48 protein-coding genes and 1 pseudogene (2 of these 49 running past the window's edge) are annotated in these 57,671 nt (G+C 62.2%); 19 read left to right on the forward strand and 30 right to left on the reverse strand.

Annotated elements, in window-relative coordinates:
• The 3 genes in view from HS122_11275 to HS122_11285 are tightly spaced (at most 12 nt apart) and all read right to left on the reverse strand, a layout consistent with a single transcriptional unit that may run on beyond the window.
• Window positions 1-4, reverse strand: partial view of a 3-oxoacyl-ACP synthase III gene (locus HS122_11275; protein ID MBE7538981.1) — the beginning only. The gene continues 1,037 nt to the left of window position 1, outside the view; the window shows 4 of its 1,041 coding nt (coding positions 1-4); the start codon lies at window positions 2-4; its stop codon lies beyond the left edge, outside the window.
• Window positions 5-16: 12 nt separating this feature from the next.
• Window positions 17-832, reverse strand: coding sequence for an SDR family oxidoreductase (locus tag HS122_11280; GenBank protein MBE7538982.1), 816 nt, complete (start codon window positions 830-832; stop codon window positions 17-19).
• An 11-nt stretch (window positions 833-843) separates the two neighbouring features.
• Window positions 844-1,320 carry a beta-hydroxyacyl-ACP dehydratase gene (locus tag HS122_11285; protein MBE7538983.1) on the reverse strand — a complete coding sequence of 159 codons (477 nt, stop codon included), beginning with the start codon at window positions 1,318-1,320 and terminating at the stop codon, window positions 844-846.
• A gap of 161 nt (window positions 1,321-1,481) precedes the next feature.
• Here HS122_11285 and HS122_11290 point away from each other — a divergent pair, with 161 nt between their 5' ends.
• Together HS122_11290 and HS122_11295 are read left to right on the forward strand one after the other, a co-directional pair.
• Window positions 1,482-2,564: an SPFH domain-containing protein gene (locus HS122_11290; GenBank protein MBE7538984.1), complete on the forward strand. Its 1,083-nt coding sequence runs from the start codon at window positions 1,482-1,484 to the stop codon at window positions 2,562-2,564.
• Window positions 2,565-2,586: 22 nt separating this feature from the next.
• Window positions 2,587-3,696: a zinc ribbon domain-containing protein gene (locus tag HS122_11295; GenBank protein ID MBE7538985.1), complete on the forward strand. Its 1,110-nt coding sequence runs from the start codon at window positions 2,587-2,589 to the stop codon at window positions 3,694-3,696.
• 29 nt (window positions 3,697-3,725) lie between these two features.
• Here HS122_11295 and HS122_11300 read toward each other — a convergent pair whose 3' ends face one another.
• Window positions 3,726-4,577 carry a sulfurtransferase gene (locus HS122_11300; protein ID MBE7538986.1) on the reverse strand — a complete coding sequence of 284 codons (852 nt, stop codon included), beginning with the start codon at window positions 4,575-4,577 and terminating at the stop codon, window positions 3,726-3,728.
• 173 nt (window positions 4,578-4,750) lie between these two features.
• Here HS122_11300 and HS122_11305 point away from each other — a divergent pair, with 173 nt between their 5' ends.
• Both HS122_11305 and HS122_11310 read left to right on the forward strand, forming a co-directional pair.
• Complete coding sequence (locus tag HS122_11305) at window positions 4,751-5,347, forward strand: acyloxyacyl hydrolase (protein ID MBE7538987.1); 597 nt, start codon at window positions 4,751-4,753, stop codon at window positions 5,345-5,347.
• 63 nt (window positions 5,348-5,410) lie between these two features.
• The gene (locus tag HS122_11310; GenBank protein ID MBE7538988.1) at window positions 5,411-6,244 is read left to right on the forward strand and encodes a sulfurtransferase; all 834 of its coding nucleotides are present in this window, start codon (window positions 5,411-5,413) and stop codon (window positions 6,242-6,244) included.
• 25 nt (window positions 6,245-6,269) lie between these two features.
• On the opposite strand, the gene HS122_11315 is transcribed toward HS122_11310, so the two are convergent.
• From HS122_11315 to HS122_11335, 5 genes are read right to left on the reverse strand one after another with little or no spacing between them, the layout of a single operon-like run.
• The gene (locus HS122_11315) at window positions 6,270-7,268 is read right to left on the reverse strand and encodes a metal ABC transporter permease (protein MBE7538989.1); all 999 of its coding nucleotides are present in this window, start codon (window positions 7,266-7,268) and stop codon (window positions 6,270-6,272) included.
• On the reverse strand, window positions 7,265-8,692 hold the full coding sequence (locus HS122_11320) for a metal ABC transporter permease (protein ID MBE7538990.1): 1,428 nt from the start codon (window positions 8,690-8,692) through the stop codon (window positions 7,265-7,267). Before HS122_11320 ends, HS122_11315 begins: the two co-directional genes overlap by 4 nt.
• An 8-nt stretch (window positions 8,693-8,700) precedes the next feature.
• Window positions 8,701-9,474, reverse strand: coding sequence for a metal ABC transporter ATP-binding protein (locus tag HS122_11325; protein MBE7538991.1), 774 nt, complete (start codon window positions 9,472-9,474; stop codon window positions 8,701-8,703).
• Between the two features lie 6 nt (window positions 9,475-9,480).
• Window positions 9,481-10,305, reverse strand: a complete 825-nt coding sequence (locus HS122_11330; protein MBE7538992.1) for a transporter — start codon at window positions 10,303-10,305, stop codon at window positions 9,481-9,483.
• Window positions 10,302-11,213 (reverse strand): zinc ABC transporter substrate-binding protein, encoded by a 912-nt coding sequence (locus HS122_11335; GenBank protein ID MBE7538993.1) that lies wholly within the window; start codon window positions 11,211-11,213, stop codon window positions 10,302-10,304. The genes HS122_11330 and HS122_11335 overlap by 4 nt, the downstream gene beginning before the upstream one ends.
• 119 nt (window positions 11,214-11,332) lie before the next feature.
• On the opposite strand from HS122_11335, the gene HS122_11340 reads away from it, so the two are divergent.
• Genes HS122_11340 through HS122_11350 form a run of 3 tightly spaced genes read left to right on the forward strand, consistent with a single transcriptional unit; the run spans window position 11,333 to window position 15,171 of the window.
• Window positions 11,333-13,027: an iron ABC transporter permease gene (locus tag HS122_11340; GenBank protein MBE7538994.1), complete on the forward strand. Its 1,695-nt coding sequence runs from the start codon at window positions 11,333-11,335 to the stop codon at window positions 13,025-13,027.
• An 11-nt stretch (window positions 13,028-13,038) separates the two neighbouring features.
• Window positions 13,039-13,911, forward strand: a complete 873-nt coding sequence (locus HS122_11345; protein MBE7538995.1) for an EamA family transporter — start codon at window positions 13,039-13,041, stop codon at window positions 13,909-13,911.
• Window positions 13,912-13,950: 39 nt separating this feature from the next.
• On the forward strand, window positions 13,951-15,171 hold the full coding sequence (locus HS122_11350) for an MFS transporter (GenBank protein ID MBE7538996.1): 1,221 nt from the start codon (window positions 13,951-13,953) through the stop codon (window positions 15,169-15,171).
• Window positions 15,172-15,195: 24 nt separating this feature from the next.
• Here the strand turns inward: HS122_11350 and HS122_11355 are convergent, their stop codons facing one another.
• From HS122_11355 to kdsB, 3 genes are all read right to left on the reverse strand, one after another.
• Window positions 15,196-17,145 carry a cyclic nucleotide-binding domain-containing protein gene (locus tag HS122_11355; GenBank protein ID MBE7538997.1) on the reverse strand — a complete coding sequence of 650 codons (1,950 nt, stop codon included), beginning with the start codon at window positions 17,143-17,145 and terminating at the stop codon, window positions 15,196-15,198.
• A 17-nt stretch (window positions 17,146-17,162) separates the two neighbouring features.
• On the reverse strand, window positions 17,163-17,615 hold the full coding sequence (locus HS122_11360; GenBank protein ID MBE7538998.1) for a response regulator: 453 nt from the start codon (window positions 17,613-17,615) through the stop codon (window positions 17,163-17,165).
• Window positions 17,616-17,733: 118 nt separating this feature from the next.
• Window positions 17,734-18,489 (reverse strand): 3-deoxy-manno-octulosonate cytidylyltransferase, encoded by a 756-nt coding sequence (gene kdsB, locus HS122_11365; protein MBE7538999.1) that lies wholly within the window; start codon window positions 18,487-18,489, stop codon window positions 17,734-17,736.
• A 72-nt stretch (window positions 18,490-18,561) separates the two neighbouring features.
• Here kdsB and HS122_11370 point away from each other — a divergent pair, with 72 nt between their 5' ends.
• Window positions 18,562-18,861: an HPr family phosphocarrier protein gene (locus HS122_11370; protein ID MBE7539000.1), complete on the forward strand. Its 300-nt coding sequence runs from the start codon at window positions 18,562-18,564 to the stop codon at window positions 18,859-18,861.
• 197 nt (window positions 18,862-19,058) lie between these two features.
• Here the strand turns inward: HS122_11370 and HS122_11375 are convergent, their stop codons facing one another.
• The 8 genes from HS122_11375 to HS122_11410 all read right to left on the reverse strand — a co-directional run bounded on the left by HS122_11375 (window position 19,059) and on the right by HS122_11410 (window position 33,773).
• Window positions 19,059-20,060, reverse strand: a complete 1,002-nt coding sequence (locus HS122_11375; protein MBE7539001.1) for a hypothetical protein — start codon at window positions 20,058-20,060, stop codon at window positions 19,059-19,061.
• A complete protein-coding gene (locus HS122_11380; protein ID MBE7539002.1) occupies window positions 20,057-22,480 on the reverse strand; it encodes a hypothetical protein in 2,424 nt (807 codons plus the stop codon). Before HS122_11380 ends, HS122_11375 begins: the two co-directional genes overlap by 4 nt.
• On the reverse strand, window positions 22,477-26,118 hold the full coding sequence (locus HS122_11385) for a hypothetical protein (GenBank protein MBE7539003.1): 3,642 nt from the start codon (window positions 26,116-26,118) through the stop codon (window positions 22,477-22,479). The genes HS122_11380 and HS122_11385 overlap by 4 nt, the downstream gene beginning before the upstream one ends.
• Window positions 26,115-28,226 (reverse strand): BatA domain-containing protein, encoded by a 2,112-nt coding sequence (locus HS122_11390; protein MBE7539004.1) that lies wholly within the window; start codon window positions 28,224-28,226, stop codon window positions 26,115-26,117. The genes HS122_11385 and HS122_11390 overlap by 4 nt, the downstream gene beginning before the upstream one ends.
• Window positions 28,223-29,107, reverse strand: coding sequence for a DUF58 domain-containing protein (locus tag HS122_11395; protein MBE7539005.1), 885 nt, complete (start codon window positions 29,105-29,107; stop codon window positions 28,223-28,225). Before HS122_11395 ends, HS122_11390 begins: the two co-directional genes overlap by 4 nt.
• 114 nt (window positions 29,108-29,221) lie before the next feature.
• Window positions 29,222-30,271 carry an AAA family ATPase gene (locus tag HS122_11400; protein MBE7539006.1) on the reverse strand — a complete coding sequence of 350 codons (1,050 nt, stop codon included), beginning with the start codon at window positions 30,269-30,271 and terminating at the stop codon, window positions 29,222-29,224.
• A gap of 53 nt (window positions 30,272-30,324) precedes the next feature.
• On the reverse strand, window positions 30,325-31,263 hold the full coding sequence (locus tag HS122_11405; GenBank protein MBE7539007.1) for a DUF4159 domain-containing protein: 939 nt from the start codon (window positions 31,261-31,263) through the stop codon (window positions 30,325-30,327).
• Window positions 31,260-33,773: a hypothetical protein gene (locus HS122_11410; protein ID MBE7539008.1), complete on the reverse strand. Its 2,514-nt coding sequence runs from the start codon at window positions 33,771-33,773 to the stop codon at window positions 31,260-31,262. The genes HS122_11405 and HS122_11410 overlap by 4 nt, the downstream gene beginning before the upstream one ends.
• 221 nt (window positions 33,774-33,994) lie before the next feature.
• On the opposite strand from HS122_11410, the gene HS122_11415 reads away from it, so the two are divergent.
• Window positions 33,995-34,222 (forward strand): DUF3185 family protein, encoded by a 228-nt coding sequence (locus HS122_11415; protein MBE7539009.1) that lies wholly within the window; start codon window positions 33,995-33,997, stop codon window positions 34,220-34,222.
• Window positions 34,223-34,369: 147 nt separating this feature from the next.
• Here the strand turns inward: HS122_11415 and HS122_11420 are convergent, their stop codons facing one another.
• Genes HS122_11420 through HS122_11435 form a run of 4 tightly spaced genes read right to left on the reverse strand, consistent with a single transcriptional unit; the run spans window position 34,370 to window position 38,457 of the window.
• Window positions 34,370-35,257, reverse strand: coding sequence for an SWIM zinc finger family protein (locus tag HS122_11420; protein MBE7539010.1), 888 nt, complete (start codon window positions 35,255-35,257; stop codon window positions 34,370-34,372).
• 5 nt (window positions 35,258-35,262) lie between these two features.
• Window positions 35,263-37,995, reverse strand: a complete 2,733-nt coding sequence (locus HS122_11425) for a DEAD/DEAH box helicase (protein MBE7539011.1) — start codon at window positions 37,993-37,995, stop codon at window positions 35,263-35,265.
• 48 nt (window positions 37,996-38,043) lie between these two features.
• Complete coding sequence (locus HS122_11430) at window positions 38,044-38,244, reverse strand: hypothetical protein (protein ID MBE7539012.1); 201 nt, start codon at window positions 38,242-38,244, stop codon at window positions 38,044-38,046.
• A 30-nt stretch (window positions 38,245-38,274) separates the two neighbouring features.
• Window positions 38,275-38,457 (reverse strand): hypothetical protein, encoded by a 183-nt coding sequence (locus tag HS122_11435; GenBank protein MBE7539013.1) that lies wholly within the window; start codon window positions 38,455-38,457, stop codon window positions 38,275-38,277.
• 888 nt (window positions 38,458-39,345) lie between these two features.
• Here HS122_11435 and ltrA point away from each other — a divergent pair.
• The 3 genes from ltrA to HS122_11450 all read left to right on the forward strand — a co-directional run bounded on the left by ltrA (window position 39,346) and on the right by HS122_11450 (window position 41,536).
• Entirely contained in the window at window positions 39,346-40,683 is a 1,338-nt protein-coding gene (gene ltrA, locus HS122_11440) for a group II intron reverse transcriptase/maturase (GenBank protein MBE7539014.1), read from the forward strand.
• 252 nt (window positions 40,684-40,935) lie between these two features.
• Complete coding sequence (locus tag HS122_11445; GenBank protein MBE7539015.1) at window positions 40,936-41,154, forward strand: hypothetical protein; 219 nt, start codon at window positions 40,936-40,938, stop codon at window positions 41,152-41,154.
• Window positions 41,138-41,536 (forward strand): type II toxin-antitoxin system VapC family toxin, encoded by a 399-nt coding sequence (locus tag HS122_11450; GenBank protein ID MBE7539016.1) that lies wholly within the window; start codon window positions 41,138-41,140, stop codon window positions 41,534-41,536. The genes HS122_11445 and HS122_11450 overlap by 17 nt, the downstream gene beginning before the upstream one ends.
• A gap of 771 nt (window positions 41,537-42,307) precedes the next feature.
• Here the strand turns inward: HS122_11450 and HS122_11455 are convergent.
• On the reverse strand, window positions 42,308-44,407 hold the full coding sequence (locus HS122_11455; protein MBE7539017.1) for a glycosyltransferase family 39 protein: 2,100 nt from the start codon (window positions 44,405-44,407) through the stop codon (window positions 42,308-42,310).
• A gap of 167 nt (window positions 44,408-44,574) precedes the next feature.
• On the opposite strand from HS122_11455, the gene HS122_11460 reads away from it, so the two are divergent.
• Window positions 44,575-45,522 (forward strand): sugar phosphate isomerase/epimerase, encoded by a 948-nt coding sequence (locus HS122_11460; protein ID MBE7539018.1) that lies wholly within the window; start codon window positions 44,575-44,577, stop codon window positions 45,520-45,522.
• A 19-nt stretch (window positions 45,523-45,541) separates the two neighbouring features.
• On the opposite strand, the gene HS122_11465 is transcribed toward HS122_11460, so the two are convergent.
• The gene (locus HS122_11465; protein ID MBE7539019.1) at window positions 45,542-46,099 is read right to left on the reverse strand and encodes a DUF59 domain-containing protein; all 558 of its coding nucleotides are present in this window, start codon (window positions 46,097-46,099) and stop codon (window positions 45,542-45,544) included.
• A 32-nt stretch (window positions 46,100-46,131) separates the two neighbouring features.
• Window positions 46,132-47,967, reverse strand: coding sequence for a signal peptide peptidase SppA (sppA, locus tag HS122_11470; GenBank protein MBE7539020.1), 1,836 nt, complete (start codon window positions 47,965-47,967; stop codon window positions 46,132-46,134).
• Between the two features lie 167 nt (window positions 47,968-48,134).
• On the opposite strand from sppA, the pseudogene HS122_11475 reads away from it, so the two are divergent.
• The 4 genes and pseudogenes from HS122_11475 to HS122_11490 all read left to right on the forward strand — a co-directional run bounded on the left by HS122_11475 (window position 48,135) and on the right by HS122_11490 (window position 53,792).
• A pseudogene (locus tag HS122_11475) lies at window positions 48,135-49,604 on the forward strand (TonB-dependent receptor).
• Between the two features lie 177 nt (window positions 49,605-49,781).
• Entirely contained in the window at window positions 49,782-50,633 is an 852-nt protein-coding gene (locus HS122_11480) for a diaminopimelate epimerase (GenBank protein MBE7539021.1), read from the forward strand.
• A gap of 55 nt (window positions 50,634-50,688) precedes the next feature.
• A complete protein-coding gene (locus HS122_11485) occupies window positions 50,689-52,197 on the forward strand; it encodes a hypothetical protein (GenBank protein MBE7539022.1) in 1,509 nt (502 codons plus the stop codon).
• A complete protein-coding gene (locus tag HS122_11490; GenBank protein ID MBE7539023.1) occupies window positions 52,194-53,792 on the forward strand; it encodes an exosortase/archaeosortase family protein in 1,599 nt (532 codons plus the stop codon). The genes HS122_11485 and HS122_11490 overlap by 4 nt, the downstream gene beginning before the upstream one ends.
• A gap of 528 nt (window positions 53,793-54,320) precedes the next feature.
• Here HS122_11490 and HS122_11495 read toward each other — a convergent pair.
• From HS122_11495 to HS122_11505, 3 genes are all read right to left on the reverse strand, one after another.
• Complete coding sequence (locus HS122_11495; protein ID MBE7539024.1) at window positions 54,321-54,743, reverse strand: hypothetical protein; 423 nt, start codon at window positions 54,741-54,743, stop codon at window positions 54,321-54,323.
• A gap of 634 nt (window positions 54,744-55,377) precedes the next feature.
• Window positions 55,378-56,385, reverse strand: a complete 1,008-nt coding sequence (locus tag HS122_11500) for a TRAM domain-containing protein (GenBank protein MBE7539025.1) — start codon at window positions 56,383-56,385, stop codon at window positions 55,378-55,380.
• The gene (locus tag HS122_11505) at window positions 56,382-56,525 is read right to left on the reverse strand and encodes a hypothetical protein (protein ID MBE7539026.1); all 144 of its coding nucleotides are present in this window, start codon (window positions 56,523-56,525) and stop codon (window positions 56,382-56,384) included. Before HS122_11505 ends, HS122_11500 begins: the two co-directional genes overlap by 4 nt.
• Before the next feature lie 31 nt (window positions 56,526-56,556).
• Between HS122_11505 and HS122_11510 the strand changes: the two genes are divergently transcribed.
• Together HS122_11510 and HS122_11515 are read left to right on the forward strand one after the other, a co-directional pair.
• Window positions 56,557-56,970, forward strand: coding sequence for an EVE domain-containing protein (locus tag HS122_11510; GenBank protein ID MBE7539027.1), 414 nt, complete (start codon window positions 56,557-56,559; stop codon window positions 56,968-56,970).
• A 6-nt stretch (window positions 56,971-56,976) separates the two neighbouring features.
• Window positions 56,977-57,671: the 5' portion of a prephenate dehydrogenase/arogenate dehydrogenase family protein gene (locus tag HS122_11515; protein ID MBE7539028.1), read on the forward strand. It continues 154 nt past the right edge of the window; 695 of the gene's 849 nt are visible here — the first part of the coding sequence; the start codon lies at window positions 56,977-56,979; its stop codon lies off the right edge, out of view.

A 57,671-nucleotide genomic window follows, 5' to 3' on the forward strand; every position in this document is an offset into this window, starting at 1 on the left:
GCATGCCAGTATCGTGTCATTTCGCCTCGGGACGCATCGCCAGGCGGATCAGCTCCGCGTCGAATGCGTTCGATCCGAGCCCGGCATCAACCACGATTGTCGTGCCATTCATCCCGCTGCTGCGCGGGCTGAGCAGAAAGAGAACCGCATTCGCGACCTCGTCTGTCGAGAGTGCCCGTTTGCGAAAGGTCAGCTTTTCGGCATAGAGGTAGCTCTCGAGGTATCCTGGAATGCCCGCAGAGGCGCTGGTCTTGAGCGGGCCCGCCCCCACCACATTGAAGCGGACGGCGCTGCTCGCACTGAAGGACTTTGCCAGGAAGCGCGACGTGGATTCCAGCGCGGCCTTGATTGGCCCCATGTAACCATAGTTGTCGGGGGTGACCAGCAGTGATGAGATTCCAATCGAAACGACGGACGCATCCGGATCGAACAACGGCTTGAAGGCGCGCGCCAGTTCCACCAGCGAGAACGAGGAGATCGCCGTGGCTTCAAGGAAATCGCGGCGTTTCGTCTCGTCGAACGACTTGAACCCGTCGGTATAGTTCGCGAAGGCGATCGAGTGAACCAGCCCGTGCACCGCGGTTACACCCGCGGCAGCTATCGAGTCGGCCAGTCGCGCCGGCGCATCCTCGTCGCCAACATCACAGACGAAAACCCTGCGGTCCTTCAGCAATCCCTCCAGCGACGCCCGCCGCGCCTCGGACCGCACGCTGTAAATGACGCGGGCGCCCTGCTCCTCCAGCGCCCTGCCGACAAACCAGGCGACGCTTTTTCGATTGGCGACGCCCGTGACAACAATGGTCTTTCCGGCGAGTGCGAGGAAATCTGCCATGGCGGTTTCGTTCATGCTGCGGGGGATTTGTCTGTCGCGTCGGCGCTCCCGTTCGGCACCTTCCATGCCACCGCGAATTCAACGCTCAGAATGCGCGTGTTGTCCGGTTTCCTTACCGCGCCCGTCATGATCGTGAATCCACCCATGACATCCTTCCGCTTGACCTCGATCAAAACAGTGTCGCCCGGAAACACGGGATTCCGAAACCGCACGTCACTGATTTTTGCCAGAAGCGGCACGCCGGATCCGAGGTCGGTCCTCTGCGCCGAAGCCTGCCTCGACAGGTACACGGCGCCAGCCTGAAATACGGCCTCGCAGAGCAGGACGCCCGGGGTGATCGGCGCGCCCGGATAGTGGCCCCGGTAAAAATCCTCGTCCGCCCGCCAGGTGCGGCGGGCAACAAGGCCGTCCGGCGATTCTGAAACGATTTCATCGACAAAAAGGAAAGGAGGGCGATGAGGGATGGACTCGGTGACCGTTGAGGGCATGAGAATTGGGATGGAAAGGATTGGCTCGATTGAGGCGAAGGCGAAGCAAAAGCCGACTTCCCTGATGCTGCAAACTTCCCGCAGGAAGGCCCTGTATTTCTTATTCGCAACCTTGGCCGCTTTCGCGTGTTTTCCAACACAACCAAATTCATTCCTCAACCATGGGCCTTCTCGATTATCTCAAGTCTCAGTTCATTGAAATCATCCAGTGGGAGGACGATTCCCGCGACACCCTTTCCTGGCGTTTTCCCGATGAGGACAAGGAAATCAAGCGTGGCGCGCAACTGATCGTCCGGGAATCGCAGACCGTCCAGTTTGTCTATCTTGGGCAGTTCGGAGACGCCTTTGGGCCGGGCAAACACACCCTCAACACGGACAACATTCCGATTCTCTCCACCCTTAAGGGATGGAAGTACGGCTTCGAGAGCCCGTTCAAGGCCGACGTCTATTTCGTCAACACCCGCCTGTTCACCGGCAACAAGTGGGGCACGTCGAATCCCGTCATGCTGCGCGACGCCGATTTCGGGATCGTTCGCGTGCGGGCATTCGGCACCTACGATTTTCGAATCACCAATGTGCCCACGTTCCTGAAGGAGGTTGCAGGCACCGATCATCACTTCCGGATCGACGAGTTTGCGGACACAATGCGCTCGCGCCTGGTGAGCGTGTTTACGGACGCGCTCGCGAGCTCGAAACTGCCGGCGCTGGATGTCGCGTCGCGCTACGGCGAACTCGGCGAAGCGCTCCTCCCGCTGATCAATCCGACGCTGAAGGAGAAATACGGTCTGGAGCTGGGCAGTTTCATCATAGAGAACGTATCCGTACCTCCCGAAGTGGAGCAGGCCATCGACAAGCGCTCGAGCATGGCGGCCATCGGAAATCTCAACGACTACATCAAGTTCAAGATGGCCGAGGGCATGGGCTCGGGTGGGGGCGGCGGCCCGGCCGGCACCGCGGCGGAACTGGCCATGGGTTTTGGTATGGCGCAGCAGATGATGAATCAACCCGGCGGCATGTTTGGCCCCCAGGGAACGCCTCCCGCGGGAGGTCCGCCTGTGGCGGTTGGAGCCGCGCCCGCAGCTGCGGCAATGGATCTTCTCGGCCCCGCGCAGGCGGCGCAAGCACTCGGCGTGTCCGAGGCTGATGTTTTGACGGAGCTGGAAAAGGGATCGCTCAAGGGAAAAAAGATCGGCTCTACGTGGCGCATCACCCGGGCGGCGCTCACCGAGTTCATGAACAGTTGAGCGGTCGACAGCCGGATTGCGCATGGAAGCCCAGGCTCGCTCAAAGTTTTCGTGTCCGTCGTGTGGCGCTGAGGCCACTTGGAATCCCGCGAAGAAGGCGCTGGTCTGCAGTTTCTGCGGAACGGTTTCCCCGGCGACGGTTGAACTGACCGGCTTCAGCCAGACGCCCAACGCGATCGTCGAGCACGAACTCGTGCAGGCTTTGCGCAATATTCCGGACTCGGCGCGGGGATGGCAGGCAAAGAAGATCCAGGTTAAATGCCAGTCCTGCCAGGCGATCTCGGTCTTCGACGAAAAGAATGTGGCCCAGCGCTGCGATTTTTGCGGATCGGCATCGCTGGTGCCCTACGAGGAGATCAAGGAGTCATTCCGCCCGGAGAGCCTTCTGCCGCTAAAACTCAGCAACGCCCAGGTGCGGGATTCGATCCGAAAATGGTATGGATCGCGCTGGTTCGCGCCCAACCGGCTCAAACGCGGCGCGATGACCGATGTCGTCAAGGGCCTCTACATTCCCTACTGGACATTCGATGCGCAGGTTCACGCGGACTGGACTGCCATGTCGGGGGACTACTACTACGAAACGGAGTCCTTCACCGATGGGAAGGGACAGCGGCAGACCCGGCAGGTGCGAAAAGTGCGCTGGTATCCGTCATCCGGCGCTCTGGATCACTTCTTTGACGACGAGCTTGTCTCGGCCTCGCGCGGCGTTCATCCCGAGCTTATTCAGGGAGTGGAGCCCTTTCCGACCAAGGAACTGGTCCCCTACAATCCCAGTTTCATTTCCGGCTGGGTCGTTGAGCGCTATCAGATCGATCTGCCGAGCGCCGCACAGACTGCACGCACCAAAATGGAGTCAAAAACCGTGAGCCTGTGCGCTTCCCAGGTGCCGGGCGACACTCATCGCGACCTGAACGTCCGCTCCGCGTTCTCAGCGCAGACCTTCAAGCACATTCTCGTTCCCATCTGGATGGTCAGCTACGATTTTCACGGCAAAAGTTTCCAGTGCGTGATAAATGGATACACCGGCTCAATCGCCGGTGAGTATCCCAAGAGCTGGATCAAGATTGCACTCGCTGTCCTTGGCGTCGCCGCAGTCGTCATCTTCTTCCTGTGGCTCGAAGGACGGCGCTAGGCGCAGCCGTTTGAATTTGATCGGTTCGCTCATGCCGATGCCCCCACGGCAACGGGTCGCGCGGGATCGGCGACCCATTCGCTCCATGAGCCCACGTAGAGCCTTGAACCAGTGAGGCCCGCAAGCTCCATGGCAAAGAGATTGACGCACGATGTGATGCCCGAGCCGCACTGGTGAACCACCGAGGCGGGCGCGTGCGACTTGATCAGTTCTTCAAACTCCCGCCTGAGCTCATTGCGGGGCCTGAAGGTCAGATCCGCATTGAGGTTGGCCTTGAAGACCCGGCTGACCGCGCCGGGAATGTGCCCGGCGACGCGGTCCATGGGCTCCACTTCGCCACGATAGCGATCACCGGAGCGGGCATCCACGACAAGCAGTTTGCCGTCTCCGAGATGTGACACCAATTCATCAACCGACACGCTTGCGTCCGAATTCGCCGCTCGATCCATCGCTGGGTTCACCTTTGGCGAGGGGGCATCCATCGAGAGTTTTCTGTTTTGGGACTTCCAACGAACAATACCGCCATCGAGAAGCCCAACCCGCTTGTGCCCCAGCCAGCGCGACAACATCCACCACAGCCGTGCGGCAAAAAAGCCGCCCGCGTCGTCATAGGCGACGATCGTTGATGACGGCGTCACTCCGCACCGGGCAAGAAACGCGAGAAAGTCGCGCTTGTCCGGAAGGGGGTGTCGACCACCTCCCGGAACCTTCCTCCCGGAGAGATCCCTGTCGATTCCCGCAAGAAACGCTCCGGGAATGTGTCCCTCCCCGTAGACACGCTCGCCCTTGGCGGTGTCGATGAGGTCATGCCTGCAGTCGAAAACGACCCAGTCCGGGTCGTTCAAGTGCGCGTTCAATTCGTCGGTTGTGATTAGCATCATGTGTCGCTGATTGTCCGGTTGGTGGATCAAGATGAGTGGAGCCGGCGGTTTAGGCAAATGACGATCGGGACGGGAGACGAAGGCGATGTCACCGCCATTCGTTCAGAATTTCATGTGACAGACCCGATTCGTCCTGACAGGAGTACCGGCACCCGGGTTGCACCCGCCAAATCATGCGAACATTTCCACGACCAGGAACGCTCCTCTCGCTGTTGTGCCTTGCCGTTGTTGCGCCATGCGCCGGCGAAGGCGCGTTGCATCCGGCGGAGCAATCGGCCGTCGATGTGGAAACGGGCGCGATCTGGCAGGTTGGCACCGGCACTCCCCTGTCCTATCGGTTGTTTCCGACCCAGTTGTCGTGGAGATCGAAGGAAGCGTTCGGCTTGGAACTGGGAAACGGCTTTCGGGTGCGTTTTCGACATCGCCTCACGCTTCAGGCGACGTGGATAGATCAGGGGCCTGAATCGCACTACGTCGCCGTTGGCGGATCGCCATCAATCGAGCTCTGGGATCGCATGGGGCGCTGGGCTCTGGCGGGTGGCGCAGGCGGTGGGCTCGGAATGCTCGACTCACGTGGTGTCAAGGGAGGACAGGGGCAGGATTTCACGTTTCACTGGTTTGCGCGGGGAGGCATCGAGCACGTGATCGCACCTGCACGCAGAATCATGGCAGGAGTGCTCTTCCAGCACATGTCGAACGGAGGACAGACAAAGCCCAACCCTGGGATTGACGCCGTGGGCTTCACCTTCGGCTATTCCGCCAGCTACTGACGCGCAGGAATGCGCGCTTGTCGGCTGGTTGGTCGGCTTGTCAGCATGCGCGACACCGATTTCATGTCGTCCATCGTTCACTTTTCCGGTTACAAGTTCACACCGCTCTCGAATCTGCCCGATCTGAAGGAGGAGCTTCTGGCATTCTGCCGTGAGAAGAGTCTGTGCGGAACGATTTTGCTTAGCCCGGAAGGCATCAATTTCTATGTCGCGGGCGCGGCGGAATCGGGCGAAGCCCTTCTTTTGAAACTGCGCACCTGCGCCGGCCTTGGGGATCTTGCCGCAAAGCGCAGCAGCAGCGCCCGGCGGCCGTACGACCGCATGATGGTCAAGATCAAGCGGGAGATCATTGCGTTTGGCGACGAACAGATCGATCCGGCTCGTCACACATCCCCGAAGCTCTCCGCAGGGGAACTGAAGCAGTGGCTGGACGAAGGACGGGATGTGACGCTGCTCGACACGCGAAACGACTACGAAGTCCATCTCGGGACATTCAGGAATGCGGTGCCTGCCGGCATCGATCATTTCCGTGATTTTCCAGAGGCGGTCCGCCGTCTGCCCGCTGAATGGAAGACGAAGCCAATCGTGATGTTCTGCACCGGTGGCATCCGCTGTGAAAAGGCCGGCCCCTGCATGGAGCGGGAGGGATTCCGACATGTATTCCAGCTCGACGGAGGAATCCTGCGCTATTTCGAAGAATGCGGTGCCGCACATTTTGAAGGCGAATGCTTCGTGTTTGATCAGCGCGTCGGCCTCGATCCTGCGTTGAAGGAAACACAGTCGATCCTGTGCGCACGGTGCCAGATGCCTCTTGCCTCAGAGGAGCAGGCTCATCCCCACTTTGTGGCCGGAAAGAGTTGTCCGCACTGTCATGGGCGCGTGACTTCGCCGGCTTGACCCGGCATTGCCAATGCGGCGAATCCTACCGGCTGACAGCCTGCCGTGATTGATCTGCTTCCGAACCGTGTTGCGGGGGAATCTGCACGGGCGCGCGCCGTCCGGCCCAACGCACTATCAGGCCCTCCCGCGGACTGACAATCCACACAACCCCGAACAACAGCGCCCCGGCCACAACCATGGCGGCGGCGATGGAACAATCGAGCCACACTCCCAGGGTGACGCCGAGCCACGCGCTGATCGCCGCATGCAGCAGCGAAAGCAGATGCACACGCGACAGCCGTGTGGAGATCAGTGATGCAGTGGCGCCCGGGAGTATGAGCATGGCGATGACCAGAATTGCGCCGACGGACTCGAAGGCGCTCACGACCACAACCGACAAAGCGGCCATCAGGCCATAGTGCATGACCACCGGATTCGTGCCGAGGGACCGCGCCAGGCCGGGATCGAATGCGCTCACGAGAAGCTGCTTGTAGAAGGCAATGATCAGAAGCGAGATGACAAGCAGGACGGAAGCCATCCGGACAAACGGAACGGGGCCCAGAACGATGCCTCCAAGACTGACCATCGGCTCGAGGGGAACGAATGCAATTTCACCGTAGAGCACGCAGTCTGCGTCCAGGTCCACCTGTGCCGCGAAGATGCTTGTCATGACCACACCGATCGCGAACAAGGTGGAGAATGTGATTCCAATGGCGGCGTCCTGCTTGACGCGCGTGAGCTTGTGAATCGTTTCAATCATCACCGAGGTGAATCCACCGGCGGCGAGCGCGCCGACAAACATCGGCAGCGTGCCACGGCTTCCGGAAATCAGAAAGGCGGCGACCAGTCCCGGCAGCACGCTGTGGCTCACGGCGTCGCCCATCAACGCCATGCGCCGCAGCATGAGGTAGTTTCCAATCAGGCCGCATGCTCCTGTCACGGCAAACCCCATCGCGGCAATCCACCCGAACAGGGAAAGATTCTCCGTCCAAGGGGCGATCAGAACCGCATGAGGGTCGAAGTTTGGAATGATTTCAGTCATTTTCCAGAGCCATTGCCCAGGTCGAGCCGTGGAGTTTCTCCGTGAATCGATCGCGTCGTGGGAATGGCGCGCCCATGGGGATCGAAGGTGGCATGACCCAGCCGCCGCTCCAGGTCGCGGACCACGGACTCACCCAGCACGTGCTCGATTTTTTCAGCATCATCATGCACGTGATCAGCCGCGATGTTTGCGGATTGCGTCAGGTAGAGCTCCCATAGCCTGTGATTTCGAACAATCTCCCCCGCCCGCTTCCTTCCCGGCGGCGTAAAGTAGAGGGCGTCGCCGGAAATGCTGGCAAGACCATGGCGCACCAGATCCCGGCCAAGCCGCTGCACATCCTCAATGGTCTCCTTCCGGCGGATGGCCAGTTCGTGAAAGGTTACGCTTTCCGACTGGAAGTGCCCCGCCTCCATGACATGAAACATCGCCTTCAGCGTGTTTTCCCGCCGAGTGCGCGCCGCACCGCTGCGACGCAGGAGCCATCGCGCCACGACCCCATGGCGTGGACCGAAGAGAAAAGCGGTCGAGAAGATCGCACTGGCACCCATCACCATGAGCGGGCCGGTCGGAAGGCTCGGACCGACAAAGGATAGAAAGGCACCGAGCACGCCGGCAGCCACGCCAAAGATGGCGGCGAGGATGAGCAGCCTGTGAAGTCGGTCGGTCAGCAGGTAGGCGGCCGACGCGGGCGTGATCAACATCGCCGAGACCAGCACGACTCCCACCGCCTGGAGTGCTATGACCACGGATGCGGTGAGGAGGAGCATGAGGCCGTGGTGTATCCAGCGTGTTGGGATTCCGATCGAGCTTGAGAATCCGGGGTCGAAGCTGGATGCGAGGAGCTCCTTGTAGAACGACACGACGAGCACGATTGCCAGGGCGGTGATGATCGTCATCAGCACGATGTCACCCGAACTGAGCGCGGCGGCCTGACCGAAAAGGAACTTGTCCAGGCCGCTCTTGTTTCCCGTCGGCAGTCGCTGAATCATCGTCATGAGGCATATTCCCATGGCGAAGAATGTGGCCAGAACCAGGCCGAGTGCTGCATCCTCCTTGAGCCGCGTCGTGCGGGAGATCGCCGAAACCAGGGACGTTCCAAGCAGCCCGGCGATTGTCGCCCCGACAAGGATCGCGATGGGATCCTTTGTCATGTTCCAGAGGAAGCCGATGGCCACGCCCGGAAGCACGGCATGTGAAAGCGCGTCTCCGACCAGCGCCATTCTGCGCACAACGATGAAACTTCCCAGGAGTCCGCATCCGAGCCCCAGAAGCACCGAGCCGAGAAGAGCATATCTCACGGACGCATCCTGCAGCGTCAGAAAACGGGCGATCTGACTGCTCCAGTCAGAATCGACGAAATCGCGCACGCCGCCGGCGTGTGCGAAGACGGCGGATCCAATGAAAAACAGCACACCCCTGCGCATCAAACCTCCTATCGCGAACTCCCGTGCGCACCCAGCGCCTGGGCGACTTCGCTGAGTATCGTGAGCCTTCCGCCGTACGTCTTCTGGAGCAGCTCCGCTGTGAATACATCCTGGGTTTTTCCGAATGCGACGACATTCATGTTCAGTAGAAGCAGATCGTCGAAGTATTGTCGGGCTGTCGGAAGATCGTGATGGACCACGAGGAGCGTCTTTCCCTTGTCGCGCAGTTCCCTCAGCACGGTGATGATCGCCGCTTCGGTCGCGGCATCCACCCCGGCGAACGGTTCATCCATGAAATACAGATCAGCCTCCTGCGCCAGTGCGCGGGCGAGAAAAACGCGCTGCTGCTGTCCACCCGAAAGGTTTGCGATCTGCCGGTTGGCATAGGGCAGGAGGTGGACCTTGTCGAGGCATGCACGGGCGATCGTCCGATCGACCTTTCCTGGTCGGTGGAGAAGACCGAGGCGTCCGTAACGCCCCATCAGGACGACATCCAGGACATTGACCGGGAAGTCCCAGTCGACGGATTCGCGCTGCGGCACATAGCCAACGCGACGCGCCATCCTGTGGAATGAATCGCCGAATACCTTCACCCAGCCGCTTTGCAAAGGCAGCAGGCCCATGCATGCCTTGATGAGAGTCGACTTGCCGGCGCCATTCGGACCCACGATCCCGATGAGCCGCCCTGGATCTATCGCGAGATCGACACCCCAGAGCACCGGTTTCTTGTGGTAGGCGACCGTCAGGTCGTGGATTTCCAAGGGTGGAGACTGCTGGATCATGGTCGGTCAGAAGCGTTGGGAGATGCCGAAAAATACACCCAAGTCCGGTGCCGCGCGAGTGATTCCCACGCTCAGTCCCGCATCGAGCTGACAGTTGTCGTTCACGGCCAAGGTTAGACCCGTATTGAAGCCAAGGGACGGTTTTCCGACGCCTGTCTCCAGCGCGAGTTCCACGAATCCTCCCATGGCACCGGTGAGATCGCGACCGACCGTCATCGTGCCGACAGCTATCAAGTCGTATCCATCATCGCCCGAGTTTCTGACAACGTCCAATTCAACCATGGTGCCAAAGCTCGTGTCTTCACTCAACTTTGCGGCATAGGGAAATAGGATGCCACCCTCGGCAAAGCGGTCGCCAAACTTGCCGGAGTGCGTGGGTAGCTTCACGAACGGCATTACGCCGAATGCGGATTCGCCAGCGTCGTTTCCCCAGAAGTTATGCTTCACCCTCAAGGTCGTGTCGCCGAAGCCGCGCTGCCGCATTCGAAAGCCAAGAGGACGATTCTCGGTTTTCACGTCGAGAAAACTGTCGAGCACAATCTGGATCTCCCAGGAGGAACTCAGGCCGATGCGAACGTTGACTGGCGCAATATTGAAAACCTTCGTGTGAGTGGCGTCGCGTTCGGTGTTATGACGGTCGTCCATGAAGCTTGCGAAACTCAATTCGACCTGCAGCCGTCCGGGCTCAACGGTGAAGGGACTTTCGGTCGCGTCAGGGCGATCGGTGCTGAGTTCGCGAGCTGCGTCGGCGCCATTGCAGGCGATCAATGCGAAAACAAACGCGAAGGGATGAAGGAACTGGCGTGGCGACCGCGTGGATGGGCTGTTCACTTGAGGGAATTCACTATGGTCGTCAGGTTGTGCTTGATCATGCCCTCGTAGGTGCCGAGATCGTAGCCGTTTTCGATTGCGCCCGGCGTTCCCATGGCGTCGGAGAACAGTTCCCCGCCAATCCTGACTCCGGCATCAAGCGAGACTCGTTCAATGGTCGCATGCGGCACGCTCGACTCGACAAAGATGGCCTTCACGCGGTGCGATTTGATGAAGTCGACGAGCCTGGCCATGTCGGACAGCGCCGCCTCGCTCACAGTCGAGATGCCTTGGAGTCCGATGACCTGAAATCCGTAGGCGCGTCCGAAGTAGTTGTAGGCGTCGTGGCTGGTGACAAGAACGCGCTTCTCGACGGGCAATTCCTGCGCCTTGGCCTGCGCCCATTGATGAAGTGCGGAAAGCGACTCGCGCAGCCTGAATCCGCGGCTCGCATAATCGCCCTTGTGCGCGGGATCATTGGCGGCCAGCGTTTCAACCACGGGATGGATGCATTTCATCCACAGCGAAACGTCGAACCAGACGTGCGGATCCGGATGGCCCTCGAACTTCGGCGGATGCAGCAGACGATCGCGGGGTATGTCGCGTGTCACGGCCACAACCGGCTTGTGCTTTTCAAGACGCCCAAAGAGCTCGGCCATTTTTCCCTCAAGCATCAAACCGCTGTAGAAAATGACATCCGCCTTCTGAAGTTCCAAGACATCGGAAGCGCGAGCCTTGTAAAGGTGCGGATCGACACCCGGTCCCATGAGGCCGGTGACGGTGACTGCATCTCCGCCGATCTGCCTGACGAGGTCGGTGATCATCGTTGAGGTGGTCACAACCCGCAGCGGTCCGGCGATGGCAAGGCCTCCAATGAGGATTGAAAGCGAAATGCCTCTGACAAGATGGAGCAATGGCAGCGCGGTCATGGATCGATTGAACTCGGAGCACTAATTACAGCAAGCAAAAAAAGTTAGCCTAGTCTAATTAATGCCTTGGACATCCTGCTCTTGCTCCCGGTGACGGCTCACCCCCACTCTCTGGCAGCATGTCCAAGTCCCTTGCCCGTATCGTATTTCTCGTTACGGCGCTCTTCTTTACGGCCTTCTTCCTCTGGCCAATTCTTCAGATCCTCAAGGGCGGTTTTGTGGATGCGGACGGAAGACTCACCTTCGCCTACTTCTTCGCTCTCCTGGCGGATCCGCTCTACCGTGAGGGGCTGGCCAATTCGTTTCTGCTGGCCTGCCTGACGACGGGGCTGGCCTTGATCATCGCTGTGCCGCTGGCATTCATCAGCGACCGATACCTGTTCCCCGGCAAGTCGCTGCTCAGCTCGCTGGTCTTGATCCCGATGATACTGCCTCCCTTTGTCGGCGCCATCGGGATCAAGCAGATCTTCGGTCAGTACGGTGCGTTCAACTCACTGCTCATCGGGCTTGGCGTGCGTCCTGAGGGATGGACCTACGACTGGTTCGCCCTGCATCAGTTCGGCGGCATTGCGATCGTCAACGCGCTCACCCTTTACCCAATTCTGTACCTGAATTGTGTGGCCGCACTGGCAAACATTGATCCAGCGATGGAGGAGGCCGCACAGAATCTGGGCTGCACCGGGTTTCGGCGCTTCCGACTGATCACCCTGCCGCTGATCAAACCGGGACTCTTTGCAGGAGGGACGATAGTTTTCATCTGGGCGTTCACCGAGCTGGGCACGCCGCTTGTGTTCGACTACTCTCGTCTGACGAGCGTGCAGATTTTTTATGGCCTGAAGGACATTGGCGGGAATCCATTTCCCTATGCGCTGGTCGCGGCCATGCTGGTGTCGACGACACTGCTCTATGCCTTGGGCAAGGGACTTTTCGGACGCCAGAACTATGCGATGATGGCAAAGGCGACCACGAGCGGAGGACCGCGCAGGGCGGGACGCCTGGTGTCGTGGCTTTGCGCCGGGGCCTTCGCTGGCATCACCTTCCTGGCGATACTTCCCCACCTGGGCGTGGTGCTTGTCGCATTCTCAGATGATTGGTACGCAACAATTCTGCCGCGCAGCTTTACGCTGAAAAATTTCGATATCGCGCTCGGGCACGATCTCACGGTACCCGCGATTGCGAACAGCCTCAAGTTCGCAAGCATTTCCACGATCCTTGATGTGATCCTGGGCATCGCGATCGCCTACGTTGTGGTTCGCTCAAAGGTCGCAGGCCGGCAGGTGCTTGATTTCCTGGCGATGCTTCCGCTTGCCGTACCCGGCTTGGTTCTGGCCTTTGGTTACCTGGCAATGTCGCAGGATGGGCGGTTCTTTTCGTTCCTCAATCCCACCCGGGATCCCACGATCCTGCTGATCATCGCCTATTCGGTCCGGCGCCTTCCCTATGTCGTGCGTTCGGCGGCGGCCGGTTTTCAGCAGACGAGTGAAACTCTCGAGGAGGCGGCGCAGAACATGGGTGCATCACCACTTCGGGCATTGTACAAGGTGACCCTGCCCCTGATCACGGCAAATCTGATTGCCGGAGGGCTGCTCGCTTTCGCGTTCGCAATGCTCGAGGTCAGCGACTCGCTCATCCTCGCGCAAAAGCAGGCCTACTACCCGATCACAAAGGCGATTCTCGAGCTGCTGCAGTTGCTCGGTGACGGAAAATTCATAGCCAGCGCGCTGGGAGTCTGGGCGATGGTTTTCCTGGGCATCACCATTGCCGGCATGACCATCCTTCTTGGCCGAAAACTTGGGGCCATCTTCCGCGTTTGATCGTTTCCGGCATGCTCTGGCTGCTGCTCGTTTCATTCATCTGGGCATTCTCCTTTGGTCTGATCAATGGGCGCCAGACCGACATCGATCCCGTGTTCGTGGCCTTCGTTCGCATGGCAATCGCCACGGCAGTGTTCCTGCCCTTCCTGAAACCACGTGCGTTGGGAGCAGCAATGGTCGCACGGCTGTTTGCAGTTGGAGCAATCCAATTTGGATTCATGTACATCCTGTACCTGCACGCGTTCAGGCACCTGCAGGCGCACGAAGTCGCACTTTTCACGATCCTCACTCCCATTTACCTGACTCTCATTGACGCCATCATCGAAAGGCGATGGCGTGCGCGTTTTCTGATTGCGGGCGCGCTCGCGGTTGCTGGCGGGGCGGTTGTCACCTGGCGTCAGACGAACGCGGCGGATCTCGCGGCGGGATTTCTCCTGGTACAGTGCTCAAACCTCTGTTTTGCGACCGGTCAGGTGTTCTATCGTCGTTTGCGATCAACGATCCCTTCAGGGATCATGGACCATCAGTTGTTCGCCTGGCCTGCTGCCGGGGCGGCTGCGGTGACTGGGGTGATGTCATCGGTGACCTCATCATGGGCGGATTTTGCGCCAACGACCGCGCAGATGCTGGTGCTTTTCTATCTGGGCGCGATCGCATCGGGATTGGGGTTTTTCCTCTGGAACCTGGGAGCGACGCGCGTAAACGCCGGAACTTTGAGCGTATTCAACAACCTGAAAATTCCCCTGGGCATCATCTGCTCGCTCGTGGTTTTTCATGAGCATTCGGACCCCATCAAGCTGATCTCCAGCCTGACGCTGCTGGCTCTGGCCATCTGGATTGTTGAATCCAAGCGCATGCAGGCGACACCGAGTGAACGTCACTGAATAATTTGCCGGCGATCGAAAGCTCGCTAATCAGGAGGAATGTCCCGCGCCACCACCGCGCCAGCAATCGCCGCCAATTCTGCTGATTCCACCGCCATCGGCATACTGACCGCACTCAGTGTCTCCCACCTGCTCAATGATACGATCCAGGGAATGCTTCCGGCGATCTACCCGCTGCTGAAGCAGACTTTCTCCCTGAGTTTCGCCCAGGTCGGGCTCATCACCTTTGCCTTCCAGGGCACGGCATCGCTCCTGCAGCCGCTGATTGGTAGTGTGACGGATCGGCGGCCGTTCCCCTTCTCTCTCGGAATTGGAATGTCCGTCACCCTGCTGGGCATCGTGTGCCTGTCGCGCGCGCCCAGTTACTCCTATGTGCTTCTGAGCTCGGTCCTCATCGGATTCGGGTCTGCGGTGTTTCATCCCGAGGCCTCGCGCCTGGCCCGGCTTGCTTCGGGCGGACGATTCGGACTTGCGCAGTCGCTTTTCCAGGTCGGAGGCAACCTGGGAAGCTCCCTCGGGCCGCTGCTTGCAGCGGTCCTGGTGATGTCGGGAGGCCAGTCCCGCACGCTTTGGTTCGCACCTCTCGCGATCCTGGCCATTGGCATCCTGCTTCGCGTGGGAGGATGGTATCGCGCTCATCTCGAGACGCTCCGGTCCTCGAGGTCACCGCGCGCATCCGGAGCCCGGATGCCTTTCGGCACGGGGGTGACCATACGCGCCTTGCTGGTGCTCATCGTGCTTGTATTTTCAAAATTCATCTACCTGAGCAGCCTCACGAGCTACTTCACCTTCTACCTCATCGACAGGTTTCATGTGCAGCCGGCGAGTGCGCAGATCCTCCTCTTTCTGTTCCTGTTTGCCGTGGCGGCCGGCACCATCATCGGAGGTCCGGTGGGCGATCGGGTGGGTCGCAAGATCGTCATCTGGATCTCCATCCTCGGCATCGCCCCATTCACCCTGCTGCTCCCGCATGTCGGACTGCATGCGACGGTGTTTCTCAGCATGATTGTCGGCCTTGTGCTGGCCTCGGCGTTTTCCGCCATCATCGTTTACGCGCAGGAACTGGTGCCCGGAAAAGTCGGTCTTGTATCGGGCCTTTTCTTCGGCCTTTCCTTCGGCATGGCTGGAATAGGCTCCGCCGCCCTCGGACAGCTTGCCGATCACACCAGCATACAGTTCGTGTTCAGAGTCTGCGCCTACCTGCCGCTGCTCGGCCTTCTCACCATGTTTTTGCCAAGACTTCACCCGCGGGCGCGATAGGTGCCGGCACGCTGCCCGTCATGGCTAGCGAATGTCGAACGATGCCTGCAGGGGAAATATGGGGCGCCCAAGGCGGCGCGACGATCTGGCTTCAAATGACAGGGCCACCTTGTGATTGTGGGTCACAAAGCGGATGAAATCGACGCGGGAGACGCACAGGCAGCGCGTCGGCGTCGCGGCAATTGCATCCGTGGTCGCCGCGCTGTTCTGCAGAAGCTCCGTTTCACCGAACGCATCGCCTTCCTCAAGTTGCTCGAGGATCCTGCCCTGCAGAGCCTTTTGCACGCTTCCCTCCCATACGATGTGAAATGTTCTTGGATCCTCCCCGTAGCGGACGATTCGCTCACCCGCTTCAAAGGTCCGCATTCTTGCAATGTCTGCAAGGCGCATGACGGATGCCAGTTGCCAGCCGGAGCACAGTGGCAGTGAACGCAGCAGGGAGCAGATTTCGGTCAGACCCATGATGCGGATGACACCCAGGTGCTGAACAATCCTTTCCTGAAAAAATTTTCCCGGGAGGGTCAGTGCGAGCAACGGCGTGCGGCTCCGCATCTCCATTCGATTTTCGGCCGGATCCACGAAACCATGAACACCGAACATGTCACCTTCGGAGATGAACCGGGTCCTCCCCGCGCGACCCCTGCCGTCGTATCGAACGACCGACGCGGTGCCCCGGACAATCAGTCCGACCGTCGCGGGCTCCCCTGAGTCCGAAAGTGAACGCCATGGCTTGAAGCGCTTCAGTTGAAACCGTCTCGAAACCTCCAGTTGCTTCTGCATGCCAACGGAGCGGAAAAGCGGGCTTCGCGACATCGCCTTCATTATCTCAGCCTGCGCCAGTCTTCCTGATGGGTGGACTTTCCAGCGACGGGATTGACGAATGGCGTTCCTTATCAGGCGGGTTCCCCGGCGCTTCGAGAAAGTGGACGCAATCCAGATCAACGCTCCGACCACAAATACCGCCACTATGGCGCCGGAAACGATGCCGGCCCGCTCCCACACGCTCGCATTGTCCAGGAGATCGAGCCATGGCAGGGCGATGGCGTTGAACAGCACGTGAGCCGCGACAGCCAGCCACAGGAGGCTCATTGAAAGGAGAATCGCAAGCGCTTCACCATCGAGGTGGCGGCGGAATGCCCTGATTCTGCGTCTGGGCTGGCGGTTTGTCGAAAAAATGAAATCGCGATCGGTATCGATCCAAGGATGCTTGGACCAGAGTGCGCGCCATCTGGCCATGGGGCCAAGCCATGGATTCAATGCAATGATTGCGCCGGCAACGGGAAACAGCGCCCACGGCTGCTTGAACGCACAGGCTAACGCGGCCGAGGCGAGCAACGGTGCCATGCAGGCCAACTCGATGGCGGAGCGAACTGAAACCGGCTGGAGGACTGAATCACACAGGTCGACATGGAGATGAGGAACCGGTCGCACACTCATCATTTCAGGTGGAGGGAACCGCCCTCCGGCGTGATGAAGCGTGGCCGCACCGGCCAAAAATCCGAGCGACAGCGAGGCGCCCCAGACAACCCAGCCAATCAACAGATCAAGAATCTGTGTCGGCAGCGTGACAGGCGAGAAGGCGATCGCCGCGAGAAAACCCATTCCAGAAATGGCGGCGACCGCGATTGACACCTGTGATGGCAGCCTCGGCCAGCCAGGGGAAGGCTTGGGTGCCGGAGTGAATGCGGGCTTGCTGTCACCTATCAGGATGCCGGCGCGGTGGGCCTTGAGGATGAGTTCGTAGAATTCGCTCAATTCCAAACAGGTCCGATTGAGGATCGCCCTGCCCAGCATGTTCGGAACGGTCTGTGGTGTGCGAAAGACCTCAAGAGTCAGCCGCTGGGCTTCACTGACGGCCAGGTAGGTGCCTGAGGATGTGTTCTTGAGCGCGAGCACGCCATGCACGCATGCACCCGCCCGAACCTCCGGACTGTATTTCAGGACCTCGAGGGTGAGGAGGAAATTTTCGTCCATGACGGCACCGCGAGGCTCTAGTCCTCCGAGGATGAGAGGGATCCAAGCAGTCCCTCGATGAGCTCGGTCATTTCTGAGACCTCGAAAGGTTTTTGAACAAACAGGCAGTCACTCTCGCTCGCCAGCCAGCGCGTATCCTCATTCAAACGTCCGCTCACGAGTACTATCTGCATTCGCGGATCGCGCTCACGCAGCTCTGCCATGAATGTGAGCCCGTCGACACAGGGCATGACCACATCGACAAGTACAAGGCCGATTTCACCACCATCCCGCGCCCAGGTGTGCAGTCCCTCCTCGGCAGAACCTGCCTTCCAGGTCTTGTAGCCAATCGCAGAGATCACTTCGGCGAGCATGTCGCAAAAGGCGGGCTCATCATCGACAATCATGACACCCTTGCGCAATTTTTCCTCGCGCACGGATTTCTTCCACAGTTTCGTTACTTGTGGCAGTACAGCGGATTCTATGATCATGAGAACGATTGTTTGGAAAGATGGGGTCCTCCAAACATCGGCGCATGACCGATCAAGCTGAAAGGATTAGCAAGATCCGCGGTTGGGAACTGAATTCCGGAGGTTTTCTTGCAACCAACTAGCTTCGAGTCTCCAACCAGCGTTCAAACTTGTGGGCATCTTCCAGAACATCGACTCCGATCGTTGGATCTTCGGTCAGTTCGCATGCAATCGCGTACCCATTCTCAAGGACGCGAAGTTGCTCGAGTTTTTCAATCTGCTCAAGCCGGCCCATGGGAAGTGATGCAAACTTCTCCAGAATATCGGCTTGATACGCATACATCCCTATGTGGCGATAGCAGGCGTTCTCAGTCAGCCAGTGATCATCAACCCGCCCACCCAGCTCGCGGGCAAACGGAATGCATGAGCGTGAAAAATAGAGTGCACGTTTCCTGGATCCAGCGAGCACAACCTTCACTTGGTTCGGATTGTTGAAATCCACGGCCTTCGAAAATCGCGTGGCGAGAGTTGCCATGGGCGCATCCGACTGAATGGCGTTTGAAAGGGCGAGTATGTGACTGCGGCCGACCAAAGGCTCATCCGCCTGTACATTGATCACGAACTCAGCGCCGATCTGAGTATTGGCCTCGGCAATGCGATCGGTGCCACTCGCGTGGCTCACTTTTGTCAGAATCGTCGCGAATCCCCCGGATTTCAACGGTGCGGCGAGCGATGGGTCATCGATCGCAAAATAAAGGGGAAACTCAGGTGCCACGCTTGAGATCCTTTCTGCCACCCATTGAAGCAGCGCCTTGCCTCGAATCTCATGGAGAAGCTTCCGTGGAAATCGCGTGGATTCGAGGCGACACGGGACAATTATGGCGATGCGCGGCATGGGGTGAATCGTGGGCGGGTGATTTTGGGTTGCAAGCCAAGCGCAGGTCCCATGGTTTGCAGGGGTACACGCATGGACAAGATTGACCCGTCAGCACCTGTTCAGTCACTCACGAAGGAGTTGGTCGTGCAGAACAAGATGGGTATTCATGCGCGTCCCGCAGCGATGATCGTCCGCGTGACCAACAAGTTCAAGGCGGATGTCTTCGTCGAAAAGGATGAGGAGCAGGTGAATGGCAAGAGCATCATGGGATTGATGATGCTGGCTGCGGGCAAGGGCTCTAAGGTGAAATTCATCGTCACGGGCGACGACGCGCCTCAGATGTTGGCCGAGCTGGATTCGCTCTTTAACCGCAAGTTCGACGAAGCCTGAAAGGCTTCGGGGTTGGCGGAGGCGGACCACGGAATGCCGCCGCCGCTTGCGGGTGATCGGTCCTGCTGCGTTCATCTGCCTCGCGCCTCTCGTTCTCTGGGAAAATTTCTGCCGCCGTTGCGCGATGTACGGTCCCAGGTCACGACGGAGCGTGGCACTCCAGGGGGGCGGAGCATTATGGGGCATGCGTCGTTCCTTCACGTCGCGTTTCCGGATGGGTCGTAGATTCTTGCGAGTTCCAGCAGAAGGCTCTCAAGTCGCTTCCAGTATTCCGCCTCGGGCAGCGAGGATTTGCTGTCGCGCAGCGCCTCGATTTCCGACTCGAGCGCGTCGCGGCGGGCGCGGCGGTCCCGTGTCCAGGCCGCCTCCTCGGCGCTCCTCACGAGGTGCCACTGTCGGGCGCGGGTGCCATCGAGTGTTTTTCCTCCCTCAGCCTTCCTTGACGCCCGGGTGCCGCGGAACCAATCGGCGGGCGTGCCGAGTCCGTCCCCGTTGTCGTCGATCAACGCATGCTCGGTCGCGAGGCGGCCCTCGCTGCGGTAAAACTCGGCCGTGCGGTGCGAGGCGCTCAGGAATGCCTCGAGCAGCGATGTCTGGCCGTCGCGGTCAAGGTCCGCCGACGGGTCGGCGACCGACTCCGAAAAGTAGCCGCCAAATCTCGCATAGTTCTGCTCGTAACCGCTGCGCGTGGCCACCACTACAACGCGGTTCGGCGCCGACAATCGTGCAAGAAACGGAGCACTCGATGAGGTGCCGGCGATGACAGCGGTCGGACGTTTCAAGGGCTTCGCCCAGTTCGCAAGTTCACTCGCGGACAAGTCCGGTCCATTGAGATTGAACCACGCTTCCTTCCCATCGAAGGTGCCATGGCCGATCAGGACTATCCACAATTCGCGATCAGCAACGCCCGCCGCCTCGGTGATGGCAACCTGCACGCGCTTCAGATCGTTCTCGGCCGGCAAAGGATCCGTCTTTCCGATGATGATGACCCTGCCCTCACCCGCGCGCGCAAACGCCGCTTTCCAGGATTTCAGCTGCCGATCGAAGGCATCCGCGTACGCAGGCTCGCCGGGCGCGCCGACCACGATGACGGCATCGGGTGACTCAACCGCCGCCTGCACGGCGAAGGCCAGACAGATTCCCGCCGCAGCAACGAAACAGCGCGCAAGGTGAATCAGCGGCGCATCTCTTCTCATCATGCGAGCCCCTTCCATCGGCGCAGGCCCCACTCCGCAATCAGGCAGGCCAGCGCCAGCGCAAACATCGCCGGCGTGTGCCAGAGCGGACGCGCGCGCGTTTCCATGACAGGAGCCTTCTTCTCAGGCAGTGAACGGACAAACGAGTCCAGATCCGCCGCGCGAATCACTTCGCCACCGGTTCTCTGGGCGATCGATTCCAGCAGTGAAACATTCGGCGTGAGCGACCTGAATTCCTCCGCCGCCAGATCCGTGCTCCATCCCGAAACCGCCCGTCCCGTTTCCGCTCCGGCGGGATTCGTCACGATGGCCGTGGCGCGAAAGCCACCGTTTGAGCGGGGAACAAAATTTGCGGAGTAGAGCCCGGGCTCATGCTGCGACGGCTCCGCGCGCAAGCGAACCGGTGCGGCCTTCATTTCACCCGGTGAACCGACTGTCAGCGTTTCAACGTCGATCGCCACAGAACCATCCTCCACCGGTTGAAAGCGCGCGTCACGCACGCGCACGTCCAGTGCGACCGCTGCATTGGCATCTTCCGCAACTGGCTCCACCTGCAGTTCAACCCGCCGCGGCACATCGGCCACCAGCCATCGCGCAAGCTGGCGCCAGGCCTTTCCCAGCAGCTCCTGCCGGTCGGCGTCGCGCGTCCCCCAGCGCCAGAGGTCGCCCGCCATGAGCGCCGCCGTGCGCCCGCGGCCAAACCGCTGAACCGCGAGCACCGGCGACTCGCCTCCATTCTCGTCGCGCCCGGTGGCGATGAGGCTCGCACCCGGCTTGATGCCGCGCACGCGGTTCATAACTCGAAACGCAGGCATGCCCTCGATGCGTGCGCGCTCCTGGGTTTCATTGTCATAGAGCCGCGCCCAGGCCTGCAGCCACCCTTCGCGCGCCAGCTCAAAGTGCACCGGCGATGGCTCGCGAGAGTCGTTGGCCCCTTCGAGCACCTGCGGGTCCGTCCGGTCGAGATAGACGGGCAGCATGTCGCCAATGGGCGTGCGATGATACCCTCCGGGCTGGAAGGACTCCATGCCCCCGAGCATCAGGAATCCACCACCGCGTTCGGAAACAAACTTCTGGGCGAGCTGCGCCTGGTCGACTCCGAAGAACTCCGCCTCGAGATCATCCACGATGATCGCGTCATACGCATAGAGCTCCTCCGCCGTTCTCGGGAATCCACCCCTCAACTCCTGTTCGTCCTTGGTGTTCAGGCGGACCAGGACCGGCTGATCGTAGCGCTGGACATCCTCGGCCGACTGCTCCCCAAAGCCCCTGTAGAGAGGGTTGCTCGTCTCGCCGGCGCGTCCGCGAAAATCGAACTTCGGCTCGCGCTTGGCCACGCGGATCAACGCGACCAGTTGAACCTGCGGGTCGATTTCAATGGCGCGATTCAAGAACTTGAACTCCCAGTTCGGGCGGCCGGCGACATAGAGCACGCGATACGGACCGCGCCCCCGGTCCACAACGAGCACGCGGGTGTTGTTCGCTTTCGTCGCCTCATCCGACTTCTCCGCGATGCCACCCGAGGCGCCGCGCAGGCCCACGGCCAGTCGATAGAACGACACCCCGGCGCCCTCCGGCTTCAGCGTGAATCGAAAGGTCATCGCGCCTCCACGCCCGCCCGCCGTCTGGGACTGCTCCTGCACAACACGGCCCGACGCATCCTGGATCTGCGCGCTGATCGACTGTCCGTTGAAACCGGCGACACCGACATCCGCCTGTATGTTCACCGGTGCATCCTCGAACGCCGTCTGGCTCACAGTGACCTGCTGGACCGATATGTCTCTGATGGCCCCGGGGTTTCCCAGGACGACGGGATAAACCGGCGCCATTCCCTCGAGCGACGGCAGCACACCGCGAAGGTCGGTCGCGTTGCCATCGGTAAAGAGGAGAATTCCCGCGAGCGGCCTTCCCTGAAAGCGTTTCTGAACCGAGCTCAAGGCTCCCATCATCCCCGATGCGCGGCCGTTGAAGTCGAGTTCGCGAAAATCCGTGGTCGCGTGCAGCGCCGAGTCGAACAGGTAGCGCCGCACCTCAAAGGTCTCCGCCAGCCGGCTCTGCCATCCGGTCGTCCCTGCATCCACCAGGCGCGTCAGCACCTCGCCGCGCGAGCGCGACTCACCGGCATCATGGATTTGGAGTCCCTCGCTGTTGTCGGCGACAACCGCGAAGAAATTGGCCCCCTGTCTCGCGCGCTGCGAAAGCCACAGCGGCTCCAGCAGGCACGCAGCCAGCGCGGCGAATCCTACCAGCTTCAGTCCCAGGCACCACCAGCGCACGGCGCCCGCCTGACGCGCGGGCAGGTAGCTCCACGCGAGGATGGCACCGACCAGCGCGAGAATCGCCGCCAGAGGCCAGAGCCACTGATCGGCCGACAGCGTCAGCGAAGCCCAGGCGTATGCGGATGAACCTGGGAGCCCGGTCATGGATTCCTTCCCAGCTCCTCGTAGTATTTGCGGACCGATTCCGTGAATCGCGCGGGAACGGGATCACGGTCCACAGGCAGCAGCGAATCACCGGAGTTCCGACGGGCCAGCTCCTCGCTGATGCGGTCGCGCACCTCGACGAGCGGACGCAGGATTTCGGCGCGCACCACGGCCCAGTCGGGCTTCGTTCGGTCATGCCGGTACTCCTGACGCATGCGACGCGCGCGCTCCCGCGCCGTCGCAACCGCATCGCGCAACTCCCGATCATCGAGCACATCCTCAACCTCGCGCAGACCGTTCACCCAGGGACCATACTCGTCGCCCATGATTGGGCCGCCATCGTTCGACGAAAAGTCCGCCCGGGGATCCGCCCGTCCGCGTCCGTCCAGCAGGCGATTCAGCTCGAATCCTCCGCGACGCGCGCCCTCCGCCCTCCCCGCCTGCGATCCGCCCGCCCGGGATCCGCCCGCCTGCGCCAGCTCAATCTCACTCGCCTTACTGGGAGAGCCAGCCTGTTCGGACCGGGCTTCCGCGTCACTCCTGGAACCGCCCTTAGCTCCTTTTCCGCCTCCCGGTGCGTTCTCCTTGCCGGATTCATTCCTCGAACCCTCCGCCTGCGCTAGCTGGCCCGCCTCTTCGGAGGCTTTTCCGGATTCGCGCATCAACTGTTCCGTCAGTTCGTCGAGCTGTTTCTGCGCATGGCGCAGCGCCTCGGCGTCGTCCCCAAGCACGCTGCCGGCGGCCTTCTCCACGCCGCGTCGCAGCTCCGCGACTCCCGCGCCGGCCTTCTTTTCCGCGTTGAGCGCCTGCGGCAGATAGCCTTCGCGCAGAAGTTCCGATGTCAGGTCAAACGCCTGTCCGCCCTCGCGCTGCTGCGTCTCCTTCAGGCGTTCATAGAGGGATCGTGTCATCATGCCTTCCGCCAGCAGATCCTGCTGCATCTGCTTCGAAACGTTCGCATCGTCCTGGCTGACTTTGCGAAGGCTCTCGTAAAGCTGTCGCGAAACCAGTGGCTCCGTATGCTCGGCCTGCTCCGAAATTTCTGTCGCGCGTTTCACGACCTGCTCCAGGCGGTCGCGCTGGCCCTTCAGTTCCTCGGCCAGTTGCTCGCGCTCGGACTTGTCGGACAGGGACTTCCTCGCCGGATCGGCCAGCCCGGAAATTTTCTCACCGATCGCCTGCTGCCGCCGCTCCAGTTCGCGCGCCTCGCCGCGAAGCTCGCGCAGTTCCTCGGAGAACTGGCTCGAGTTCTCCTTGCGCAGCGAATCCCGCATGCCCTGAAGTTCCCGCTGGGCGCGCGTGCCCGCGGCCAGCGCCTGCGAGACCGCTCCCTCGCCCGACGCGTCCGCCGAACGCTGGAGTTCCTGGCGCGTCTGCTCGAGCTGCCTGCGCTCGTCGGACATGCGGGACTGGTTTTCCGGGCGGTCCATGCGCTGCCGCAGATCATCGACGTCCGCCAGCATGTCGCGCTGCTCCTCCTGCAGGCGCTTCAGTTCGCGGCGAATCTCCTCGCGTTTCTCCTCGGAGCGCGCCTCCTGAAGCGCCGTCTGCAGTTCCTTCAGCCGCTCGTTCACCGCCTCCTGGCGCTGCGCAAGCTCCTGGAGTCGGTTGATCGTCTGAACCTGCTCCCGACGCTGCGGATCCTGCATCGAACGGGCCTGCCGCTGCGTCTCATACCGGTTCTCCGACTGAGCCAGGTCCAGTTGATCCAATTGCTGCTGGTTGCCCTGACCGCCCTGTCCGCCGCGGCGGCTCCGGCTGCGGGAGATGCCCGTCTCGTGCTGCTGGAGGCTGAGCAGGCCCTGGTAGGCGGCCTGCTCGGAGGACAACGCCACGCGCAATTGCTGCGGCGCGGCCTCCGAATCGTTGAGCTGGCTGGCCGCCGTCTCCATCGATTTCACGACACCGCTCCACAGCGCCGCGTCGGCGGGACGCGGACTCTGCTCGGAGGCCTCGCGCGCCTGATTGAGCGCCTGGGCCTGCGAATCCCGCACCACCCGGACATCCTCTGCGTAGGTCTTCCCCGTGGGATCGCGCTGCAGTTTCCAGGTCGCCGACATGATCTGCTTCTGGAGCTCCGTGAGTCGCTGGGCATTGCCCATCTGACCCATTTGATCGCTCTCCATATTCTCAGCCTGCATGCCCGTCTCCTCGCGGAAGATCTCATCGAAGGGCCGCACCTCGCCAAAATAGAGGTCGCTCGTCGTCCGACGCACCTGCCCGTCCGGACCGATGTCGTCAGCCCACAGATGCCAGGAAATAAGCGTGTCCGGCTTCAAGTGGAGATCCTCGAGGCGCAGGAGGCGGCTGAACGACCGGCGGTCCCTCGGCGTGGAGTCGCGTCCGAGTTCGATCGACTGCGGCTCTTCGCCGCCAATGGAATACGCCAGTCCATAACTGGGACTGCCAAAGTCATCCCAGACCGTGCCCTGAAAGGAAATCTCCTCCAGCGGCGACGGACGCAGGTCCCCGCGCGGAGAGACCAAGCGCAGTTCCGGTCGGCGGTTTGGTTGGACTTCGATGACAAACGATGCCGGGAGTTTGTTCGCCCGCCCGTCGGCATCCTTGAGATGAAGCTCATACGTCATCGAGCGTTCAAACACCCGTGCCGGAAGCATCGCGACCGCCTTGTCCTTCGACGGCACCAGCGCAAGTTCGCCTCCCTCCTTGTCGCGCGCAACGAGTCTGGCCTCGGCCACAGGCTTGTTGAGCTGGAGTGTGAGTCCAATCCGCGCGCCCTCCACCGCGCTCAGGCGGCGCGTGTCCTCGATGCGCTTGGGCTCCTGTCGCGTATACGCGGGGAATTCAAGCTCGGCATCCGAGCGCTCGAGTCGCGGAAACTCAAAGACGGTGACCGCATACTCCCGGGATGCCTGGTCGCCGTAGGCGATTCTGTAGCGCAGATTCTCGGTCACATCGGCGATCGTTCCGCCAAACACCGGATCCGAGAGGCTTCTCACCAGGGGAACGGTTCTCTCCGGTTTTCCCGACTCGCTCACGATCAACTGCGCATGCCCGGGAACGCTGCCACCGAATCGCGCCAGCACGACCAGCGTTTCCCCGCGCTCGATCGCGGTGTCACCCGGCGTCACACTGAGTCCCACCGCCATCGTCTTCCGCCCCGCCTCCAGGCGCGGCAGCACGCGGTCGACGTTGACCATGACAACAATCAGCACCACCAGAGCTGCAGCCTGCGCGAGATGCGCGGCGCCAATCTGCCAGCCGGGCACGAGGCGCCGCCAGTTTCCCTGTGAACCCTTTTCGATCGCCGCAGCCAGAAGCTCCTGCTGCAAAAAATTCCGCGGACGCCCCTCGGCATCGGGCTCCTGCTGCACGGCGGTGAGAATGAGTCCGTTCAACGTGGAGTCTGACTTTTCCACGCGCTGCGCCAGGTCGCGATAGTCCGGGCGCGCCAGGAGTCGCCGGACAAGAATGCCTGCCGCCCCTGCAATGGACAGCGCGGTCACAACCGACAGCGTGCCGCCGGCAGCCCAGCCGAGTCCATGCGCGGCGATCAGCGCAAGCACACCGACGCCGGCCCCGCCGAGCCATACGGCCGCGAGTTCCCAGCCAAGACGGCGCAGCCGCAGGCGCTTGAACACAGCGCGCAGTCTCTCGCGAAGAAACACGTCCATCATGGCGCGACTCCCTCCCCGGCGGCGACTGACATTCGACGTGCCCGCGCCGCGATGATCGTTTCCGTGAGCAGCACCGCAAGGGTTGCCGCAATGAACCACCGCCACAGTTTCTGGCTCCCTTCGATCTCGACCGCATGCCTGGAGGCCGGCGCGTCGGATCCGCCGCCGCCCGTTCGCACTCCCGTCACGTTCTTCGCCGGCACTCCGAGTTGCTCCAGGTCGTCGAGCGACAACGCCTCCGTTCTCGATTCGCCAGGATCCAGATTCACCATGAACCGCATCTCGTTTCCGTCACCCTCGACGCGATAGATCCCGGGTAGCCTTGTCGCGCTGAAACTGCCGGTTCCCGGTGCGACCGTTTGCCGCCGTCCATCGGCGGACACCATTGTCAGGGGCTTCGTCGAAGCCGGCAGCGGAAGCGCGTCGCCGACAAAAAACTGCGAGATTTCCGGCCGGGTGACATTCGCGTAGTCCATCAGCGACCAAACGAGCGGCACGAACTTCGTGGACACGGCGAGCTGGCTGTCCTGGGGCTGCCAGCCGGACGCGAGCCAGAGAATCCGCCCCCTGCCAAGCGGAATCTCCATCAATGCCGGGTCACCGGAGTCGAAGCGCGCGAGCACACGGGCGTTCGCAAAGGCGGCCTGATCCAGGTGGCGGTATTTCCAGAAGTGGATCTTCGTGAAGTCCGAATAGCGGGGATCCGCAAACGGAGCGAAAATCGGATGCGTGAAATCAATCTCGCCCAACATCGCATAGCCGCCGGCCGCCGGCTTGATTTCCGCCGCCGCCATCGCCACGCGCGCGAGCGCCAGCGCCAGCGCCGTGGCATCCTCCGGCGACCTCGGCGCCACGAGCAGCGTCCTGCCGGATTCGATCCACGACCTCAGCGCCGTTGCAGTTGAGATCGACGTCGCAGCCGTCAGGAAGCCGGCCTCAATTGTTCCCGCTTCGGATGCGAGCGCCTGCTCCGCGCCCTGGGACCGCACGAGTTCGACCTGCACCCGCGACGACGATTCCAGCGCCCGTTTGAGAAAGTAGAAGGGCTGGGTCGGATCCGCCGCATCCTCGACGCCAAAATAGCCGATGCGCAGCCGTTGCCTCTCGGGCGGCACGACAAACACGGTGTTGTCAAACGCCGCGCCATCGCCGCTGAGTTCGATCCTGTCGACGCCATCCGTGTCGCGCGGCGGCTCCATGGTCACGATGCGCGACTGGCCGGGCGGAACATAAACCGGAACCGGTTTGCCGACGGCGTTCGCGCCGCGTTTCCACACAAGCATGAACTGGTCGGCCGTGGCGTCGCTCGTATTGGAAACTCGGATACGAATGGGAGTTCCACCCCTGGCATCCGCGGCCGCGGCGCCGGCGAGCAGTTGCACGCCGGCGTTGCCGACGCGCACGGGCCGCGCGGTCGCCACCCGGAGCTGCACAGCTGCGGGCCACTCATACGCCTGAAGCGCCTCCAGACGGCTGCCCGCCTGGACATCACTCACAAGCACCACCTCCCGGGATCCGCCATCCTTCCCCTCCTGATCGACATCGTCGAAAGCCTCCGCGGCGGTCACCAGCGCCTCGCCGAGCCGCGTGCCCTCCCAGGTTGGCGCGAGGCTGGCCAGCCGCGCGCGCGCCAGCGTGGCCCGGGCGTCGGGCGGCGTGGAATCCCACTCGGAAAATTCAAGAACCATCCTCGCCTCGCGGCCGAAGGCGATCACCGCAAGGTGGTCCAGGGGTCGCAGGGAGCGAATCACCTCGTCCGCCTTGAAGAGCGCGTCGGTCCACAACCCCTCCCGCTGCAGGCTCGCGCTCGTGTCGAGCAGCAGAACAACCTGGCGCGGACGCTCCGCGAGAGGGACGATCGCTGAGTCGTCGCTGAGAAACGGACGCGCAAAACCGAACGCAAGCAGGATCAGCGCAAGGCAGCGCAGGGTCAGCAGCAGCCAGTGCTCCAGCCGGCTGCGCCGCTTCAGGCGCGGCGCTGTCGGAGCCAGAAACATGAGCGAACTGAAGGGAGTCCGGGTGCGGGTGGCCCGGCGCGAGAGGTGAAACAACACCGGCAGCGCGATCGCGAGCCCGCCGAGGATGAAGAGCGGGGTGAGAAAACTCACGGCGCACCTCCTGACGCCCTGCGTCCAGCACCCGCCTTTTTCCTTCGCCGGAGAAATTCCAGCAGCGCAATGTCCAGCGGATCCGAGGTCAGCAGGCGCGTGCGGGAGATGCCATGACGCGCGCACAACTCCGCCAGCGCGGCGGCATGCGCGTTGAAGCGCTCGACGTAGCCGGCGCGTGCCGTCGCCGGATCGGCATGCATGACGCGCGCCGACTCAAGGTCCTCAAACATCGTCGAGGACGGAAAATCGAGCGTGGTCTCCGCGGGGTCGAGCACCTGAAAATTGGCGACCTCGTGACCCGACGCCGCAAGCATCGCCAGGCTCGGCTCGAGTTTCTCCAACGGCGCAAGAAAGTCGGAGATCAGCACGAGCAGCCCTCGTTTCCTCACGAGCCGCGCCACGTGTTCGAGAGGTGCGATCAGATCCGTGGAGTTTCCGCCCGAGGGTTTCTCCAGCGCGTGCAGAATCTGCCGCAGATGACCGCCGCGCGCCCGCGCGGGCAGGTACTCGCGCACCGCTTCGTCGAAGGAGACGAGGCCGACGGCGTCGCCCTGGTGCGCAAGAAAGTGCGCCAGCGTGGCCGCCAGCGTGATCGCGTACTCCGCCTTCGCGTACCCGACGGTGCCGAACTCCATCGAACGGCTGCGGTCGACGAGCAGGTGGCAGCGGAGATTCGTCTCGTCCTCGAACTTCTTCACATAGGCGCGGTCGCTGCGGGCCAGCACCTTCCAGTCGATGTAGCGGGGGTCGTCGCCCGGCGTGTAGGCGCGGTACTCGGTGAACTCGACGGAAAAGCCGTGATAGGGACTGCGATGGAGCCCGCTTAGAAACCCCTCAACCACGATCCGAGCGCGAAGTTCCAGATTCCGGATCCGCATCAGCGCCTGCGTGTCGACACGGCCCGCCGCGCCCGGCGGCGTTGTCGCCTGGCGGGTGCCTGTGGATTGGGCTGTGGCCGTGTTGACTGGCATGCGGTGGTGGAATCAGTCGCTTCAAACCGGCGCGGCCTGCGCAGCGACCAGCCTGGCGACGATGTCTTCGATGCGCACGCCGTCCGCCTCCGCCCGATAGTTGAGCAGGATGCGGTGGCGCAGCGTCGGGGTGGCTAGCGCCTGGATGTCGTCGACGCCCACATGCGACCGGCCGTGCAGGAGCGCCCTGGCCTTGGCTCCGAGGATCAGGAACTGCGCGGCGCGCGTACCCGCGCCCCAGTTCACCCAGTTCTTGACGAAGTCCGGAGCTCCCGCCTGCCGCGGACGCGAGGAGGCGGCCAGGCGCACCGCGTAACGCACCATCTCATCCGCGACCGGCACCGTGCGGACAAGCGCGTGAAAACCGAGCACGTCCGCGCCATCGAACAGGGGTTCAATCGCTTCTCCTTCGGCCCGCGTGGTGCGCGTCACCACCTCCACCTCCTCATCCTCGGGCAGGTAGTCCACCACGACGTTGAACATGAACCGGTCGAGCTGCGCCTCGGGCAGCGGATACGTGCCCTCCATCTCGATCGGGTTCTGCGTCGCCAGAACAAAAAATGGCTCCGGCAGCGGATGACGCACGCCACCGGCCGTCACCTGATGCTCCTGCATGGCTTCCAGCAGTGCGGCCTGCGTTTTCGGCGGGGTGCGGTTGATTTCATCCGCCAGCACCATGTTCGCGAAAACCGGCCCGCGGACGAACGCGATCTTTCTTTCGCCGAGCACATCCTGGAGGATCTCCGTGCCCGTCACATCAGCCGGCATGAGGTCGGGCGTGAACTGGATCCGCTGGAAATCCAGGCGGAAGATCCGCGCGATCGATTTCACCAGCAGGGTCTTCGCCAGGCCCGGCGCTCCCGTGATGAGGCAGTGCCCGCCCGCGAGCAGCGCGATCAGGATCTGCTCGATGATCGCGCCCTGGCCGACGATGACCTTCGCCAGCTCGGACTCAATGCGCGCACGCCCCTCGCGGAGTCGTTTTGCGGATTCGCGTTCGACGGCAAAGCGATCGGCGGGCAGTGGCGGCGGAGTTTCAGCGGATGCTGCTTCTGAGGGATTCTCGGACATGGTCAAGGGTTCGGAAGGGATGAGCGGAAAAAGGGGCGGCCCGGCGATCCGGTTCAGTGGGTCATTGCATAGAAGATGATGTTTATTCCAAGCGGATAGGCGATCTTCTCGGAAAACGTGTGAAAATAGTAGTCGTTCTCCCCCTCGCGCTCCCAGCCGTCGCCATTGTCGGTGTTGTGCGTCGCTATCGCCATCAGCCTTCCCTTGTCATCGAAGAGCCCGCGATGGTGAACCACCTGCGCATCCTCGCGCTCCCAGGTCACGCCCGTGACCTGGCTCTGCACGCCGGTGTAGATGTTGGGCACCTGCGCCTTGGACTTGATCTCGAAGACGCAGTGGTAGACCGGGTGGCTGAGCGGAATGTCGGTGAACGAACGATCCGGAAACACCTTCCTGAGCTCGTGCTCCATGCTGGCCCATTCGCGCTCGCCCCAGAAGTCGTCGAGCATGAGGAATCCTCCGTTCAGCAGATACTTCCTGAGCGCCCGCACCTCGCTCTCATTGAGATAAAGCCCCCCCGGCTCCACGATGTAGATGAAGGGGTAGTCGGCCAGCTCCGGATCGGTGAGGCGGATGATGCGGCCGTCGGGATCGACCTTGACCGAGGTCATCTGCTGAAGGCGGTAGGAAAGGTTGAGATCACTGTCCGGCAGATCCGTGCGCCATCCTCCGCGCGAACGCCCGTAGCCGAAGTTGCCGCGGTCGTACCGGATGCGCACGAACGTGAAGACGTCGTGCCTGAAGCGCCGCGGATTCTCCCAGTTCGGCGTGTCGGTGCTGTGCGAGGGAATCTCGCGTGCGGTGCGAACCTCCTCGCCCACCTGCCCGCCCTCCCCCCACCAGCCCTGCGCCCGCAGCCCTGACGCCGCCGCCGGGGAAAGAAGCACTAGCACGAATCCGGGAATCACCGCGCGCCGGAGCGACGGAGCGACGCCTTGTATCCGATTATTCGATACACGCCTGCCCGCTGGCGCGCTCTCCGACGGGTTCATGGCGACAGCGGAACCGGAGGACGCGCCTCGTGCATCTTCAGCAGAAGCGCCAGCGCCGCGCGGTGGCGGGGCGCGTCCTCCAGCGCGGCAAGCACCTGGGTGCGCGCCGCCGGGTCACCCACGCTGAAGAGGAGCCCGGCCAGTTGGAAATGCACGTCCGACGGGTTTGAAGGACCGAGCGCAAGCAGGGTCGAGCACGCCTCAATCGCCGCAGCCGGATGCTTCAGGTGCGTCTCCGCGCGGGCAAGGGATTCATAGGGGGTGGCGACCATCGGGTTGACCGCGAGGAAGCGCTCCGCATTCCGCGCCACCGCGGCCCAGTCGTCGCGCTTCTCGGCCAGAGTCATGAGACGCAGGAACGCATCCGTGGTTTCGTCATTGGCCGCCGTCCAGGCCGTCAGCACCTGCTCCTCCTCGGCCGGCTTGTCCAGATTCCGGTACGCCGCCGCGAGATAGGCGTACGCGCTGTCGCCTTCCGCATGCGCCGGGAACCGGCGGATGTGTTCAACCATCAGCGGCACAAGCTCCTGCCACTTTTCCTGTTTCGCCATCCGCCGGGCCATCGCAAGCGCGCCCCAGAAATTGCCCGGGTGCTTCCCGACCCAGGCGGCAAGCGCATCCTCCGACCCCGGAGCCAGCAGCTGCGCGGGCGGCTTCTCCATCGCGGCATCACTCGCGAACCCATTGGCCTTGCGCTGGGCAAAAACGACAAACGCCTTGTCGAGTTCCTTCAGCGAGGCCGCATGCCGCTGGATGGCTTCGAGGCTGTCGACGCCGTCGCGCAGGGACCGCAGAATCCCCTTCATGGCGTCGAGCCCGTATTGCTCGACAATGAACTCCACGACCAGCGACGACTGGAAATAGGCGAACTGCACCGCCTCTGGATTCGGCGCCGTCAGGAAGACGGAGCTGAGTTTCTCCACGGGCGTGAGTTTGCCGTCGCGGATCATCTGCCTGAAACGCGGCGTCATGGGCATGCCCCACGCGGGATCCGCCTGGCTCTCCTCGTAAACCGAAATGCCCTCGCTCAGCCACCGTGGCATCCGGTTGCGCGTGAACTGCAGGGTCACGACGTGGCAGAACTCGTGCCAGAGCACCGACTCCCAGTTGGTCCCCTTTCCCCCCAGGGCGACCGGACTGTTGGCCGTGATCACCCGCCCGAAGCAGACGCCTAGAAACCCCTGCACATCCGGCATGCCGAAGGTGCGTACGGCAAAATCCTTCTGGTCGCCAAAGACGTCCACGCGCGTCGGTTCGGACAGCTCGACTCCGTAGCGGGCGGCGAGATGCTCGCGCGCCCGAGTCAGCAGCGCCAGCACGCGCGGCCCGTACACCGCGCTCTCCTTCGCCGTCATTCTGACGATGAAATGCGGGTTCTCGGTCACGGCATACTTCGCAAGGGTGTCGCGCAAAGTGACGAGATTGAACGCCTCCACATCATAGCCGTCCTTCTTGTGCACTTCCTGCGCAAGCGCCCACCCCTCCTTCTCATCACCCAGCCGCAGCAGGTCGCTCGCGAGCTGCGCCTTGGCCGGCAGGTAGTCGGGGTCAAACGCAAGCGCGCGCCGCTGCGCGGCGGCTCCCTCGGCAAAGCGATACTTCTGCGACAGCTTTTTTCCGATCAGATAATCGACGCGCGGATTCTCCGCCCAAAGGGTGAGACCCGCGGAGCGGGCCATTTCAGCGGCGGCGGACTGGTTCGCGAGCTGCGCGAGCACCGCGCGATAGGCCGCCACATCGGGATGAGCGGTGTGAATGGAGTCGCAGATCTTCAGGATCTCCTCGGCGCCGGCATAGTTTTCCGCATCAACCTCGTGATCCACCTGCAGGATCAGACTCGGCACATGCCGCGGATTCGCGTGCAGTGCGGACTCGAGCGCCGCCAGCATCGCTTTCCTATCACCATCCTCAAAGGCGCGGGCTGCGCCATACAGCAGGTCGGGATCCGCCGGATGTTTTTCGAGTCCCTCGCTGAACGCCTTTGCCGCGAGAGGGAAATCGTGTTTCTCAAGCGCCAGTTCGCCGCGGGCGAGATAGACATCGCGCAGCGTCGGGTCGTTCTTCTGCGCTTCCGCATAGAGACGCTCCAGCACGTCCTTCGGGTCCGCACCCATGACCAGCGCCATCCGGCCGAATGCGACGATTTCCGCAGGCGAGCGAAAAGCCCCCCGGCGACGCACCACGCGCTCCGCCATTTCAGTGAGCAGGGTGCTCGCCGCTCCGGTCTGGCCGAGAGCCAGCGCGACCTCCCTTGCCTTCCAGCGCAAACGGATGCTCTGGGTTTCCTTCAGCATCGCCTGATGCAGCGCCGACTCCGCATCCGCATAACGCCCCGTCGCCATCAACGCATCAGCAAGGACGAGTGGCCAATCCTCGCCCGCGTCCTTGGCCTCGCAGGCATGGGTGGAAACACGTATGACTTCCGCGTATTCTCCTTTGAGCAGCAGCCCCCTCGCATCCTCCCACGACTCCGCGCCCGGGAGGACATTAGCCAGCAATGCGATGAACATGGCGACCATCAAAGGCCTGCAACGATTCACTATCGCGCCTGCGCACTGTTGCCCTCTCATGCCTCAGGGTTATGCGGCCTCCCGGCCTTTGCAAGCGACGTCGCGCACGCCTGAAAGCCCTATTGTCCCACCCCGAGAAACGCCATTGCCAAGCTCTCGACAGCCCGGCAACTTTCCCGCCGTCCCCGTCAGTCGTTCAGTCAACAAGAAACCCAAATTATATGAACAAGATTATTGGTATCGTTTTGATCGTTGTCGGCGCATTCCTCTTCTACAAGGGCTGGTCCCAGAAGGATTCCATGGCCGGTGCCGCAGCAGAAGCCAGTGCGAAAGTCGCCAACGCTGTCGACGGCGGCACCCGCACGCCAAAACACATGGTCTACATGGTCGCCGGCGGCGTGATCGCCCTGGTCGGCATTGGCGTGGCCATGAAGCGCTCCGCAGCCTGATTTGCCTGGCTGGAAGACTCTCCGCGCCCTTTGCCCATCAAGGATTCCTGATTGAGGCAATCGAGCGCGAGAGAGCCCGGCGGGCCCGCTTGTGATCCACGCGCGAGTCACGCCGACGCCTTTCTTTTTGAGGCGGCGATGTCTGCGTCATCCGGACGCCTTCCGGCCTCGGACCGTTTTTTTTCCGGATCCGCCTTTTTTCTTCACGGCGCGCGGTGCTGCTGACTTCCGGCGGCTCGACTTGGTCGCCCCCGCAGGGCCGGCAGTCGTGGCCGGTTTTCGTTTTGCGGACGCGGGCTCTGAGGGCGCAGCGACCTTGGCAACCGGCTCGATGTCGATGCCGAAAACGTCCGACAACTGGTCCGCGGCCATCGCTCCGTCGTCCGTCCCGGCCTGGGTCAGAGCCGGGGAATCCGCCGCCGCGCCAATGAGTTCAAGGTGGTCGACCCCGCGCAGCAGGAAGAGCAGCTCCGGATGGGTGTCGAGGCGCGCACCCACGCCGTAGAGCACCGCGGCGAGGTGTTTGCACAGATCCGCCCAGTCCGGGCAACTGCAGGCGAGCTTGATTTCCGAGGGCTGCGGGAACAACCCCTTCTCCCGGTCCGTGATCACACGCATGACCGCGTCCGAAAGGCGCCCCTGCAGCAGTCCGACCAGCGAGTCGATCCTACCGGCGCATTCGGCCTTGATCGCCTTCCATTGCGCCGGTGCGAGCGGGGCGATGGTCACGGTTCCATGATAGAGCCTGGAGCCCATGATCTGCGCCTTGATTTTTCCCGGCTCGATCTGCAGATCGAGCACCGAGCCGTTGCGCACGTAGGTTCGGCCGCGTGGCAGGCGGTTGGCGTAGTCGCTGAAGGATTCAAGATGCCGGCACCATGCCTGTCCCCAGAAGGTGCGCGCGATGGTGCGCCCTTCGATTCTCACCGGAGCGAGCCGCTCCCCTTTTTTCAAGCGCGTACGCGCATGCCGTTCGGCTTTGGCCCGGCGTTCGGCGACACTGACATAGGGACGGTAGCCCCATTCCCAACTCATAGTAGTCACGCATCCTGAACAGCTGCCCGCAGGTCAAGCGAGACGAATTTCAGCAGCTCAGCGTTGCCCATCTCTGTCAGTGAAAGCTCACCGCCGTCGCTCAGCACATCGGCCGCCAGCGCCTGCTTGTCGGCGATCAGCCGGTCGATCTTTTCCTCGACCGTGCCACGGCAGACGAACTTGTGGACGAGCACGTTCTTCCTCTGTCCGATGCGATAGGCGCGGTCAGTCGCCTGATTTTCGACCGCAGGATTCCACCATCGGTCGAAGTGGATGACGTGTCCGGCTTCGGTCAGGTTGAGCCCGGTGCCGCCGGCCTTGAGCGACAGAATGAAGAACGGCGGTCCATCCTCGCGCTGGAATCGCTCGACGAGACCGCGCCGCTCCGCCACCCGGGTGCCGCCGTGCAGGACGAGGCCTGGGCGCTGGAAAAGCGTCGTCAGGAAATGTTGGAGCGGCCTGGTCATCTCCCGAAACTGGGTGAACACGAGCACCTTTTCCTGACGCGAGGCGATCTCGGTGGCGAGTTCGGCGAGGCGCTGGAATTTTCCGCTGTCCGCCGGATTGAAATCGCCGCCCCCGAGCCACTGGGCCGGGTGATTGCAGAGCTGCTTGAGACGCATCAGCGCGGCCAGCACGACTCCACGGCGTTCAATGCCATCGACGTTGGCGATCCGCTCCGCGAGTTCGTCCACGGCCTGCTCGTAGAGCGCGGCCTGCCGCTTCGTGAGGGAGCACAAGGCGTGCATCTCGGTCTTGTCCGGCAGATCGGCGATGACGGAACGGTCGGATTTGAGCCGGCGCAGGATGTAGGGTCGCACGAGCTGCCGCAACGGGGCGAAGGCGCCCGGCTCGGTGCTTTGCGCCAGGCGTTTGGTGTAGCGCGTAAAATTGCGCGCGCTGCCCAGCAGGCCGGGATTCAGGAAATCGAAGAGCGACCAGAGGTCGCCGAGACTGTTTTCGACAGGTGTGCCGGTGAGCGCGATGCGCACGGACGCCTTGAGTTCCTTGACCGCGCGCGTCTGGCGGGCGCCGGGGTTCTTGATCGCCTGCGCCTCGTCGAGGATCGCGAGACTCCATTCCTGCCGGCGCAGCCAGTCCAGTCTCGTCAGCAGGCCGTAGGTCGTGATCACGATATCGATGCCGGCCAGCGCGGTCGCGGGATCCCGGGCGGCCTCCGCCAGTGCATCGGCTTCCGTTTCGGACGGATGCACGGCAAGAAGCCGCAGTGTCGGCGCAAACCGCGCGGCCTCCGCGAGCCAGTTGCCCATAAGCGAAGCTGGCAGCACCAGCAGCACGGGAGCAGCGCCGGGCTGCTCGGCTCGCGCCTGCAGAACCGCGGCCAGAACCTGCACGGTTTTACCGAGTCCCATGTCATCCGCCAGGCAGGCTCCGAGCTTGAGCTTGCGAAGGAAATGCAGCCAGTGCACGCCTGTCGCCTGATAGGGCCGCAGCGTGGCCCTCAGGCCGGGAGGGGAGGCTGCGGCGGCTGTCGCCGCGGGCTGACGCAGTTCGGCGAGGACGCTTTCCAGCCAGTCGCCGGCCCGCACGCTCGACCACGCGCGGACATCACTGTCCGCGTCTTCACCCGCCTCGGCGCCGGGCTGCGCGCCGCTGAGCAGCCTCAGCGCCTCGGCAAACGAAACGCCCTCGTTTTTCCGAACCGCATCGAGGCTCCTCCAATGATCGAGCACGGCCCGGAGTTTTTCCCGGTCCACCTCGACCCATTTGCCTTTGATCAGGGCGAGCCCGGCATCGGCGCTGACGATCCGTTCCCACTCCTCGGGTGTCAGGGCCTCACCGTCCAAGGTCAGCGCAACGTTGAAATCGAGCAGGGCGTTGAGCCCGAGTCCCGCGGCTTTGCGTCCGCCGACGGTGACGCTCACCGTGGGGCGCGGGGGGTGTCCCGGCCTCCACCAGTCGGGGATGCGCACGAGCAGCCCGGCCTCCTCGAAAAGCGGGATGTCGCGCAGAAACCGATGCGCTTCGCGCGGCAGCCAGGCCTGCGGTTGAAAAACCCGCTGCGAATCCACCAGTTCGCGGGCGAGCGCGCTTTTCTCCGCGGCGCGCTGCACCGGCGCAAGCAGCGCCAGCAGGGCGCTGCGATTGCGCGCACCGGCATACTCCTGGAGCGCGCGGCCGAGCGGCAGGTATTGCGGTCTGGCATCGTCGGACACGCGGTGCGCATAGGTGGCGAGGAACGCAAACGGGCGGTCCGGATTCTTCTTGTTTTCAGCCAGGTGAAACGTCACCCGTCCGACCACCTGCCAGACGGGGTTGCGTGCTTTCAGCCAAGCCTGGGGGCCGCCGGCACAAGAGCGGATTTCCGATTGCGCAAGCGTGTCGAGTTCACGCCAGAGCCTGAGGAGCGCATCGGGGGATACGTACTCCGCGCCCGGCATGGGCGGCACGGCGCCGGTGAGGGCGGTGAGTTCGTCCTCAGGCGGAACTTCGATTCCCGTGCCATCCGGGGGCAGCTCGGGCGTGTGGCACAGTCGCGTGAGGTAGCGTCGTCCGAACTCGCGCCAAAACGCCGCTATTGGCGGCAGTGCGGTATCGAGGGTGTCTGTCGCCAGGCTCAGCAGCAGGTGGGCGGAGGATCGCTCCGCGGCCTGTCGCAGGAAACCTGCCGCGCGGGCTTCCACATCCGCAGAGAGGGATGAGAAGGGATCCAGGTGAAGACGACCCTGCGGAGAAAACGAAAACGGCACATCCTCTTGTTTTTTGCCACACGCCAGTCTGTCAACGGCGTTCCGGCCCGATATCTTCCCGCCCCATTCACTCAGTCATGAGCAAATGCCGCTGTTGGAAAACACCCCGGAGGTGTCCTGATCGCCAACAACCCGGGCACGGACCTCCCAGGCGTTCAGCACCGGTCTTCCGTGGTAGACCGGGGTGATGGTGCCCCATTCGACGACGATGGTCAGCGTTGGTGGAAAGTTAGGTGACGCGATCAGATAGTGCTGTTTGGCCAACGCCTCGACCACCCCGCGCAGGATGGGCTCTTCCGGCGGTTTCTATTGGCAATGCTGGGCGACGTTTCCGGTTTCCGAATAACCCAGACTCACCGGAACGTAGTAGGCCGGACGTTCCGCCGTGGGCGGAGCGATCCTTCTGCCCTCCTTGGTTATGTCCGTGGATACCACCATCATTCGATCCTCAGTTGTCGCGGCCACGGCGACACCCACAACAGCAGGCATGAAAGCAGCCCACAACCCGCCGAACCGAATTGAATGCGAAAGCCTTTTCGCCGGGGTCTGATTCACTTTCACGGCTGTGATTGTATTGAAGTTGAACCTGGGGCGCACGCCCCAAATGAGGTGTGCTCACTGGATTCATCCCACCTCCGTTGGAGGGACATGCTTTGTCATGACCCGGGAACGCCCGCAGCTCCACAACGCCGGACATTCCGCATGCAACGCCTCAACCTCGCCCCCATCCCAACCCGTCCCATCCGGTTCGAATCCGGCTCCATCCGTGGTTCTCTGCTGGTTTGTCTGGATCGAACAACCCGGCGTTGTCCTGCGACGTGCGATCCCTGGTCACGACGGAGCGTGCCCCTCGTGCGCCTGTGAGGGCGTCCACACAGCGGGGTGCAAGTCCCCGTCAGGCGGAACGTTCACCCGCCTGCAACCGAAGGCTACTGCGTCGTGGCAACACGGGGTGGAGAGCTGCCGGAGGTGAACAACCCGTCCGTAACAAGTAACATGACACATGATGCAAGGTGAACCCGATTCGGCTACGTCGACCAGCGAGCTCGCGAGGGTAAGGCGAAGCTCCTGCCATGACCCAGGTGGGAACAACTCCCTGTGCGCCAGCAATGGCGCAGGGTCCTCTGGCTTGCGGCCACCGTCAGAAGAAAAGCGTGAACGAGCGCAAATGCGGTGGTCGGGGCGGCGTTGTGGTTGGGGACAGAAGGGTTGGAAGTGGGGACGAAGTAAACAGGGAGAACCGCCGGGATCGGAACGGTGTTCAGGGCGGAGACGCCCGAAGAGCCGCCCGGCGGAAGTCAGAGCGTTCATAGTAGCGATGAAGCGGGGTAATGCCCGGGGAGCGAAGGGACGCAGGAAGGTGGAGGCGTGAAGTCCATGACGAACGACGGTGAAAACCGAGCGGCGCCAGTGGCGGGGGTGACCCCGCCTCAGCAAGCCGCAGACATCCGCGAGCGCTGGCCGTGGGTGGAACGCACGGTGTGGACCGAACGCATGCTGACCCGGCTCGAACAAAGCGAGCCGGCAACGAAGTGGTTCCGGCTCTGGGACAAGGTGCTCGACGCGCGCAATCTTCAGGCGGCCTTCCGGTCGGTCTGGCGCAACGCGGGTGCCCCCGGAGTCGACGGCCAAACGACAGGGCAGTTTGAAGCCAAAGCCGAAGCCGAACTGGCCCGGCTGCGCGAAGAACTGCAGGGTAGACGCTACCGCCGCCAACCGGCGCGACGCGTCTGGATACCGAAACCCGGCACGACCGAACAACGCCCGCTGGGCATTCCAGCGGTGCGGGACCGGACCGTGGAAGCGGCGCTGCGGCACGTGCTCGAACCCATATTCGAGCGCGACTTTGCCGAGCACAGCTACGGGTTCAGGCCCGGACGTGGATGCCGCGATGCGGTGGGACGCGTGCAGGAACTCCTGAGCGAGGGACGCGGCTGGTGCGTGGACGTCGATCTCAAGAGTTACTTCGATACGATTCCGCACGACCGGTTGATGGCGCTGCTCGAACAACGCATCGTGGACGGCAGCGTCCTGACGTTGATCTCCCAGAGCCTGAAAGCCGGAGTGCTGGAGGAACTCAAGGGCTGGCAGCCGACCGAGCGCGGGACTCCGCAAGGGGCCGTGATCAGTCCGATGTTGTCGAACCTGTACCTCAACCCGCTCGACCACGAAATGGTCCGGCGAGGGTGGGCAATGGTGCGATACGCGGATGACTTTGTCGTGCTGTGCCCGACCAGGGAGGAAGCTGAAAGCGTGCTGGCGTGGCTGCGCGAATGGACCACGGGAGCGGGGCTGACCCTGCACCCGACCAAGACCCGCATCGTCAACGTCGCAACCGAAGGCTTCGACTTTCTGGGCTGGCACTTCCGCGGGGCCAAGAAATGGCCCCGGAAGAAAAGCGTGCAGAAACTGCATGACAAGCTGCGTCCGCTCACGCGGCGCGCCAATGGGCGAAGCCTCGGCGAAATCATCGCCAAGGTGAACCCCATCCTGCGGGGCTGGCACGGTTACTTCCATGACAGCCTGCCGTCCGGTCTTAGTGACATGGACGGCTGGCTGCGGCGTCGCCTGCGCGCGATGCTGCGAAAACGGGAGAAACGCCCCGCCTTCGGGTTTAGCCGTAACGATCATACCCAATGGCCAAACCGCTGGTTTGCGGCACAAGGATTGTTCAGTCTGAAGCACGGTTCTTGTACCTACGGTCAGTCTCGCTGAGAAACCACTGACTGGAGAGCCGGATGCGGGAGATCCGCCCGTCCGGTTCGGAGGGAGGAGTGGCGCTAACCACGCCATTCCTACCTCTATCAGTTGGAGGTCGGAGATCGGAAGTCAGGCATCTGGCTTCTGACTTCTGATGAAAGCCTTTGCTCTGCCAATCTCATGTCTTGTGACCAATCCCTCTCACTCGCTCCAAAGCGCCCTTGACTGAGCTTGCAGAGATCCGGTTAGAAACGTACTGTCCCTGACATGAGCTCATTGGAAAGCATCGTGAAAGAATTGCGCATGCTACCTCCGCCAAAATTGGAGGAGGCTGCGGCTCTTATTCATCGCTTGCGTGAGGCAACTCGCGAGGAGCGATTCGCTGCGCTTGAGCGCAGCGCAGGCATGCTGACCGATCGGGAAGGCGCCGAGTTGCAGCATGTCATCGAAGAAGGCTGCGAAAAGATCGATGCCCGCGACTGGTGATGTACTGCTTGACACTTCGGTAGTGGTGGCGGTCTTGCGCCGCATTCCAGGCGTGAAGGAGCGGCTCCACGGTGCAGGCGAACTGTTTGTGCCGCTCGTCGTGTTCGGGGAATTGGAATACGGCGCGAATCTTGCCTCGCCTCCGGAGCGGCAGCGCGAGGCAATACGCACTTTCATGCTGGGCTCAACGGTGCTCTTGCCCACGCTGCGCACTGCCGCGGAATATGGACGCCTCAAGGCCGCATTGCGCACTGCCGGCACGCCATTGCCGGAAAACGACATTTGGATCGCCGCCCTTGCAGCCGAACGCGGCCTGCCGCTGGCGACGCGCGACAAACACTTCACGCGCGTGCCCGGCTTGGATGTGCTCGACTGGTCCTAGTGCGCGACAACCGCGCTTTAGATCGCCCTTTCAGGGCTCGGATTGTCGGATGACCGGGGATCCCAAGGCGTTGCCTTGGGCTGCCATGTCTCGCGCCTTCAGCGCTCACTGTTCCCACCCGACTGCCCTTTTTCTCGCTCTTCCTTCGCGGCTTCGCGACTTTGCGTGAGACCCTTCCGGCGTTCTACAGCAGGACGGGATCGGGCGTTGCGAATGTGTGATTGTGGTGGATACGAGAGGTCTGGTTTCCAATTGATGTCTTGGCGGATGACTGCGGGCTGGAAGCCCGAGCCACGGTTTTGGCTGATCTCCGACCGCTGACCCCTGCCCCGATTTCCGCGCCAACGGCGCAACCCACGACAGCCCATGGCAACGCCGTGGGATTCGATGGGAAGTCGCATCCTTGAGCCCTGAAGGGGCGATCCAACGCGCCGTTACGCCAAAAACTGGCCCGCCCATTCACCAATGCTTGCATCCCACCCCCACTGGAGGGGCATGCTTTGTCATGACCCGGGGACGCCCGCAGCTCTTCAACGCCAGCCATTCCGCATTCAACACCTCACCTCACCCCCACTCCAATCCATCCCATCCGGTTCACATCCGGTTCAATCCGTGGTTCTCCCCTGGCTTGTTTGGATCGAACAACCCGGCGTTGCAATGCGACGCACGTTCCCTGGTCACGACGGAGCGTGCCCCTCCAGGGAGGGAAAACTGGTGGGGGATGAACACGGTGGAGTGTTCCCGTGATTTTACGCGGCCAGCCAACCGCGTCTATTTCTCCTTCTCGATCAGGAGCGCTCCGAGCGCGATCGCGAGGACGAGAAAGAGTGCGATGAGTCTCCAGCCGGTGAAATCGACGTAGTACTTTTCCGGTGGTCGGAAGCGCTGGGGGGCGTAGGTGTAATGGGGCGGGAAAACCTCCACCTGCGTCAACACGGGCCAGCCCCACCCGTCCCAGAACGCCTCGCGTCGCGCATAGGGGAACGTGGCGTTCAGCTTCTTCAGGACCTCCGGACTCGTCCCCTCGAAAACCATGAAGACCGTCGGTTTCTCGATCGGGGGGATCGCCTTCAGCAGGTCCTGCTCACTCAAGTTCCTTCCGTCAATCTGCGGCGCGAAGAACTGAAACGTCTCCTGCTCCCACTTGTAATCCGGACTGATCAGGTAAACGCGGAACTCCTTTGAAAAACTGCGTATCTGGCGCATCGCGATGACGCGTCCCGCCGCATGATCGCGGGCGAAGCGATAATACACCTCCCAGTCGTGCACGCCTGAAAACAGCACCGCCGCCGCCAGTCCCGCCGGCAGCAGCTTTTCAATGACCCCACCCGACTCTATCGCAACCCGGCGCACCAGTCGCTCGATGCCGATCGCCGCCACGATCGCCATGCCGGGGACCGCGATGTTGAGGTGCGGCCAGAAGGGCGGATCGATCGTCAGCATGCCGCCGAACAAAAACGTCGCGCCCACCCAAAGCAGCAGAAACGCATGCGAGAACCGCAGGCCGCGCCTCAGGCAGAAGCCGAGTCCGAAAATGAAGCTGAGCGCCGTAAACGCTCCGAGCATCGGTTTCCGCAAGTGACAGATCGTGCTCTCATCCGGAAAATAAAACGGAGCCAGCAGGGTGCGTTTGATCTGCTCCCAGATCACCACCATGGCATTGCCCTGGCTGTTGTACTTCTGCGTGAGATGCGCCCAGGCCGGATCGGTCCACAGGACCACGTCCTGACCCCGCCCCCTGAACTGCGCGAATTCAATGATCCCATAGATCAGGTTCGGCCCGAACACCACCAGCACCCCGAGCACCGCAACCGCCCAGTGCCCATAACCCACCTGCGTCTGCCTCCCGCGCTGCAGCCACCACAGCGCAAACAGCCCGACAACCAGCAGCGGGCCGATGCGCGCCGAATAGTAGTCGAGCAGTCCGGCCCCGATCGCGACACCGCCGAGCGCGAAGCTCAGCAGCCGCCCGCTGCGCAGCCCGTGCACGAGAAACAGCCCCGCCGCCGCCACGAACAAGGTCGCCAGGGGCCCGAACACCTGGCGGGAAAAATGGATGTGCACATAGTTGAACGCGAGAAACGCCGCCGCAAGCAGCCCCACCCAGCGGTTGAAGAGGATGCGCCCGTAGGCGTACACAACGATGCACGTCGCGCTCCCCGCGAGGATGCTGAACATGCTCAGCCCAGTCAGCGACACCCCGAACAGGCGCATCGACCAGGCGATGAACTGGTGCTCCGAAAGCGAATGCACCGTCTTCGCCATCCCGACCCAGCGCCAGTCGCCGTTCTCGATCAGGCGACGCGACCGCAGCCCCATGATCGCGACATCGTTGTCCACATGGAGCGGAAGCTTGTCGATGTCATTGTACCGAAGCATGAACGCCAGGAACACAATGATTACGAGGAGCAGGTACTCCCACGCCGCGATCGAGCGCAGCGGCTTCAGGCTGAACTGTCGCCACAACGGAACCAGCAGCAGCACAATGCTGAGCAGCCAGGTCCAGCGCACGACACTGGTCTCCCCCATCAGCACATAGACCACGCCCGAGAGAAGATACGCGAGCAGCGCCGGCAGAAATGAACGAAGGTTCACAGCTTCCGTCTGCGACGAGGACGGCGCGGACGCCGCCGAAACGCCGGGTGATGGCAGCGGAAAATTCTCCTGCCGTTTGAACGCCCAGTAACTCGCTCCCAACGCCAGAATCAAAAACACCGATCCCGCTATCTGCTGCCTGCCCCAGACATCGCCAGCGGTATCGTTAAACCGGGTGATGAATTCTCCCGTAAAGCAGTAATTGCTGAGCAGCGCGAAGAGGACAGCCGGAAGAAAAACGAGCAGCGACCGGGCGGTATTGCGGGATATTGTCATCTAGCCGGGGAAGGGGGTGTGGGTGCGGCGCTCGAAAACAAAGCAGGGCGCATCCTTGTGAACATCGCTTCAGTATTTCGGCTCAAACCCGGTGATGACAAGTCATCCCTCCGTCCGGTCGAAATTTTCATCTTTAGTCCATGGTCCGGCAATCTCAGCGTGAAAGCATGTCCGCACCCAGCCGTTCCTCCCCGCCGTCAATTTCCCGGCGACACTTTCTCCTCGAAACCACACTCGCCGCCTCCGCCCTCAGCCTCGCGGGAAAAGTGACCACCCCGACGGCTCATGCGGCCGTCACCCCCGCGCGCACGACCTGGCCTATCAGCGTTTTTTCCAAGCCGTTTCAGCACTTGAATGCGGAAGCGACGGCGGAATTTGTCGAGTCCATCGGCTGGGACGGCATCGAGTGTCCGGTGCGTCCGAAGGGGCAGATTGAACCAGAAAAAGCCGCCGATCTTCTTCCGGCCTACGTCCAGGCGCTCAAGCAGCGCGGACGGGAAATGTACCTGGCGACAACCGACATCACGCGCATCGATCAGAAATTTGCGGAGTCGACGCTTCGCGCCCTGTCGAAATCGGGCGTCCGGCGCATCCGGCTGGGCTACTACAAGTACGACCTCTCCCGATCGCCCGCGGACCAGATCGGAGAAGCCGCGGCGGCGCTGCGCGACATCGCGGCGGCCTGCGGCGAACTCGGCATCCAGGCGGGCTACCAGAATCACTCCGGGCGCAATTACATGGGCGCGCCCGTGTGGGACATTTATTCCGCCATCAAGGACCTCGATCCCCGCCACATGGGCTTCTGCTTCGACATCGGCCACGCGACAGTCGAGGGCGGCACGGACTGGCCCATTCAGGCGAAACTCGTGGAGTCGCATCTGACGGCGGTGTACATCAAGGATTTCTTCTGGAAGAAATCCGAGAAGGGATGGCAGGCGGCCTGGTGCCCGCTTGGCGATGGCATGGTGAACCGCAGCTATTTCGAGTCGCTCAGGAAAACGAGCTACCGCGGACCCGTTTCCCAGCACCACGAATACCACTGGACCAGCGAGTCCGAGATGACCGCCATGATGCGCAGGGATCTGCGTGTCCTGAAAGAATGGCTGGCCGCCTGAGCCTGCCCCGCGCGGCGCACTACTCCAGTCCCAGCGCGTTCCGGCCCGCAGGCGTGATCATCTGCGGGGTCCACACCGGATCCCACACGATGTGCACGCGCGCGCTTTTCACCTCGGGGAGCGCCGCCACCTTCGCGCGCGCATCCTCGGCAATCACCGGGCCCATCCCGCAGCCCTGCGCCGTCAGCGTCATTTTCACCTCGACCGCTCGGCCGCCCTCCGCGCGGTCCTCGACCGCGACGTCATACACCAGGCCGAGGTCGACAATGTTCACCGGAATCTCCGGATCGAAACAGGTGCGCAGGACATCCCAGACCATCTCCTCGCTGAATGCACCGCCCGGTCCCGTCGACGCGGCGGCGGCCGCACCGGCGGCATTCCCGGCGTAGCCTTCGATCGCACCGACGTCGTCACCAGAAATCCGATACAAACCTCTCTCCGTACGCACGGTGACATTGCCGCCGAGCGCCTGCGTAATGAACACCTGCGTGCCCTTGGGCAGCACGACCTCATCACCGGCCGGTATCAATGTGGCGGTGACGTCGCGGGAGAGTGTGTACTCGTTGCGGGAAGGCATGGCGAAAGGGAACGGCGTTGGTGAACTCTGTGCTATTGCACGACTATCTCAAGCGGAAGGCGCGCATAGAGGTGCCGGGGATCGTTGAACTGAGCGACCGTCGCCGCCTGCTCGCGGAAGCGTTCGGTGATCATGCCGAGCAGGCCGGGCTTTGACGCGGAGCTCTGCATGCCCTCAACCAATTCGCGCACCGTGTCCTGAAAGGACTTCGCCCGCGGATACTCCACGACGCTGAAGTTGTCTCCCAGGTCCGCCTTTTCCGCCGCATACGCGATGGCTGCATCCAGCCCGCCGATCTCGTCCACGAGCCCAACCTTCAAGCCGTCAGTTCCCGACCACACGCGCCCCTGGGCGATCTCCTTCACGCGTTCCGGCGACAGCTTGCGAGCCTCGCCCACGCGGGCCAGGAACTCGCCGTAGATCCAGTCGGCGTCGCGTTGAAACAGCGCCAGTTCCTCGGGGGTTTTTGGACGCGAAATCGTGCCCAGGTCGGCGAAGTGTCCGGTCTTCACGACGTCAAAGGTCACGCCCAGATTCGTCGCGAGTTTCTGCACGTCGATGAGAACGGAGAACACGCCGATCGATCCCGTGATCGTGGCGTCCTCCGCAAAGATGCGGTCGCCGAAAGTCGATATCCAGTAGCCGCCCGACGCGGCGTAGCCACCCATGGAGACCACGACAGGCTTCACCTCGCGCGTCAGCCGCACTTCGCGAAGGATGTGCTCTGATGCGGTTGCGGATCCACCGGGGCTGTTGACGCGAATCACCACCGCGGAAACGCCGGAGTCCTGGCGCAGACGCCTCAGCTCCCGGGCGAAACTTGTGCCGCCAACCTCGCCATGGCGCCCCTCGCCATCGACAATCGCGCCCTCGGCATAGACCACCGCGATTTTTCCGCGCTTTGCGGTTGTCGAGCCGGACTTTCCAGCGGCGGCCGCGATGGGTTCCGGCGGCAGGGTCCGCACGTAGGCGGTCAGGGCGGTCTGTTTGAAAGATTCCTTGGAGATGTCCTGGCCAGTGTTTCGCTTGAGTTCGCTGATCACTTCATCGCGGTAGGCCACACGATCCACGAGTTTTGCGGCGAGCGCCTTCGCGGGGCGGACGTTGCCCTCGGTGTCAACCAGCGCCTGCAGCGCGGCCGGATCCATCTCCCGCGCCGTCGCGATCGAGCCGCGCACCGTCGACCAGAGATCGTCGAGCAGCTTCTGAAGCTGCTCCCGGTTCTCCGGGCTCAGGTTCTCCCGCAGGAACGGCTCCACGGCAGACTTGTACTTGCCGACGCGCGCGACCTGCACGCCAACGCCGAGCTTCTCAAGCGCGCCGGCGAAAAACATGGGCTCGCTCGCGAGACCCGGAAGCGCGACCTGACCGTAGGGATCGAGAATGATTTCCGATGCGACCGACGTCAGGTAGATTTCGCGCGTGCCGGCGTCGCTCAAGTAAGCGACAACGGATTTTCCACTCTTGCGAAAGGCTTCGATCGCTTCGCGGACCTCCTTCAACGCGGCCAGGCTTGATCCGTAGTCATTGGGCACCATGCGGCCCGTGATCAGCATGCCGCGGATCCTCGCGTCCTTCGCCGCCGCGCGCAGCGACCGCGTGACCGTCCTCAACTGCAGCGCCTTCGGGCGGTCCGGCTGCTCCATGGAGGTGAAGACCTCCAGCGGATTGACCTGGGGCGGTGCGTCGGAAATGTCGGCGTTCAGGTCGAAAACGAGGTACGAACCGTTCTCCACCGTCACCGGCTTCGAGCCCGAAGTCGCCATTGCGACGAAACCCACGAAACCGAAGGCGGCGACAACCACGAAAAGGACGAAGACAAACAGGGCCGCCATCGTGCCGAGCATGGAGGCAAAGAAAGTTTTCATATGCGGCCACGTTACCGGGGCCGCGGGTTTGAGCTAGGGAAAAATTTTGGCCGCCCCCCGCGTCGGCGCGCGCCGCGCGTTCCCGGCCCTTCGGCCGCCCGCACCTGATGCAGGGCCTTCACAGCCATCAGCTTTCATGCTATTGTGTCGATAATTCACCCGTGCCCATGAGCGACCAAAAGGAACTGCTGACAACGAATCGAAAGGCGCTGACCGTTAATCTCGACGACGCGAAGTATGGAACATTTGCTGAAATCGGTGCAGGGCAGGAAGTTGCACGCGTCTTCTTCCAGGCCGGGGGCGCGGCGGGCACGATCGCGAAGACCATCTCGGCCTATGACATGACGTTCAGCGACGCCATATACGGCAAGTCCGCGCGATATGTTTCGCGGGAGCGCCTGGGCCTCATGCTTGAGCACGAGTTTGACCTGCTGCGCGAAAGGCTCTCAGCACAGCGGGGTGAAAAGACCACGTTCTTCACCTTTGCCGACACCGTTGCCGCGAAGAGTTTCAAGGGGAACAACGAGTGCCATGGATGGATGGGCATTCGGTTTCAAACGGAGCCCAACTCCGAGCCGAGCGACATTCTCATGCATGTGCGCATGTGGGACAAGGAGAACGTCCTTCAGCAGCAGGCCCTCGGCATCGTCGGCGTGAACCTCATCTACGGCGCCTTCTTCTACCGCGATGATCTCAAGAAGCTGATCCGCTCGCTCAGCGACAATGTCGGTCAGGATCGCATCGAGGTCGACATGCTCAAGTTCAGCGGCCCGGCCTTCGCGCATGTCGACAACCGGCTGACCTCTCTGCACCTCGTGGAGTTCGGGCTCACCAACGCCGTGATGTTCGGTCCCGGCGGCGATGTTCTCCAGCCATCGGAGGTGCTCTACAAGAAGGCGATCCTCGTTGAGCGCGGCAGCTTCCGTCCCGTCACCCATGTCAATGTCGACATGCTCAACTGCGCCTGCGCACAGTTTGTGCAGGAGCCTCTCGTCAAGGGCAAGGACACCGTCGTGCTCATGGAGATCACCATGAACAATCTCCTTGCCGGCGGGGACATCGACGCGCCGGATTTTCTGTCGCGCGTCGATCTGCTCGCCGACATTGGCCTGACGGTGCTGATTTCGAACTACCCCGAGTACTACCGCCTCACCTCCTACTTCCGGCGCTACACCAAGGAGATGATCGGCGTGCCGATGGGCATCAACAACCTCCTCGAGGTGTTCAACGAAAAGTACTACGAGGGCCTCGAGGGCGGAATCCTGGAGGCGTTCGGCCGCCTGTTCCGAAACTCGGTCAAGCTCTACATTTACCCGATGCACCAGAGCGCCTATGAGCACTACATCGCCTCCGTGCAGGAGAAGACTGGCGCCCAGATTTCAACCGCCCCCAATGCCTTTTCCTCCGGCGTGCTCATCACGGCGAAGAACCTCCAGGTCGCGGATCGCCTGCGCAACTTGTACGCCCACCTGCTGGAAAACCACTACATCGACAGCATTGTCGGCTTCGATCCAAGCATCCTGAACATTTTTTCGCGCGACGTGCTCCAGCGCATCAAGGACAACGACCACTCCTGGGAGCGCCTGGTCCCCGAGCCGGTCGCGATGGCGATCAAGAAGCGCCGGCTTTTCGGCTACACAGGCGCAGCGCCGGCGGAGCCCGACGGAACCCGGCGCACCGCGGGTGTCGACGTGTCAGACCCTCTCGCGGGACTGGTCTGAAGGTCAGTCGACCGACGCGTTTAAGTCGGGCCGGGCGCCGCGCGCAGAACAGGCTTTACTCCGCAGGCAAGGCGTTCTTTAGGACACGAAGTCATGCGCTTCGCCAAGTACCACGCCCTCGGAAATGACTACCTGGTGCTGAATCCGGCGGACTTCCCGGCCTGGCGGGAGCCCTCAACCGCGCAGATTCGCGTCCTTTGTCACCGCAATTTCGGGGTCGGTTCCGACGGCATTCTCTGGGGCCCCCTGCCCTCGCGCGACAGCGATTTCGGTCTCCGCATTTTCAACCCCGACGGCTCGGAGGCCGAAAAATCCGGCAACGGTCTGCGGATTTTTTCACGCTACCTTTCGGACCAGGGTCTGGTCAGAAGCCCCGTGTTCACCGTGGAGACGCCCGGGGGGCGGGTCCGCTCGGAGCTCAAGGACTCCGGCAGGCTCATCACCATCGACATGGGTCGGGTCAGCTTTTCGAGCGGCAGAATCCCCGTAACCGGTCCCGAGCGCGAAGTGATCAACGAACGCGTTCGGATCCAGGATCGGGAATTCACATTCTGCGCCGCGACCATCGGCAATCCCCACTGCGTTATCCCGCTTCCCGAAGTGTCCGCGGATCTGGCGCGTCGCTACGGCCCGGATCTGGAGGTCCATCCGTCATTCCCGCGCAAGACCAACGTGCAGTTCCTGCAACTGCTCGACCGCCGGAACATCCGCATCGAAATCTGGGAGCGCGGCGCCGGCTACACCCTGGCCTCGGGCAGCAGCTCCAGCGCCGCCGCCGCGGTCGCCCGCCGGATGGACCTGATCGATGAGCGGGTCACGGTGCACATGCCGGGCGGAACCCTCGACATCGAAATCGCCCCGGACTTCGCGATCCGGATGACCGGCACCGTCAACAAGGTCGCCGACGGCTCCCTGCACGGCGAGCTCTTCGACGTGACGGTCTGAAGCAGGTGCCTGCAATTCCCGTTGCACGGAATCGTCGCCGGGGTAGCCTGCCGGGGTGTCCGGCTGGTTCGCTGATTTTCTCCGATCGATCGGGTCACTGCTTTACTGGAATACCCGAAAATCCCTGTTCCGCCTCCGCGGTGCGCGGGGGCAGGCGCCTTGTCAGAACCCCAGCGATTCGGGCCGCGCCTTTGAAACCGGGTGCGATGCCTGCCTCCAATGGAGAAAGCCGCGCCGTTTCCGCCACGTGTGCCCGCTGCTCGTGCAATCGCCGGGTGGCGCGCCCACCTGCTCGGTTTCCGCGGACAACGTCAGGCCCTTCTGGCTGCGGGCGGTGGCGTTTCTTGGACTAGGATCCCTGGGAGCGTACCTGCTGATCGCCACGCTCGCCTTCCTTTTTCTGAAGCAGCGTGGGTACGAACTCACATTCGCCACCGTGGCCCTGCCCTCGCGCTGGGCGCATTTTCCCGAGATCCAGGCGCGGCTGTTCTTCAACAAGGGACGCGAGGCCTACGCCGACGGGCGACTCAATGAAGCGGTGCTGGCGTTGTCGCTCGCCTACGAGCGCTCGCCGGAGAACTACGAGGCGGGCGCGCTGCTCGCCTGGATCTGGCAGGCGTCCCAGCCCACGCTGTCGAACCAGATCTATCTTAAACTCCTGCGCTCGCACCCGGAGCGCCGCACGGAAACGGCCCAGCGCTGGTACCGGATTCTGCTCAACCGGGGCGACTTCGAATCCATCGCCCAACTCTCCGTCGAGCAGCTCACAGCGAGCTCATCGTCGACCGCAGCCTGGCTCTACGCCCTGCTGTTTGCCTCGCACCGCATGCCGGATGCCCGACTCATCGAAAAAGCGATGGAACGCTCGAGCGGTTTCGCGCCGGAAGTGCGGGATATCCTCGCCCTCGAGCAACGCTTGCAGTCGCCCGATCGCGGGAAGGCGGTGACTTCGCTCCTCAGCATTGACCCGGCAGCGACGCCGACCCCTCTCGCGCTCTTCCATCGCATCGATGCCCTGATTCGACTCCGCCACGGGAGGGATGCGCTTGGTCTACTCAGCGCGCATGGCGACAGCCTCGACGAGCGGTCCCGCGCATCCCTCAGGCTCGGCGCGCTGGCCGCCGTCGGCGACACCGAGGGACGCCGGGGCGAAATCGAGCGGCTGCTGAAGCCGGGGACGTCCCTTGCGGTCGTCGAGTTTGCCACTGCCAATCTGATCCGTTTTCCCGAAGCCAGCCTGATACAGGACTACCTCGCCCTTTTGGAAAAACGCCCGCTCGCCGTTTCTTCCGAAAACTTCGGCGCCTATGCCGGATTGTTCTGCCTGGCGGCGATCTCCAGCGATTCAACCCGCACCCAGGTGTTTGCCGAAGTGCTTCGACAGATCTCCGGATCCCCGCTCAACTTCCTCGACAGCATCGAGCATTTTTTCCAAGGCAATGCGGAGGATCAGAGGCTGACAACCTGCCTCTCGCGACTCCAGTCCCTGCCGCTTGAGGTGGTATATGCCCTGTATGAGCGTGCGGGAGCGAAACGCGAGGCCGCAGGGAAGGGCGCACCATGAGCAGGCGCGCCGCAGAGGCGGGCCGGACCGCGTTTCCCCGATCCTCCAGTCTCGCCCTGGCGCTGGCATTGGTCTGCGTCCTCCTGCTGGCGTGGATCGTATTCATGGTGCCTGAGTGGTTTCGCAATCCCGACCTTTCGCACGGGCTCGTCAGTCCGCTCCTCATGGCGATCCTGCTTCGCGAGGCGCGCACGCAGACCTACGCCGGCTACCTTTCATCGGGAGCCAATGCGGTTGCGCTGGTCACTCTGCTCGCTGCATCGCTGGCGATTTTCCTGTTCGCGGGCCTGATGGCGGCGGCGCTTTCCTGGTCCAACGATCTCACACTGTTTCTGATCGGCGCAGCCCTGAGCCTGCTCTTGATCGCGATCTGGGTGGTGTGCGCGCGCGACGAGTGGCGAGTGCTGCCATTCGCCTGGCCCGCCTTTGTCGCCTGCCTCGTGCCGATCCTGAGTTCGCCGTTCCCACCAGGAACCTACTCACGGCTGACGCTTGCGCTACAACTCGCGGTCACCCGCGGGGTCATCGGTGCACTTCATGTCCTTGGCATTCCCGCGAGGCAGAGTGGAAACATCATTGAGCTGGCCGGCGCGCGCGTGGGAATCGAGGATGCCTGCAGCGGCATCCGCAGTCTCATTTCCTGCGTCGTCGCGGCGCTTTTCTTCTCGGGCACACTCGTCAGCCGTCCCCTGGCCAGGATCGTGCTCGTTCTGGTGTCGGTGCCGCTCGCGCTCGGCATGAACTTCATCCGCTCGCTCGGACTTACCCTGGCCGCCGAGCGCGGGGTCGACATCGGCGGAGCGATTCACACCCTTTCCGGTTATGCGGGACTGCTGGTCTGCGCATTCCTGCTGGCGCTCATTGCGCGAGGCCTTGGACGACGCCCCCCGCTCTCCTGTCCGAATGTTTCCGCGGGCAATCCGCCATCGACCGCGCTTCCGCGCGTGCTCCTCGCAGGCACCGCGCTCGCGGCGGTTTCGCTGCTCTTTTTCGTCCTGAAAACGCAGCCTGCCGCAACCACCCGCCAGCCTGCGCCCGATCTGGCTACGATTCTGCCGTCCGCCTATCCGGGATGGAAGGTTGAGACCACGGAGGATCTCTACCGGTTTTCCTCCACGCTCCAGACCAACAACCTTGCGCAGCGCACCTATCTGCGGGAGACCGCCAGCGGCATTGAGCGACTCACGATCTATCTCGCCTATTGGGCGCCGCATCAGGCGTCCGTCAGCCTGGTGGCATCGCACACACCGGACGCCTGCTGGCCGGGCGCCGGATGGAAATCGCTCGAGGAACGCGCCTCGCGGGCGCCCGTCAGCGTCGGCAGCCACGCCCTGCCTTCCGCCGAATACCGGACCTTCCAGCAGGGTGCCACGGTGCAGCATGTCTGGTTCTGGCACCTCCATGACGGGCAGCCCGTGACCGACACCGATCCCTTTTCCCCCCTCAAGCTTGCGCGATTGATCCTCCGTCACGGCGTGCAGAGCGAGTCGTCGCAACTCTTCATCCGCTTCTCAAGCAACGCCGCCTGGCCCGCGCTCGCCGCCGAGCCTCTGGTCGCGGACATCGTTCATCGGCTGCGGCCCTATGGACTCTGAGGCTTGCGCACCCAGAATTGTCGACCCGCGGGACCGGGACTCGCAGCTTAACAGCAGGCCCCGGTGATTTCTTCCAGCAACTGGAGGGGCGCGCTCCGTCGTGACCAGGGAACCCCACCAACGGAGTGGACTTTCAACCCATCCTGGAGGGGCACGCTTTGTCGTGACCGGGGGGCGTGCGTCGCGAAACTTCGCGGGACAGTTTTCACGCAGAGTCGCATGAGACGCGGAGCATAGGAGATGTCGAAGGTCGGAAAACAGAGGACAACACCCGCAAACAGTCCATCGAATCATCGTGGAATCGCATTCTCCTGCATCAGCGTCCCACCCCAAGGATTGAAACACTTCGTCCCCAACTGCCCGAAGCACAATTCCCGAAGGGGCGACTCTTGACCCTGGGCCAAACTTGGGCCATCTATTGTTGCGCCGCACGCGAGAGCGGGAAATCCCGATGGAGGCGCTCCAGCAGATTCTTCGCTGGATCGAAAATAATCCAATTTTTCCGACAGGTGACTGGTACAAACGCTTTCACGGCGTCACCCTATGTGGGCGGGATTCGTTCGTGCGATCGTGCGTCTTGTTGAACCAGATCGAGAACCGCTGCTTGAGCAGCTTCATGAACTGCGAAACATCCCCCATCAGTGCGTTCTGTCGATTTCTCCACGCCACAGCCTCAGGACCATTCGCCTCCAACTGCGCTTTGACGACCTCCAACCGCGTCATCTGATACCGCGTTGGACTTGAATAGAGGACATGAAATCGTCTGAGCAACTCATCATCCGGAATGAACGTCTTCCGCGGCACCTTCACCAAGACATGAAAATGGTTGGTAAGGATTGCATACGTGACAACCCGAACGCCGCAGCAGTCCGCCACCTGCCACAACTGTTTGCGCAACACATCCTTTGCAACGTCATTAAGCAACATCTCCCCATCCACGGACCGAGTCATGCACTGATAGATTCCCTCGCATTCCTCCGCCACGATCTTGATGCGACACCCTCTCATGCCGCGAATCCATCCCTTTTTACCTCAATTGCAAAGCGCCCAAACACCCCAAATGAGGTGTGTCCATACTCACCCATCCCGATATTTGCCTGTCCCTCCTCATTCGATCAGGGACAGGCTATTGTGGTGGCTCATCAAATCACTCCAGTTGGCGAAATCTGGCTAGTCAGAATTAGGGACAGGTAGATCCAAAGTTTGCAGATCACCACCAACCATCCGCGCGAAACTGAAAATGAATCCCGCTGCCTGAGTTGGCGCACTCAACAAGATCTCTGTCGCATCTCTCCCATCGGCCAGTGTAACCAATCACATTTCCATCACGTCAGGCCGCGATGCCGCTTCGGTGCACGATACTGGGTGGAGCCGCTATGGCGTGCTCAAGCCCGCAACACATTAAAGCGTGCTCATCGGCAATGTGATGGGATTCTTCACATCTGCCGCCGCTCACGGCTGGTGGCCGTTTGAAACACCTACCAGCTCCTTTCTCAATCGCCACTACCTTGTCACTCGAATCAGTCCGTTCCACTCGTCATCGGCCTTATTCCAAATGACTTCACCTTGAATCCCCTTCAAGCAATCACGAGCGGAGGTTCGAATTGATGCGCGCAAACACCATCTTGCCTCCGGCAGATGGAATTACACTGGTGATCTCGGCCTGCACCGTCTGCCCCAGGTGAGAACGTCCGTCGCTTACCACCACCATCGATCCATCTTCGAGGTAACCGACCCCTTGGTTCTCTTCCTTGCCCGGCTTGATCAGTTCAACTTCCACCGACTCGCCCAGCAGCAGCGCGGGCTTCAATGACTTTGAGAGCGCGTTTAGATTGAGCCATGCGACGCCATGAAACTCCGCCATTTTCGCCAGATTGTAGTCGGTCGTCAGAAGCTTGGCACGCATGGATTGCGCGAGAAACACAAGCTTCGCCTCAATATCGCTCCGCTTCGCTTCACTTTCGTGAATTCGCAGGTCGAGTCGCTTGATCTGGCGCAGCTCATTCAACACCTCCAACCCACGACGTCCACGCCCCTGAAGCAGCGGATCCGAGGAGTCGGCAATCGACTGCACCTCGTTGAGCACGAAACGCGGAATGATCAGCGCGCCGCCCATGAACCCAGCTTCACAGACGCGCGCCACGCGGCCGTCGATCAATGCGCTCGTATCCACAACGACCAGCGGAACATCCACCTCGTGTCTCACGAACCGCACGTACGGAATGACAAGATTAAACTCATCCTTTCCGCGCAGCGCGATAACCGCACCAAGATATCCGCATACCAGAAACAAACCCAGTCGCACGAGGTGGATGACTTCAGGATCTCCCTGGTCGAAAAGCGGCGAGGCCCCCAGGAGTTGCGCGATCAGCAAGCCGATCGCGAGGCCAAAGGTCACGGCACTGAGTCCACGCAGGGAGAAACCTCGAAGCAGCAAATCCACCAGAACGACAAGCACGCCGATCGAGAAACCCATGAACGTCGCCAGCAGCTGAAAGCGATCCCAGTCTGCAATGGTATAACACACCAGCCACCCCCCCGCCGCGCAAAGGGCGATGAAAACAACGCGTATGGGCACCAAGGTTCGGTTCATCGGCTGACGGGCGGAGTCGGCGTTTCGCAACCGTGCAGAGCGAAAAACAGCAACGGCAGGAACACCCCCGCCAGCATCAGCAGATAGAGCAACCACACCACCCGCTGGGCTTTTCCCTTTTCATCCTCGCTCGGCTCCATTCTCTAGTCAGCGCATCTATGTCGCCCCTCCATGACAATCCAATACTGGCTCGTTAAACAAGAACCCGACTCCTACCCGTGGGCCCGGTTTGTGGCCGATCGCAAAACCGACTGGACGGGAGTGCGCAACTACCAGGCGCGAAACAACCTGAAAGCCATGAACAAGGGTGATGAGGTTCTGTTCTACGCGAGTGGCGACATCAAGGCTGTCCTGGGTGTGGCCGTGGTCTCAAGGGCAGCTTTTCCCGATCCCACCTCAGAGACCGGAGAATCCTGGGTCGCCGTCGAGCTCAAGGCAGGCAAGGCGCTCCCCAAACCTGTGACGCTCACCCAGATCAAATCCGAGCCAGACCTGCAATCCATGCTCTTGATCCGGCACACACGCCTTTCTGTCGTGCCAGTGTCCAGGAAGGAGTTCGACTCCATTCTCGAAATAGGATCCTGATCTGCCATGATTGAGACAATCGCCATACTCGCGCCTGGCCTGCTCGGTGGATCCGTGGCCATGGCGGCACGGGCACGTGGAGCCGCACGGCGCATTGTCATCTGGGCCCGACGCCCGGAAGTTCGTTTGCAGGTTGCGAAACAACCTTGGTGCGATGCAATTGCATCGACTCCGGAAATCGCGGCAGGCGAAGCAGACGTCGTGGTGCTCGCCGCACCCGTTGAAAGGATCGTCGAACTGGCGCGTGCCATCGCTCCGCATCTGAAGCCCGGAAGTGTCGTGACCGACGTTGGTTCAACCAAGGGATCACTGGTCCGCGCCTGCACCAATGCTCTCGGCATCCAGGCTCATTTTGTCGGCTCCCATCCCATGGCGGGAAGCGAGAAGACCGGCTGGGAAAACGGCTCCGCCGAGCTTTTTCTACGCCGCGTCTGCTTCGTGACCCCGCTTCCTTCAACGGATGCCGCCGCATTGGAGATCGTCAGCCGACTCTGGAGCGATCTCGGTGCGAGTGTAGCGACGCTATCACCCGACGAACACGATGAGATTGTCGCGCACATCAGTCACCTGCCGCAGGTGATCGCCAGCACGCTTTGCACTTTCCTCTCACAGCGCCCCGCTCCATGGAGAAACTTCTCCGGCGGTGGTTTGCGCGACACGACACGAATTGCAGCAAGCGACCCGGCCATCTGGGTTGAAAT

This window comes from Opitutaceae bacterium, assembly GCA_015075305.1.
Lineage (GTDB): Bacteria > Verrucomicrobiota > Verrucomicrobiia > Opitutales > Opitutaceae > UBA6669.

Excerpts from the sequence above, each read along its gene's own strand:
- HS122_11435 (MBE7539013.1), bottom strand. The coding sequence starts at position 38,457 with ATGCCTGCTGTTGTGGGTGTCGCCGTGGCCGCGACAACTGAGGATCGA.
- HS122_11350 (MBE7538996.1), top strand. The coding sequence starts at position 13,951 with ATGTCCCGCGCCACCACCGCGCCAGCAATCGCCGCCAATTCTGCTGAT.
- HS122_11290 (MBE7538984.1), top strand. The coding sequence starts at position 1,482 with ATGGGCCTTCTCGATTATCTCAAGTCTCAGTTCATTGAAATCATCCAG.
- HS122_11360 (MBE7538998.1), bottom strand. The coding sequence starts at position 17,615 with ATGATCATAGAATCCGCTGTACTGCCACAAGTAACGAAACTGTGGAAG.
- HS122_11345 (MBE7538995.1), top strand. The coding sequence starts at position 13,039 with ATGCTCTGGCTGCTGCTCGTTTCATTCATCTGGGCATTCTCCTTTGGT.
- ltrA (MBE7539014.1), top strand. The coding sequence starts at position 39,346 with ATGACGAACGACGGTGAAAACCGAGCGGCGCCAGTGGCGGGGGTGACC.
- HS122_11455 (MBE7539017.1), bottom strand. The coding sequence starts at position 44,407 with ATGACAATATCCCGCAATACCGCCCGGTCGCTGCTCGTTTTTCTTCCG.
- HS122_11300 (MBE7538986.1), bottom strand. The coding sequence starts at position 4,577 with ATGATGCTAATCACAACCGACGAATTGAACGCGCACTTGAACGACCCG.
- HS122_11355 (MBE7538997.1), bottom strand. The coding sequence starts at position 17,145 with ATGGACGAAAATTTCCTCCTCACCCTCGAGGTCCTGAAATACAGTCCG.
- HS122_11405 (MBE7539007.1), bottom strand. The coding sequence starts at position 31,263 with ATGAACCCGTCGGAGAGCGCGCCAGCGGGCAGGCGTGTATCGAATAAT.
- HS122_11385 (MBE7539003.1), bottom strand. The coding sequence starts at position 26,118 with ATGATGGACGTGTTTCTTCGCGAGAGACTGCGCGCTGTGTTCAAGCGC.
- HS122_11480 (MBE7539021.1), top strand. The coding sequence starts at position 49,782 with ATGCGCTTCGCCAAGTACCACGCCCTCGGAAATGACTACCTGGTGCTG.
- HS122_11370 (MBE7539000.1), top strand. The coding sequence starts at position 18,562 with ATGGACAAGATTGACCCGTCAGCACCTGTTCAGTCACTCACGAAGGAG.
- HS122_11295 (MBE7538985.1), top strand. The coding sequence starts at position 2,587 with ATGGAAGCCCAGGCTCGCTCAAAGTTTTCGTGTCCGTCGTGTGGCGCT.
- HS122_11280 (MBE7538982.1), bottom strand. The coding sequence starts at position 832 with ATGGCAGATTTCCTCGCACTCGCCGGAAAGACCATTGTTGTCACGGGC.
- HS122_11315 (MBE7538989.1), bottom strand. The coding sequence starts at position 7,268 with ATGACTGAAATCATTCCAAACTTCGACCCTCATGCGGTTCTGATCGCC.
- HS122_11325 (MBE7538991.1), bottom strand. The coding sequence starts at position 9,474 with ATGATCCAGCAGTCTCCACCCTTGGAAATCCACGACCTGACGGTCGCC.
- HS122_11510 (MBE7539027.1), top strand. The coding sequence starts at position 56,557 with ATGACAATCCAATACTGGCTCGTTAAACAAGAACCCGACTCCTACCCG.
- HS122_11500 (MBE7539025.1), bottom strand. The coding sequence starts at position 56,385 with ATGAACCGAACCTTGGTGCCCATACGCGTTGTTTTCATCGCCCTTTGC.
- HS122_11420 (MBE7539010.1), bottom strand. The coding sequence starts at position 35,257 with ATGAGTTGGGAATGGGGCTACCGTCCCTATGTCAGTGTCGCCGAACGC.
- HS122_11505 (MBE7539026.1), bottom strand. The coding sequence starts at position 56,525 with ATGGAGCCGAGCGAGGATGAAAAGGGAAAAGCCCAGCGGGTGGTGTGG.
- HS122_11445 (MBE7539015.1), top strand. The coding sequence starts at position 40,936 with ATGAGCTCATTGGAAAGCATCGTGAAAGAATTGCGCATGCTACCTCCG.
- HS122_11285 (MBE7538983.1), bottom strand. The coding sequence starts at position 1,320 with ATGCCCTCAACGGTCACCGAGTCCATCCCTCATCGCCCTCCTTTCCTT.
- HS122_11340 (MBE7538994.1), top strand. The coding sequence starts at position 11,333 with ATGTCCAAGTCCCTTGCCCGTATCGTATTTCTCGTTACGGCGCTCTTC.
- HS122_11410 (MBE7539008.1), bottom strand. The coding sequence starts at position 33,773 with ATGTTCATCGCATTGCTGGCTAATGTCCTCCCGGGCGCGGAGTCGTGG.
- HS122_11310 (MBE7538988.1), top strand. The coding sequence starts at position 5,411 with ATGTCGTCCATCGTTCACTTTTCCGGTTACAAGTTCACACCGCTCTCG.
- HS122_11415 (MBE7539009.1), top strand. The coding sequence starts at position 33,995 with ATGAACAAGATTATTGGTATCGTTTTGATCGTTGTCGGCGCATTCCTC.
- HS122_11460 (MBE7539018.1), top strand. The coding sequence starts at position 44,575 with ATGTCCGCACCCAGCCGTTCCTCCCCGCCGTCAATTTCCCGGCGACAC.
- kdsB (MBE7538999.1), bottom strand. The coding sequence starts at position 18,489 with ATGCCGCGCATCGCCATAATTGTCCCGTGTCGCCTCGAATCCACGCGA.
- HS122_11375 (MBE7539001.1), bottom strand. The coding sequence starts at position 20,060 with ATGATGAGAAGAGATGCGCCGCTGATTCACCTTGCGCGCTGTTTCGTT.
- HS122_11495 (MBE7539024.1), bottom strand. The coding sequence starts at position 54,743 with ATGACTCGGTCCGTGGATGGGGAGATGTTGCTTAATGACGTTGCAAAG.
- HS122_11305 (MBE7538987.1), top strand. The coding sequence starts at position 4,751 with ATGCGAACATTTCCACGACCAGGAACGCTCCTCTCGCTGTTGTGCCTT.
- HS122_11395 (MBE7539005.1), bottom strand. The coding sequence starts at position 29,107 with ATGCGGATCCGGAATCTGGAACTTCGCGCTCGGATCGTGGTTGAGGGG.
- HS122_11465 (MBE7539019.1), bottom strand. The coding sequence starts at position 46,099 with ATGCCTTCCCGCAACGAGTACACACTCTCCCGCGACGTCACCGCCACA.
- HS122_11335 (MBE7538993.1), bottom strand. The coding sequence starts at position 11,213 with ATGACCGCGCTGCCATTGCTCCATCTTGTCAGAGGCATTTCGCTTTCA.
- HS122_11490 (MBE7539023.1), top strand. The coding sequence starts at position 52,194 with ATGAGCAGGCGCGCCGCAGAGGCGGGCCGGACCGCGTTTCCCCGATCC.
- HS122_11380 (MBE7539002.1), bottom strand. The coding sequence starts at position 22,480 with ATGACCGGGCTCCCAGGTTCATCCGCATACGCCTGGGCTTCGCTGACG.
- HS122_11450 (MBE7539016.1), top strand. The coding sequence starts at position 41,138 with ATGCCCGCGACTGGTGATGTACTGCTTGACACTTCGGTAGTGGTGGCG.
- HS122_11320 (MBE7538990.1), bottom strand. The coding sequence starts at position 8,692 with ATGCGCAGGGGTGTGCTGTTTTTCATTGGATCCGCCGTCTTCGCACAC.
- sppA (MBE7539020.1), bottom strand. The coding sequence starts at position 47,967 with ATGAAAACTTTCTTTGCCTCCATGCTCGGCACGATGGCGGCCCTGTTT.
- HS122_11400 (MBE7539006.1), bottom strand. The coding sequence starts at position 30,271 with ATGTCCGAGAATCCCTCAGAAGCAGCATCCGCTGAAACTCCGCCGCCA.